The sequence below is a fragment of the Larkinella terrae genome (assembly GCF_009668025.1).
GTDB classification, from domain to species: domain Bacteria; phylum Bacteroidota; class Bacteroidia; order Cytophagales; family Spirosomataceae; genus Larkinella; species Larkinella terrae.
Genome location: NZ_WJXZ01000012.1, coordinates 461,372 through 506,954 on the forward strand (window position 1 = coordinate 461,372; position 45,583 = coordinate 506,954).

Here is a 45,583-nt window from a genome sequence, read left to right on the forward strand (position 1 = left end):
ACTGGCGAAACCGCAATGCCGGACGTTTCAACGACATTGTGTGGGGATACAAAACCGATGGTCAGTTTACGAGCCTCGAGGAAATCCGGAACTGGGCCATTATGGACGGTGCCGGAAACCGCACCATCCTGCCCGGCGACATTCGGTACGTGGACCTGAACGGCGACGGCATTATCAACAATCTCGACGAAACCGTGATCGGGCGCGGGCAGAGCAAACCGGCTATTTATTTCGGTACGAACATTACCGTTTCGTGGAAAGGCTTCGACATTTCGATGCTGTTGCAGGGCGCGACCATGTATCAGGTGGCGTATCAGGATCAACTGTCACGGCCCTTCTACTTCCAGACGGCCAACCCGATCAGCGCGTTCAACGATCGCTGGCACCGCTCGGACATCGTGGATGCCTCCAGCCAATGGATTCCGGGAAAATATCCGTCGACCGGCCAGCGGCAGAACTACAAGAGCAACGAGTTCTGGCGGTTCGATGCCACGTACATGCGCGTGAAAAGCCTGGAAGTGGGTTACAGTTTGCCGAAAACGCTGTTGAGCAAAGCCCACATCAAAGGATTACGCGTCTTCGGAAACGGTTACAACCTGTTTACGTTCTCGAAAGGACTCGATTTCGTGGACCCGGAATACACGGATGACCGGCTGTACAGTTACAACTACCCGCTTACGATGAACGTGAATTTGGGTCTCCAACTTTCTTTTTGAAATCCAAGATGAAGAATATCAAAATCTACCTTGCCTTGCTGTTGATGGTCGGCTTGTCGGCCTGTAACGATAGTTTTCTGGATAAAAAACCGGTTGACCTGCTGACCGCCGAACAGGTGTACAACAGTCCGGAGGCCGTGGAAGCCTATTTCGCTACTTTATACAAGGACCTGCCCATCGAGGATTTCAGCTTCTGTAACGGGCGGTTTGGCGAATTTCCGGCTAACGGCGACGGCTACACCGCCAACTGGACCTGGGAAACCACCAACTCGACCAATGCCGCCAACAACGACGAAAACTGGGGAAAACTGTACCGGGCGGTTCGGAATGTGAACACGTTTATCAAGGAAATTGCGACGGTTGCGCTGCCCGAAGCGACCAAAAACGCGTACGTCGCCGAAGCCCGGTTTGTGCGGGCGTATTATTATCAGGAACTGGTCAAATACTGGGGCGGAGTGCCGATTTTGCTGGAACCCCAACAAGTCGACGACAGCAATACGCAATCCCTGAACCTGCCGCGCAGCAAAGAAGCCGAAGTCTGGGAGCTGGTAAAATCGGATCTGGATTTTGCCGTGGCCAACTTACCGGCAACGAGCGTGTACGGACGCGCCAACAAGTACGTGGCCCTGGCGCTGCTTTCGCGTTCGATGCTCCACGCCGGGTCCATCGCCAAATTCGGAACGGTTCAGCTGGATGGTTTGGTGGGCGTCGATCCGTCGAAGGCAACGCCTTATCTGCAAGCGGCTTACGATGCGTCAAAAGCCATCATCGATGGCGGAAAATATAGTCTTTTCAATAAGTATCCGACCGATAAGGCCCTGAATTTCCAGATGTTATTTTTTGAATTGCAGGGCAATTCGGAGGCTATTTTCTGCAAAGGCTGGGATTATGAATCGACCCGCCGGACGCATTCGCAGGATTTGATGGCCTTGCCGGACGCCATTCGCTCGCCAATCGGTTATGCCAACCGCCTGACGCCAACGCTGGATATGGTTGAGCGGTTTGACTACGTGGACGGCTCGCCCGGAACGCTGAACATCGGTACGCCCGGCGCTTACGTCCATTACGCCAATCCGCAGGATGTTTTCAAAAATAAAGACCCCCGGTTTTTTGGTTCGGTCATCTCGACGGGTACTTCATTTAAGGGCGTCGAGATTACCGGTCAGCGGGGAGTTATTCACAACGGCGTGAAATACAACGGCACAGCGCTCAACCAGTATTTCGACATCGACAAGAAACAGATTGTAGCCAATCCGACCGCCAATTCGGTGCGAGCGACCGGCAATTCCAACAACGGCGCGAGTGTATTCTGGCTGAAAAAATGGCTCGATCCGGCCCGGCCCGCCAATTTATGCGTCGACTGGAGTTCGGAAACCGACTGGCTGGACATGCGCCTGGGCGAAGTGCTGCTCAATTTTGCGGAGGCTTCGTTTGAATTGGGAAAACCGGCCGCCGAAGCCCTCGATGCCGTCAACCAACTTCGCACCCGTGCGGGCGTGGCCAAACTGACGACCATCGACCGCACCAAAATCCGGAACGAACGGAACGTGGAGCTGGCCTTCGAAAACCGCACCTTCTGGGATTTACGGAGATGGCGAACTCTAACGACGGAATTTAGCGGCTGGATTCCGAGCGGGCTCTTCATTTATTACGATGTAAACGCCAAAGATTACGTCTTCGAAAAAACGCCAAACGGCGGTGGTAAAACCTACCAGCTCAAAGACTATTACTTTCAGATTCCATCGTCTGAACGCAGCAAAGCTGGCTCATTATTAGGAAACGGAAACCCGGGTTATTAAAAACCGCACACGTATGAAATCGATTAAATCAGTAGTTTTCCTGCCCATTCTGCTGCTTGGTGTTATGAGCGGCTGTAAGAACTGGGATAATTTTGTGGCCCCGGATTCGGGTATTTTCGGAAAAGTAACGGACGCCGAAAATGGCCAGCCGCTCGAGATCCGGCAACCCGGTGGCGGTTCGGTCCGGTTTATTCAGTGGGACAAGGCGAAATACCCGAACCCCGGCACGACCGATATCGAACTGAAAGCGAACGGCGAATTTTCGGCCACGCAGTTTTTTGCCGGTACGTACAAGGCCCTCCCGCGCGACGGCGCTTTCCTCTACCAGCCCGCCGATTCGGTGACGGTGGACCTCAGCAACGGCAAGCGGGCTGAGTTGAATTTTAAAGTGACGCCTTTCTACCGGATTACGGCAAATGTTACCGACAGTACATTTACGTATACGATTACAAAACCGGCGGCCAATACGACGACCAAAATCTCCCAGATCATTTTTATGATCAACGACTACGATAAGGTTGATGAAAGCATCAGCGCCAATACATCCGGCTATTTTATCAATCTCTGGCGGCAGGATATTGCAAGCAACGTAACCGATGCGAGCATTTTAGGAACGCCCCGGACGTTTACGTTCAAATGGTCCGAGACGCACTTGCCCAAAGGCCAATATTATTTCCGGGTGGGCGTGCGCACAACCGCTGTCGCCAAATACAATTACAGCCCGGTGGTGAAAGCTACGGTGCGCTAGTCCGTTTTGATTTTTCCTGAACCCGCTTTACCCCTGATCCTTACCGATTAGGGGTATTTTTTTATTGACAAGCGGTTTTAGTTGGTCGAAGGCGGAATCAAGAAGTTTTTTTAATATCGAATAATGAATAGCGAAAAACCGGTTTCATACCCGGATAAACAGCTTCTTTTTGTACATCCAGTACAGGATCAGCCAGAAAACCAGCAGGGCGGCCCCTCCGCTGACGAGGGGTGCATAGGGTCCAAACTGTTCGAACACGTTCTGGCCCAGATGCGTCTTAAAGGTGTCGATGATAAAATGATCGATGAGGTGAACCAGGCAGTAAATAGCAATGGAATTCATCCCGATCACGACGAGCGGAAACGCCCAGCCGCGCCATTGTCGCACATCGATGAGGTAATAGAAAACCGATAGCAGCAAAAAACACCAGCCACCGCTGAACAACACCCAACCGGGCGTCCAGATTCGCTTGATGGACGGGCTAATGCCGGTGATGGTCAACAGCCAGCCCGACGCCAGACCAATAACACCCGCGATCAAAAACCGCTTCAGCAGTTCGGTATACGGCAAACCCGCCCGCAGCCACCGCCCGGCCTGCAGCCCCAGCACCATCGTTCCCAGCGTGGGAATAAAACTCAGGGTAGCGTAGCCTCCGCCGTTGTACAGAAATGTTTTGGCGCGCGGAAACAAATTTAGAAACCAGGTGTCGAACGCCCAGGCCAGGTTGCTGTTTTTATTGAAATGCCCGGCAATACCGGTTTTATGATAGGGCCAGTCGGCCGGAACGCCCACGGCCTCGTAGGAAAAACCGGGTCCGGGGAGCGGATACAACACAAAAGCGAGCCAGTAGCCCACCAGAATGACGCCCAGCGCGATCCAAACCGTGCGGGTAGGCCGAAAGCCCAGTAAAAACAGAAACGGATAACCGAGCCCGATTTGCGTCAGCGTGTCTTCAAAGGTGAAATTGGTTTGCTCGCGCCCTACCGAACGCAGGAAAATACCGAGCAGAATCAGGATCAGGGAGCGCCGGAGCGTTTGGGCGAACATCACTCCGAACGGTTCTTCTTTGGCCTGACGGCTGGCAATGGAATACGGCAGCGCAACACCGACCAGAAACGAAAATGAAGGTTGAATCAAATCGTGGAGCGTGCAGCCAAACCATTCGACGTGGCTCTGGTGGTGGTCCATAAAACGCCAGAAGGAACTGTCGGGTAACGCTTCCGAGATTCGGCCGTAGTGGAGGATTTCGGCGGCCATTAAAAACATAACAAAGCCGCGGTACGCGTCCATCGACATGAGTCGACCGGCGCGAAATTCAGGTAGTACGGTAGCCAAGGTGGTTCAGGATTAGGAAAGCGCAAGAAAAGCAATTTTTCTCATGTACTGACGTACGCACAGACTAAAGTCCGTGTTTTTGCCTGTTTTCCTGAAAAATACGGACTTTAGTCTGTGCGGCCCGACCTGCGCGACCCGATCTGTGGGTACATTAAACACGTTGATCCTTCGGACAGAAATAGGTCGTTCGGCCGCCGACCTCGATTTTCTCGATCCGGGTTCCGCAGCGGGGGCAGAACTTGTGCGCTTCCACATCGTCGTACGGCGAATCGTCCCACTCCCGGACGTGAATCAGGAAACCGCTCGGAAAATCGCGGTAGGCGGCTTCGTGGCGAATGGCGGTGGTCAATACCAGCCGGATCGCTTCGTGAATGCGCCGGATTTCGTCATCGGTCAATTGTTCGGTGCGGTTTTCGGGGTGAATCTGCGCCTGAAAAAGCACTTCGTCGACAATCCAGTTGCCCAGACCAGCCACCGTGTTTTGGTCCATCAAAACCGGTTTAATGAGGGCTTTTTTGCGACGGATTTGTCCCGTTAGCTCAGAAAAAGTAATCTCCAGGCCATCTTTGCCAATCTTTTTTCGTTGCAAATAAGTATCTATGTTGTCGATTAGGCCAATCCGCTCAAACTTTCGCGGGCAGATGAAGCCTAAATTGAAGCCGTTTCGGAAGTGAAAAACGATCCGGGCATACTTGGGTCGATCGAGCGACGAATGGTAGTATTCCAGATCGCCCGTCATGCCGAAATGCATATGCAGAATAACCGGTTTGGCGGATTCCCCCGGGCCGTCGGTCAGAACAAAAAGGTTCTTGCCAACCCGGTAGGTACCGGTAAACCAGCGCCCGACGAGGGTTTCGTGGAGGGTAGCAAAATCGGTCGTCAGCAGTTTCGGATCTTCGACTTCAATAGCGTCGATGGGCTGCTCCAGGGAAGAGGCTTCGAGGTAACGACGATAAATTTCGACTTCGGGTAATTCGGGCATAATTGGAAAACTAAGATACTTTTCAGAGGTATTTTAGTATTTTATGTAACTTTTTTTCGCTAAATGTGGTTATAAATAACACGCTTGTCGATAAGACAGGTACTAGGATGCTCAAATCGTGTTTTTGCTAAAATTTATTTTCGTAATACACTAACTCGATAGAACGCCCGTTATGGTTACAATATATTCCGTTTAAATTGTCTTTTTTTAACCTTAGCATGATTGAATGACAATAATTTACTTAATTATTTCTAGTTAATTCTGTCTAATTCATTTCAAACCGCACAAAGTAGTTATGGAAAACAATAAGCCAAAAGCAAACGGAGCGCTCGTCGCAGCCTTAGTTATTATGACCATTCTGGCCGGTGTGTCCAGTTATCTGTTGTATGAACAGAAAGAAGTGGGTAAAAATCAGGAAGCAACGATCGCCACACGCGTCGAGGAATTAGCAACAACCCGAACCCGTCTGGATTCAATTTCAACGGCTTTGGATGCTAAAATTGCCGAAGTAAAAAAACTGGGTGGTGATATCAGTGATTTGGAGCGTGTGAAAGCAGATCTGGAGCGCGATAAAGCAAGTCTCCGGAAAGGTCAGCGTATTTCGATCGCCAAGTATGAAGCTAAAATCAAGCAATACGAAGCGTATCTGGTTGAAAAAGATACCCTGATTGCGCAATTGAAAAACGAAAATCAGGTGCTGGCAACCAACAACCAGACGTTGACGGATGCCAATACGACGCTGCAAACCGAAAAACAATCGTTGCAGGATTCCGTATCCAACATCTCGACGGTTAATAAGGACCTTTCCGATAAGGTTACCCGCGCTGCCGCGTTGAAAGCCCAGAACGTTCGCGTATTTGCGCTGAATGCAAAAGGCAAGCAACGTGACGCTACGGAAGATGAAGTAAAAGCAAAACGGGTTGACAAACTGAAAGTGGTTTATATGCTGCCCGAAAACCCGCTGACGAAGCAGGAAGAAAAAGAAGTCTACGTGCGGGTGCTTGATCCGTCGGGGGCCGTTGTTTCCGATATGGCGAATGGTTCAGGTACCTTCCAGGTTAACGGCCAGGAGCAAATTTATACCGTGAAACAAACCGTGCCGTTTACGAACAACAACCAAAATGTTGAGTTGACGTACAACCGCGGTTCGGTTCCCTACAAAGCAGGTAAATATACCATCGAGTTTTATTCGGAAGGCTTCCGGATTGGCGAAGGCTCGTTTGCCATCAAGTAAGTAAACTAGATACACACCATGAAAAAGGCGCGGTACCCAACGGTATCGCGCCTTTTTCTATGCAGTGATGATTGGTTTCAATCGGGGCGGCTCAGGAAATCAGGGATTTCTGCACGCGGTTCCATTTCTGGAGGATTGCTTTCGTTTTTTTCCGGCTGACGGCCAAAACGCGGCCGGAGATCAGTTCGACCAGCGGCAGCGGAAAATGGGGCATTTCGGCGGGGTAAAACCGGTAAATAATGGCCGGATTAATCAGGTAGCTTTCGTTGATTCGCCAGAATTCGGGCAGTTGCCTTTCCCAGTCATTCAGTGAATCCGGAATCGACACGCACTGCTGTGAATTATTTTCGTTGTCAAAAAAAACAATCCAGGTCTGATGGCTTTCTTTATGAAGATAAAATATGTTCATCAGATCAGCCTGATTTTTAAAGTTGGGGTCGTTAATTGACAGCATAATTTACGATTCGGACAGAGAAAACTATTCACTTTCACTCGTTGACATTTTCCGGGAAAAATGTCCGTTTATTAACTCATTATGCATTACTTAAAAATTCCGAGATTTCTTCCCACCGGCGCCGGGATACGGGCAAAACCATACCGTTTAAAAGATGAATAGCCCCTGAACCGGATTTCAATTTTTCCAGACTTGCAACATATTGACAATTTACAATGCTATTGCGGTGTACCCGAACAAAACCGGCAATCGGCAGTATACCAGTTAGTTGCTTCAATGTCTTGGGCATGATTATTGAAGGACGGTTTCTCCAATGCAACCAGGTATAGTTACCATCTCCCTGCAAACAAACCAGGTCCGAAGTTTGAAAGAGATGCTGTCTTGAACCTCGAAAATATAATTGTAAAACAGGGTCAGCAGATACTGACCCCGAAGAGGAAGAATCGGGAATTAACATACAAGGAAATTCTTGTTAAAGGGTGTAGTGACAGGCAGTTATTAAATAATTGTGCAAATATACTTTTATTAAAGTAAGATGTTAACAAAAAGCCATTAACGACTCGTATTGGTACCTGAACGGTTGATTTTGGTAATGGAAGAAAAAAGATGATTACCTTTTAATATCAGTAATATTCTGGTAATTTACCACATTTATAGCCGGCCTTATGGAGAAGGATCAAATCCACATTTTGGTTATTGAAGACGAAGCTGTGCTGGCCATGGATTTATCCGATACGCTTGAAGAAGAAGGATACTATGTTGTCGGTATTGCAAATAATGGTCGTAAAGCCCTCGAATTGTTTAAAACCCAACGGATTGATCTGATTCTCTGTGACATTCAGTTGAAAGGTGATTGGGATGGCATTGAAACCATCGGGCAGATCCAGGCGGTGCGGGCCGTACCGGTTATTTATACCACCGCTTTGTCTGATAAAAACACGCTGGAGCGGGCCAAACAAACGCTTCCATCGGCTTATTTAACCAAGCCCATTATCATCAGTAACCTCCGCATTGCCATTGAACTGGCGCTTCACAATTTCAGCCATAAACTGGAACTGACCGCCCAGGATGAATCGGTGGAGCTGAACAGTATTCTTGAAAAAGATTCCCCTTCCCGGGAAACTATTCTGCGCATCGACAACCTGATTTTTATTAAGCATAACTACCAGTTTGTTAAAATTCTGCTGGAAGACATTCTGCTGCTGGAAGCCGACGGTGCTTACACCACGATTGTTACCAACGACCGAAAATATGCTATTCGGTTAACATTGAGTACATTGCTCGAACGTTTAAGTGAAGTACAATTAGCCCGGGTTCACCGGTCTTTTGCTGTTCATATCAAAAAAGTAGAAGGATTTACAGATCGTGAAATAACGGTTGGAAAGCACATTATTCCGTTGGGTCGCCAATATAAGCATGCGTTTATTCAGCAATTTCAGATTTGGTAAGCAAAATCGGGCCTGAAACCGGGCGCTATCTTTTCTATCCATGAAATGGTTTTTATCGCTCGGAGCAATTATTCTTTTTCTCCAACAAGCTTACGCACAGTCCACTTCCGTAAATTTTGATAGCCTCAAGGCAACACTGGTTCTTAAACCGGATACCATTCAGATTTCTGAATACCAGAAATTTGCCGAAACCATGCTCCACAAAGGGCAGGCTGGTGATGCCCAAATGGCATTGAATACCGCTTTGTCAATTGCCAAAAACCTAAAAAACGGGCGCTACATCAGTAAGGTCTATCAGTCGCTCGGCCAGTTAGAAATCGATCAGGGAAATTTTGTTCAGGCACTTGGGCGTTTTCAGGAAGCACTTGACTACCTCAGAAGTTCACCGGTTTTATACCAGAAGATTGAGATTTTACTGCGGATTGGCCAGACTTATTTCTCGGTAAATGACCTGAAACAAGCGGAGTTGTATTACCGCGAGGCTTTGCAACTGGCCCGCCAGTATAACCGACCGGTTTCAATGGCCGATGCTTATTCTGAACTGGCTAATCTGGAAGACACCCGTAAAAACTCCCGGCAAGCGTTAATTTACAATGAAAAAGCCATTGCTATTTACAAGGCCAATGGTGAGGAATATATTGGAACGCTATTCAACCGGGCCATTGAATTCAAAAACGCCGGCAAGTACGCGCAATCGGAACGGATTTACCGGCAATGTCTCGAATATGCCGAAGAACACAAAGATGAATACCTGAAGGGATATGTCTACGTCAATCTGCCTAATACGCTCCTCCTTCTGAATCGCACGGATGAGGCCGAGAAATACGCTCAGTTAGCCTTGAAATGGAGTGAAACCGGTCCGGAACGGCTGAAAATAAGGGAGGAGGTTTTTGATATTTTAACCCGCATCTACGAAAAAAAGGGGCAGGATCACCAGGCACTGGCTTATTTTCGCCAGAAAACCATGTACCGCGACAGCGTGCTGAATGCCGAAAAAGCCCGCCAGTTGATCATGGCAGAAAACCGCTATCAGGCGCGGGAAAAAGAAAGCCAAATCCGGAAACTGGATGAAGAAAACAGTCGGAAAGCCCAGCAGTTGGGATGGCTCAGCGGAGGACTGGCAGTTTTGATCGGGCTCCTGGGGCTTTCATTCTGGCAATACCGCACTATTCGGCGCACCAACGCCCGGCTGATGGAAAACAACCGGGTTATTTCCGAAAGCCACCAGAAAATCAGTGATCAATCGCAGCAGTTAAAAACGCTTTTGCGGGAATTGAACCACCGCGTCAAAAATAATCTGGCGATTGTTTCGAGCCTGTTGCGGCTGCAATCGAAACGTCTGGAAGACGAGGGAGCCGTCCAGGCCGTTCGGGCCGGACAGCAACGCGTTGAAGCCATGGCGTTGATTCATCAGCGGCTTTACATGACCGACAATGTGTCGACCATTAACATAAAGGAATACATTACGGACCTTTTCGACGGTTTATTGATTGCGTACGGATACGACAAAACCGCTTTTGATCGGGAAATAGATATCGAACACGAAGAACTTGATGTCGATTTATCGGTTATTCTGGGCCTTATCCTGAACGAAATCCTGACGAATGCTTTTAAATATGCCTACGAGCATGTTCCGCGCCCCTTTCTCCGGATCAGCCTGTCTGCCGACGATTCCGATCATCCAAACCAGATTCGGCCGCAACTGACGCTTGAAGTGCAGGACAATGGTGCCGGCATGGACCCCGGGCGTTGGGAACGGCCTACCGGTTCCTTTGGCAAACGATTGATTACGTCGCTGAGCGAACAGGCCGGTGGTCAGTTGGAAGTCAGTAACCGAAACGGCACTTATTACCGGCTGATTATTCCGCCCTTAAACTCCTCCGGATCAGTGGCCGCTTAAGTTCAACTCGTTTCGCTAAAACGAATACAAAAAGCCAATCGCCAATCCCTGGCTATACTGAATGGCGTTGTCCTGATCCTTGTCGTACAGAACGATTCCCGTCAGGCTGACATTCACAAAGCGGTTTACTTTTGCTGTTAACGACACATCGAGCCGGTGATCGATGGCGTTGAGGGTTGAATAGTTGGCAAACATCTGATACCGGGCTTTTACATTTAGGTTTTCGGCCACGTTGCGGTCAAAGTTGGCAATCAGCTGAAAGGCAAATTCATTGCGGACGGTTTTTCCGGGAAGTACGCCGTAGCGCGTGGGTACGCCAATGCTGATAGCGTCATCGGTTACGAACGTTTGCCGAATCGTTCCCAGACCAAACTGCAGATTAAAATACGTCGTTGGTTTGTATTCCAGACCCATTGACTCCGTCAGGTAGGCGGGGGCAAAAAAATTCGAAATCAGGACGTTGCGCTCCCCACCGCCCGGCAATGCCTCGTAGCGATACCCCGTTGCAAACTGGGATAGAAAGTTAATATTTCCGAAAGCCAGCCAAACCTGATTCAGTCGATAGCCCACTTTGGTATCTAAAAAAATCCGGTCGACATTTTTCCGGGAATCCTGCCCCTGGTTTTTTACGATACCGTACTGCAACTGGGCTTCACTCGTCCAGTTGAACCGGCGCTGCATGTAATCGGATTTTGCGTTAAAAAAGGCCCCTAAAGCAATTGAATTTACACCCCCACCCTTCCAGTTGCTGCTGAATGAGCCCTGATTTAGATTGATACCGGCCTGTGCCGATCGTTTCCAATAAACCGTATCGAGCGGGATGACTTTTATTGAATCAAGCCGGGTCGGTTTTTGGGCCATTGCTGATAGGTTCCAGCCAATTAAAAAAAGTATAAAGGCAAATTTTTTCATAAAAATCGCGTGATTAATGACCAGAAAATAAGAGATAAAGTTAATCAAACACCTCTACGTTGTGGGATTGGAGGCTCTGGAGTGGAATAATGGTGACCGTGTCGCCAGTCTGAAGCGTTAATGACGTATTATCGATTCGAATGACGGTTCCTTTCGTGTCGCCAATACGGATAATTTGCCCTTCATAAAACCGGTTTTTGCTGTAGAAAGAGGATAAAATATTGGCCATTACGTCGCGGGAAGCAATGCCGTAGCCAATTGCAAAGGCAAAAATGACGCCCCCGATCAGCAAATTAAAACTCGATTCCAGCAACTCCGTATTGATCCCGGCCTGGCCGAGTGCACTGATCAGCGTAATAATCAGGAAGAAAAAGAAGACAATCATCCCCAGTAATTTCCCGGACGCAATGTTGAACGACTGACAAAGAGTGATAACCGCCCCTTTCAGCGCATCCGCGATCAGTACGCCCACCTGCAGCATGATGGCTGCGGCAATCAGGCGCGGAATAAAATCGACAAGCGATTTCACCATTTCCGTGATAGCCGAAACCCCCAGTGTTTCGGTAGCAGCCATCAAAAAAACCAGCAACACGAAATAATACAGAATTTTTGCAACGATGTCGCTCAGCTTTATCTCGGTTTTGAGCCGCTTGATAAAATCGATCTCCGTTAGCCGATCGCCGATCCGGTTCAAACCGACGCGCTCCAGAACTTTCGATACGAGCAACGACAGCCCTTTTGCCACGCCGAATCCTACCGCAATGATAAATGCTGCCCCAATGATCCGGGGTACAAAATCGATAAATTGGTTAATCAGGGACGTAAACGTATTGATCAAAATATCGATAAAAGCAGGAATTCGGTTCATATTGATGCTTAGTTAGGCAGATCTGCTGGGAAGTTTAATGGCTGAAACCAGAGTTGATGCTACACCAAACAAATCATCAACGTAGACCTCCACCACGGAGAGTGAATTACGAATCAAATCAATTTCCGAAACCAGTTCTTCTTTCACATTGGGTGGACACGTGTCCGGCAGTTCAATTTCTTTAAATACGTTGTAAATCGATTCCATTGGGTTGTTGTATCAAATTTTAACTCGGCTTATTTATTGAGTTTCATCCACGCAATGAATTTGGCCAGCAACAGGGTCACGAAGATCAGCGTTTCCATATACCGTTTTTTCAACTTTTCCTTCGCCCGTTTCAGCCGCATTTTAACGGCGCTCTCGCTCAGATTGTGGATGTCAGCAATCTCTTTAATGCTGACTTCGTCCTGGTACTTCATCAGCAGCAAACTTTGCTCTTCCATCGTCAGGTAGCCTAAAGCCGATTTCAACCGGTGGGCTTCCATTTCCATCAGTTCGTCATCACCACCTTCGTCGGGCAAATCCATCTCGTCATCGACCGGGACTTCAGCTTTTTTCCGGTTTGTACGCATTTGATCCGTACAATAATTATAGGTGATTGAAAACAGCCAGGTCGAAAACCGGGATTGCTCTTTAAAACTGCTCAATCGCATGATCAACCGCAGAAAGATGTCGTGGGTAAAATCTTCGGCCTTCACCGGATCTTTAGTGAACATCAAACATTTTCGGTACACTTTATCGCTGTAACGGCTATACAGAAGTTCAAAGTACCGGTTACTTTGATTCTCAACATACAGACGTACGAGTTCTTCGTCTGTCATCCGCTTAACTTCCAACGATGCAATCATCCTATAAGACGCTTAAAAATTTTAAAGTAACGCTCGGTAGCTGTTTTAGTGAGATAAAGCACCCAAATTGTTACTAAATAACCGTATCCGTGACTTGAATGTACAAATAAAATTAAAAAAGAGTATATATCATAGAAAAGGCCCAGTCTAAATAGACCGGGCCTTTTCCAAATTGTATGAAGTCAAAAACCGTGTCCGGTTTTTATCCAATTGCCACGCGCTTGAACGCCGAAATAGTCAGCCCTTTGCTGGTTTTTTCTAATAATTGAGCAATGGTAACGGATGAATCTTTCACAAATTCCTGGTTCAGCAGCGTATTATCTTTATAGAATTTTTGCAGCTTACCCAAGGCAATTTTTTCCAGCATGGCTTCCGGTTTGCCTTCAGCCCGCGCCTGATCTTTACCAATTTCGATTTCGCGCTCAACGATGGAAGAATCAACACCATCTTTGTCGATAGCAACCGGTTTCATGGCGGCAATCTGCATGGCGATGTCTTTTCCAACTTCGGTCACATCCGTCGTGCCAGCGTTGTTCAGACCAACCAATACGCCCAATTTTCCATTGGAGTGATTGTAGGCCACTACTTTCTCGGCCGTAACGACCTCGTAAGCCGTCACATCCAGTTTTTCGCCGAGTTTACCGATCAGATCGGTAATGTGTTCCTGCAACGAACGACCGTCGCCCTGGGTCAACGCCAGCAATTCTTCTTTGGTAGCCGGTTTCGCAGCTACGGCATTATCCATCAGCGCCATTGCCAGGTTCTGGAAATCAGCCACTTTCGATACGGGCTCCGTTTCGCACGCAAATCCAACCACGCGACCGGTTTTACCATCCGGGCTCACATGCGTCAGAACGATACCTTCGGAAGTCGTATTATCAGCACGTTTGTTGGCGATTTTCTGGCCCTGCTTCCGCAGGATATCTTTTGCTTTTTCAAAATCGCCATCGGCTTCGGTCAGGGCTTTTTTACAGTCCATCATACCGGCGCCAGTTTCCTGCCGGAGTCTGTTAACGTCTTGTGCGGTAATAGCCATTGTTTGTTTTAATTGTCTGTTATCGAGTTCGTTATTGTGAATGAGTGGATTATCGGTAGTCCGGATAACCTGAAACGGAATAGCCCATAGCGAGGCTACGGGCTATCCGAAAATATTAAGCTGGCAACCTGCGTTGCTCCTAGATAGTCTTAATCCTCCTGTTCTTCTGCGTCATCAGCAACCGCAACCGGGCTGCTTTCATCATCGGCAACCGTTTCACCTTCGGCTTGCGCTGCTTTCACGTCTTCAGCCCGTTTTGCTTCTTCTTCATCCTGCAAACGCTGATCGTCTTTATCCTGTTTCCGCTCGAGGAGTCCTTCTTCGATGGCCTTTCCGATCGCCAGGGTAATCAGACGGATCGACTTGTACGCGTCGTCGTTTGCCGGGATTGGATAATCAACATCGCTCGGGTTTGAATTGGTATCGCACATGGCGAAAACCGGGATACCCAGGCGTTTTGCTTCAGCAACGGCAATGTGCTCGCGCTTTACATCCACAATAAACAAAGCGGCTGGCAAACGGGTCAGGTCGGCAATACCGCCCAGTACACGCTCCAGTTTCTCTTTCTCACGGAATACTGTCAACCGCTCGCGTTTGGCGAGGCTTTTATACGTTGTTTCGTCCTTCATCATTTTCTCGATGCCCTGCATCTTCTTCAATGATTTCCGGATCGTCGCAAAGTTGGTCAGCATACCACCCAGCCAGCGGTCGGTTACGAACGGCATTTTCAACCGGCGTGCTTCTTCCGTGACAATTTCCTGTGCTTGTTTCTTGGTTGCAACAAACATCACCTTACGGCCTGAACGAACGATACCTTTCATCGCAGCCGCTGCTTCGTCGATCGAAGCCAGCGTCTTGTTCAGGTCAATGATATGGATACCGTTTTTCTCCATGAAGATATACGGTGCCATACGGGGATCCCATTTCCGGGTAAGGTGGCCAAAATGCACACCTGCATCCAGAAGATCTTTGTACTCTACTTGTGCCATTTGAAAATTTGAAATAAAAAGAATAAATGTGATTAATACGCAGCACCGCACGTCGGCATCAGGCAAGTGCGGTCTGGACAACTAACTGGTTTAACGTTTATGGCTTTTCGTTTATGGTTAGAAGAAGTCTTCTTTACCCGTAAACCAAAGACTATAAACGCTAAACTGAAAAAATTAACGTTTCGAGAACTGGAACCGGCGACGAGCCTTGGCGCGACCGTATTTTTTCCGTTCAACCATGCGGGAATCACGAGTCAGGAAGCCTTCTTTTTTCAAAGCCGGACGAAACTCGGGGTTCAGTTCACACAGCGCACGGGCAATTCCCATCCGGGTTGCTTCGGCCTGGCCGGAAATACCACCACCGCGAACGTTTACTTTTACATCGTAACCTTCCGGCGCGTTGATCGTTGCCAGCGGCTGCTTCAGAACGATTTGCAGAACTTCCGTAGGGAAATAATTTTTGTAATCTCTGCCGTTAATAACGATGTTGCCCGTACCGATGGAGAGGTACACGCGCGACACGGCTGTTTTCCGGCGACCTAATGCGTTGATTCGTTCCATTGTTTAAGATATGAGACGGAAGACAAAAGAGAAGAGACGAACGATATTCTTTTATCTCTTGTCTACTGTCTATTCTCTAGGTTATTAATATTCCAGTTTTACTTCTTTCGGTTGCTGCGACGTGTGCGGGTGTTTGTCACCGGCGTAAACGTACAGGTTGGTAAATAACCGGCTACCCAGGCGATTTTTCGGCAACATGCCTTTGATGGCGTGTTCCAGAATGAAGGCCGGGTTTTTCGACAGCATTTCCCGGGGTGTCCGGAAACGCTGACCACCGGGATAACCGGTGTGACGGGTATACACCTTATCGGTCAGTTTTTTGCCGGTCAGTTTAATTTTTTCGGCATTGATGATGATGACATTGTCACCGCAATCAACGTTGGGCGTAAAATTGGCCTTGTTCTTGCCACGGATGATTTTTGCCGCCTGGCTAGCCAACCGACCCAACACCTGATTTTCCGCGTCAATGACCACCCAGTCCTTCTGCGCCGTCGCTTTGTTGGCCGAAATGGTCTTGTAGCTTAACGTATCCACTTGTTTATGGGAGATTATATATTGATAGACAATTACTTGCGCTATACACAAAAAGTCCCGTCCAAAAACGGGAGTGCAAATATAGAGTCTATATTTCTGAATTACAACAGAATATTAAGAAAAAGGAGGAAAGAGCGGGAGTAGAAAGGGAAGACATGATCTATTGTCTTATCCTTCTCTATTCCCGCTCTTTCCTCCCTTACCTCTTTCCGCTTATTTCAGGCGCTCTTTCAGCAGCATTAAAATAAGCTCCTGCGTATGATCCATCTTTTCCAGCCGGTTTTCAAAACGATCAAAGCGTTGCTCCAGATTACTCTGGCGCTGCTCAAGCCGGATTTGTCCTTCTTCCAGCTTACCTTGACGTTCTTCTAATTTGCCTTGACGTCGTTCTAACTTCTCTTGCCCTTCTTCTAGCTTGCTTTGATGTTGTTCTAACTTCTCTTGCCCTTCTTCTAGCTTGCTTTGGTGTTGTTCTAACTGGTTGAAACGTTGGCGCATTTCCTGCCGCGTCTCGTTCAATCCAACCGTTAACTGACCAAGCCCATTGGCCAGCGAGTCGATTTTCTTTTCGGTACTGGTTACCCGGCGGGTTAAGTCGTCCAGTCGGACGGTATGCAATGATACCTGGTCAACGATCATTCCGATCTGACCCAGCATGCGGTCTTGCTTGAGGGCAATGTCGGCCACCAAAGGCTCCAGTTGGTCAAGGCGTTCTTTCTCGGTCATGGTTCAATTTCGTCAGCGTTTTGAAAATATCCAACTACTCTGACGTTACCGGAGCTTCAAAGTCACCAAACTGATAACCGCTAAAATGATGGCGACAATCCAGAACCGGGTGACAATTTTGGCTTCGTGATAGCCTTTCTTTTGAAAATGGTGGTGCAACGGCGACATCAGAAAGATCCGCCGTCCTTCGCCATACCTTCGTTTGGTATACCGGAAATAACTGACCTGCATGATTACCGAGACGAGCTCGACCAGGAAAATACCGCAGACAATCGGAATCAGCAGCTCCTTCCGGGTGGCCAGCGCCAGAACGGCAATGATACTTCCCAGCATCAGACTCCCGGTATCGCCCATGAACACCTGCGCCGGATAGGAATTATACCACAAAAAACCGATACAGGCTCCTACAAAAGCCGCACAGAAAATCACCATCTCGCCCGAATTGGGGATGTACATGATGTTCAGGTATTGCGAGAAGGGTTTGTTGTTTGACAGATAGGCAAATACGCCCAGCGTCAGGCCGATAATGACGGAGGTTCCGGCCGCCAGCCCGTCGATGCCGTCGGTGATGTTGGCGCCGTTGGAAACCGCCGTCACAATAAAAATCACGATGGCGACGTACAGAATCCAGGTGTATTCGTCAGGTATGAAATCAGGCAGTAATGAGGTGTAATTAAAGTCGTTGTTCTTCAAAAAAGGAACCGTCGTCGACATGGATTTGATGTCCTGAAACGCACCGTATTCCACCTGCCCGATCGAGGTATTGATCAAACCCGGTTTATAGACCCGGATTTTGACGTACTCGTTAAAATACAGCGTCAGGCCGACAATCAGGCCCAGCCCGACCTGCCCGACTACCTTGAATTTTCCCTGTAAGCCTTCTTTATTTTTCTTGAATACCTTGATGTAATCGTCGATAAAACCGATCATCCCGGTCCAGACCGTCGAAACCAGCAACAGGACGATATATACATTGGTCAGTTTGGCGAACAGCAAGGTCGGGAAAACCAGTGATGCCAGAATGATAAAACCGCCCATTGTTGGCGTGCCGCGTTTCTGCATCTGCCCTTCCAGCCCTAAATCCCGGATTTCCTCCCCAATCTGCAACTTCCGGAGCCGATCAATGATCTCTCGTCCGTAAACAGCCGCAATCAGCAACGACAACGTAATGGCCGCACCCGCCCGAAACGATAAATACTGAAAAACCCCGGCCCCGGGAAAATCAAATTGCTGGTCGAGATACGTAAAAAGGTAATAGAGCATAAAGTCAGTATGTTGAATTTCTTTAGGACGGTTTTGATGGTTAAATGGCTGGATGGTTTTGATGGTTACATGGTTCTGAAAGTAATAACCATGTAACCATTTAGCCATCTAACCATCAAAACCATTCAACCATTCAACTATTTTTAACCATCCAATTACAATTGTTGAAAAGCTTCGCGAAGCACCTTACGGTCGTCGAAATCGTGTTTGACGCCTTTGATTTCCTGGTACGTTTCGTGTCCTTTTCCGGCTACTAAGATCACATCTTTGGGCTGCGCTATCTCAACGGCCCGGTAAATAGCCTCGCGCCGATCAACGATGGTTTGGGTTTTCTTGAAATGAATTGGTGGTACACCGGCCTGCATCTGCTCCAGAATCGCCATCGGATCTTCGTTCCTCGGATTATCGGACGTCAGAATGACCCGATCGCTAAATTTGCAGGCAATTTCGGCCATGATCGGACGCTTGGCCGCATCGCGATTGCCTCCGCACCCAACGACGGTGATCACCCGCTCGTCGCCCTGCCGCAAACCGGCAATGGTTTCCAGCACATTTTGCAAAGCATCGGGCGTATGCGCATAATCGACGATCCCGACAATCTTCCGGTCGGAAATCACCATCTCAAACCGGCCCGGCGGGCTCGGCAAATCGGAAAGCTGCGTCAGGCATTCTTCGGGATCTTCGCCCAGTAAAACCGCTGCGCCGTAAACCGCCAGCAGATTATAGGCATTAAAACGGCCCGTCAGTTTGAACCAGACTTCCCGCCCATCGACGTCCATTTGCATGCCAAACAGACCCTCCGACAAAATCCGGCCCTTGAACGACCCCAGCGTTTGCAGCGAGTAGCTTTCCTTGCGGGCTGCGGTATTTTGCAACATCACCAGCCCCCGTTTGTCGTCCAGATTGGTCAGCGCAAAGGCCGACGCGGGCAACTGATCGAAAAAGCTTTTTTTAGCCTTGATGTAATTATCAAACGTATGGTGAAAATCGAGGTGGTCGTGGGTGATGTTTGTAAAAATCCCCCCGGCAAACTGCAAACCGGCCACCCGCTGCTGCACCATTGCGTGCGAACTGACCTCCATAAAACAATGCGTACAGCCGCGCTGGACCATCTGCGCCAGCAATTCGTTCAGCGCAATGGTGTCGGGCGTGGTGTGCGTCGCCGGAATAACCGTATCGTCGATCTGGTTCTGCACCGTCGACAGCAAACCCGACCGGTAGCCCATCCGCTGGAAAAGCCGGAAGAGTAAGGTAGCCGTCGAGGTTTTTCCGTTGGTGCCCGTCACGCCCACCAGTTTTAAGCTTTTAGAGGGATGGTTGTAGAAATTGGCCGCGATCAGCCCCAGAGTATAACTACTGTCCTCAACCTGAACATAGGTGACTTCTTCCGAGCGGTTTTCGGGCAATTCTTCGCAGAGAATAACGGCAATGCCCTGATTAACAGCCTTATCAATAAATTGATGTCCATCGGTTTGCGTGCCGCGGATGGCGGCAAATAAACCGCCCGGGCCAGCCTGCCGCGAATCCATCGTCAATTTCCCGACCTCGACGTTCATGTTACCGGACGTCGATTGCAGCGGTACTTTATATAAAAGAGTGGTTAACTGCATAATAAAATAGGAAGATCGCCGGGATCGACTCTTATCTTCCGGATTGATTTTTTTTGTTTAGGGCCACCACCAGCGTATCCGGTCGGGCGCTTTGTCGTAACGTAAGCGTAATTTTGCGCGGACTGGGCAGCGGATCGCCCGGCGGAACCGACTGGTCGATTACTTTGCCGTACCCTTCGAAGCGAACCCGGAAACCCCGGTTTTCGAGCAAGTGCAAGGCATCGCGGAGGGTCATGCCGCGCAAATCGGGCACCTTTTCCCGGGCGGTTTGGCTCACCCACTGTGTTTTGGCACCCTGCGTTTCGGGCGTCACCCAGCCCTCGGCATTCGGTTGAGTATCCATGTTCAGTTCCTTGCTGATGGTCCGGATGTCGTCGGCAAAACCGGCTTTAACGCCTTTGCCGGATTGTTGAACCGGTTTCGACACAATCGCAACGGGCCGGTGCATCCGAACATCATACGCGTAAATCCGGTCGGCAATTTCGCGGAAAACCGGGGCCGATACGCTCCCGCCGTACAACAGATCGATGTTGGCGCCCCGGGGCGAATCAACCACGACGCAAATGCTGTATTTGGGTTTTTCGGCCGGGAAATAGCCAATGAATGAGGTATAATATTTGCCGACCTGATACCGCCCGTTGATCAGCTTCTGGGCCGTACCGGTTTTGCCGGCAAACCGGTAATACGGACTTTGACTTTTTTTAGCGGTTCCGCGCTCAACGACGCCTTCCAGCATATTTTTTACAATCCGAATGGTTTTCTGGCTGCAAAGCGGTTCCTGCGAAACAAACGGTTCGTAGTCTTTCACCACTTCGTTGGCCCGCCGAACCTGCTTGACCAGCATGGGCTGTACCCACTTGCCGTCGTTGGCAATAGCATTGTAAAACGTCAGCATTTGCAGGGGCGTCAGTTTCAGTTCGTACCCAATCGCCATCGAATTCAGCGACAGCTTACTCCAGCCCGGCGACTGCGGATTGGGAACCACCGGTTTTGTTTCGCCATTGAGCCGCAGCCCGATCGGTTTATCCAGTTTGAAACGGCGCATGTACCGGCAATAGGTATCCGGGCGGTTGTAAAAACTGCTCATCAGCATGTGTACGCCCACGTTCGACGATTTTTCGAAAACCTGCTGGGCCGTGATGCTGCCGTGGCCACCCCGCTTGGCGTCGGAAATCCGGCGGCCGTGGTAGGTCACCACTCCGCCACCGGTATGAACCATCTGCTCGGGCCGGATCATTTTTTCTTCCAGCAAGGCCACCATCGTCGGCAGTTTGAAGGTCGAACCGGGATCGGTGCCGCCCGCCAGCGCATGATTGAAGTTTTCGACGTATTTGCCGTTGCGCAGGGTCAGGTTCGCCATCGCCCGGATTTCGCCGGTTTCCACTTCCATCACGACCAGACAGCCCTGTTCGGCCTGGTATTTTTCAAGTCCGTGGAGCAACGCCGTTTCGGCCATGTCCTGAAAATTCACGTCGATGGTCGTGTAAATATCCAGGCCCGGTTCCGGTTTGATGTCTGAACCGTCTTCAATTGGCATGCGCACCCCGCCCGACAGCGATTCCACCAGACCGACGCCGTCTTTCCCCGCTAATTCGTTCTGAAAACTGGACTCCAGCCCCACAAACCCTTTGGCGGTTTCGGGATTCAGGTAGCCGACCGTCCGCAACGCCATTCGGCCGTAGGGATGGTAGCGCTGGTAAACCGCATCGAATTTTCCACCACCCAAACCGCTCTTCGAACGATCGCGACGGAAAAAAGGCCATTTCTGCATCTCCATCCGCTCCTGATACGTAATCCGCTTCCGGCTGAGCAACAGGTATTGTCGTTCATTTTCCCGCGCTTTCCGGATCATATACGTGTATTCGTCGCGCGAGCGATCCCCGAATTTCTGCGCCAGCAAAAGCCCCAGCGAATCTATTTTCTTGTTAAACGAGTCGGTTTTGGCTACGCGCGGGTCAATTCCGACGTAATAATAAGGCAGCGAGGTGGCCAGAAAGCTCCCATTGCTCGAACAGATATTGCCGCGGGTGGCCCGCAGCGTATCCCGCCGGATGTGCGACTGCGTAATGCGGTCTTTCCACATGGTTCCGTCGTGGCTCCGAAAAAACTGCACCTTCACCAGTTGCCCGATAATCGCGATCGCAAACACACAAATGGCCACGGATGCAATCGTAGCCCGGCGCAGAATGGCTTTTTTAACGTTCATGGTCGCGTTTCTTCCGGTTTAACAACGATTTTCAGGGGGGGAGTCACGGGCTCCGTTAAACCCGTCGCCAAGACTTGTTTGCTGATTTCCGATTGTTTGCCGCTCTTCATGAAATCGGCCTGCAAAGTGGTGTATTTCGCCCGTTTTTCATCGACGGCGGCTTTCACCCGCTGGATATTCCGGACCAGCCGCTCGGCGTTGTGGTTGAAACCGATGTAAAAAATCAGCAGAAACGAGATCCACATAATGCGGTCGAAGTGCTTGATGGGCCAGGCATTGTCTTCCCCAAATAGACGCTCAAAACCAATGGTATGGTTTAGGTAGTTGAGCAACCAGTTTTCCTTCTTTTTCTTCACGACCGGGGCTTTGGGTTGTGATTTGTATGTGTTTTGTGCCATATATATTTGAAAAGCTTTAATGGCCGTCAGTATCTTTCTCACTCTGCCCCTAAATCCCCTAAAGGGGACTTTTAGAACATGACAATTTTGCGTCCGAGTCCCCTTTAGGGGATTCAGGGGTATTCTACAACTTCTCGGCAATCCGGAGTTTGGCGCTTCTCGCCCGCGGGTTCCGACCGACTTCTTCGGCCGAAGCCTCGATCGGTTTGCGCGTGACGGACTGGAGCGGTTTGATCTCGTTGCCGTACAAATCCTTTTCAATGTCACCCCGAAAATTGCCCGACTTAATGAAGTTTTTCACCAGCCGGTCTTCCAGCGAATGATATGCCATCACGACCAGCCGACCGCCGATAGCCAGCACCTCCGGTACCTGCGCCAGAAACTCTTCCAAGGTAACCAACTCCTGATTAACCTCGATGCGCAGCGCCTGAAAAACCTGGGCAAAATATTTGTGTTCCCGCCCGCGGGGCGCATACCGCTGCAGAACGGCTTTCAGATCGTTGATTGTTTCGATCGGGCGGTTCACGCGGCTGGCAGCAATGGCCCCGGCCAGGGTCCGGGCGTTGGTCACTTCGCCGTACATCCCGAAGATTTTATGCAACTGATCTTCCGGATACTCATTGATCACCTTCCGGGCCGTCAGTTCGCCCGCCTGGCTCATGCGCATGTCCAGATCGGCATCGAAACGGGTAGAAAAACCGCGCTCGGGCGTGTCGATCTGATGCGACGAAATGCCCAGATCGGCCAGAATACCGTCGACCTGATCGATTTTGTATAACCGCAAATACCGCTTCAAATGCCGGAAATTGGCCGCAACGAACGTCAGCCGTGGGTCATCAATGGCGTCGGCATTGGCGCGGGCGTCGGGGTCCTGATCAAACACAATGAGCCGCCCCGCCGAATCCGGTCCCGGCGCCAGTTGCCGTAAAATCTCGCGGGAATGACCACCACCCCCAAACGTCACATCAACGTAGGTGCCGCCGGGTTTGAGATTCAACCCTTCAACGCAAGCCTGAAGCAATACTGGTTCGTGGTAATTGGTCGCTGTCATTGTCCGTAGTAAATACCTTGTAAACCAGCCTCCCGGCGCAGGGCGCAGAAGATTTCCGGTCTCTTTCGCTGGATTTCCGATTTTAAGTGCTGTCGCAAAAATCCTTTTCGGAACTAAAACAAAATCTTCATCCGTTACAAACTTAACAAAACCGCCCCTATTTCTACCCCGAAGAGAACTGGATCTGCTATTTTTTATTGTATGAAAAAAAACGTTGCGTTATGGCTGGTGATTCTGTTTTGGATTCCCTTCTCCGGCGTATCACAATCGGGTTCAACGCTGAAAACCGGGGTTTGGCGGGCAGTTTTGAAAAACAAAGGGGGCGGATTGCCGTTCGGACTGGAAGTTACCCAAACCGGTTCAACCTACACCGCGTTCGTGCTCAACGGCGCAGAACGACTGCGGTTCGATTCGGTCACGCTCAAAGGCGATTCCGTGCGGTTTGCCATCGATATTTTTGAGGCTGAAATCCGGGCCAAAATAGAGGGAAACACGCTGCGGGGCTTCTGGCGCCGACGCCGGACGGGGACCAATTACACTTCCTTGCCGTTTGAAGCACAACATGGCGTCACGTACCGGTTTACCGGAAGTACCGAACCGCCAAAAATCAACGTAAGCGGCACCTGGGCGACGATGTTCCGTTCCGAAACGGATTCGACGGTTTCGGTGGGCATTTTCGATCAGAAAGGCAGCAAGCTGACGGGTACATTTCTGACCACCACCGGCGATTACCGCTATCTGGAAGGCAATGTGGTGGGCGACAGCCTGCTGCTTTCGACTTTCGATGGTACGCACTTGTATCTGTTCAAAGCCCGGCGGAAAGCGAATAACACGCTGGAAGGCGGTTTTTGGTCGGGCGAAAGTGGGTATGAAAGCTGGACGGCGCGTTTCGATCCGAAGGCCAAACTGCCGGATGCAACGAGCCTGACCTATTTAAAACCGGGTTACAAAACCATTGCGTTCACGTTTCCGGACGTAAAAGGCAAACCGGTTTCGCTGACGGACGAGCGGTTTAGGAATAAAGTCGTGGTGGTTCAGATTCTGGGTTCGTGGTGTCCGAACTGCATGGACGAAACCAATTTTCTGAGTCCGTGGTACAAAAAGAATAAAAACCGGGGGGTTGAGATTGTGGGCCTGGCCTACGAAAAGTCGGCGGAACTGACCGAATCGGCCCCTAAAATCCAGCGGATGATCGACCGGTTCAAGATCGACTACCCCGTGGTGCTGGCCGGAACGAACGTCAAATCCGAAGCGTCGAAAACCCTGCCGATGCTCAATCAGGTGGTCGGTTTTCCGACGATGATCGTGATCGATAAAAAAGGAACCGTACGCCAGATTCACACCGGTTTTACCGGGCCGGGAACCGGAAAATACTACGACGCGTTCGTAGAAGAGTACAATCGGTTGATTGATAAGTTGGTAAACGAGTAAAGCTAATAAATAGTAAACAACAGATAATTTCAGACAAGAGAGGCTAGACAAGAGACATGAGACAAAAAGTCTTTTCTCTCTGATCTAACTTCTCATCTCTCATTGAACATGTCCCGCCAGGAAAAATTACTGCTCTTCATTCTCGCGTGCATCAATTTCACGCACATTGTCGATTTCATCATCATGATGCCGATGGGCCCGCAATTGATGCGGTATTTCCATCTTAATCCGCAGGAATTCAGCTTCATTGTTTCGGCTTACAGCCTGAGCGCCGGGATTTCCGGTTTTCTGGCGGCATTCTACGTCGACCGTTTTGATCGGAAAAAAGTGGTGTTGACGGCTTACATCGGTTTTGTCATCGGCACCATTGCCTGTGGTTTGGCTCCGACATTCGGCTGGCTGATCGTGGCCCGCACTACAGCCGGGTTGTTCGGCGGGGTGCTGGGCGCGCAGGTATTTTCCATCGTGGCCGATGTCGTTCCGTACGAACGACGCGCCACGGCGATGTCGATCATCACGACGGCGTTTTCGGTGGCTTCGGTCGCGGGCGTACCGATGGGTTTGTATCTGGCGACCGAAATTAGCTGGCACGCGCCGTTTCTCGCTATCGGCGGTTTGGGCGTTGCGGTGACGGTTCTGATTATTCGGTTTGTGCCGCGTCTGGACGGCCATTTGCAGCAAACCGGCACGAAATACAATCCGCTGGAAGTCATTACGTCGATAGTAAAAAGTCCCGGCCAGCTCCGCGCGCTCTGGCTGACGACCACCATCATGCTGGGGCACTTCAGCATCATTCCGCTGCTGTCACCCTTTCTGGTAGCCAACGTCGGTCTGGCCGAAAGCCAGTTGTACCTGATTTATTTCGTGGGCGGTCTGGTCACCATTTTTACGGCACCGATCGTCGGTCGGCTGGCCGATAAACGCGGTAAATACCCGGTTTTTGTGGTTTTTGCGCTGCTGTCGATGCTCCCGATGTTTCTGCTGACGACCATGAATCCGTCCAGCCTGACGTATATTTTATCAGTCAATGCGCTGTTTTTTATCTTCGCCAACGCCCGCTTCATTCCCACTCAGGCGATGGTTTCGTCGGTGGTGTTGCCGCAGCACCGGGGCGGTTTTATGAGCATGAACTCGTCCGTTCAGCTGCTGGCGCAGGCTTTGGCGACCTACGGCGCAGGTTTGCTCGTAACCAAAACGCAGGGCGGTCAGTTGATTCACTACTCGTGGGTGGGCTATCTGGCGATGGCGGCTATTTTCGCGAGCGTTTTCATTGCCCGCAACCTGCGGCCGGTCGATGAAAAACCGGTTTTGCCGGAGCTGGATCAGCCTGATTCTGAACAGGCTGATGAAATACGGCCCAAATCCGTCCGGCCAATCGAAGCACTCTAACCGTTCACTAAAAATTCGTCCCTAAAATTTGGAGGGAATCGATTCTGTTTTTTATATTTGCACATATTCTATTGACAAAGTATAGTAATGATTATTTCTGCACAACACATCGTTACCCGCCGGACTAAACCGGCCGTCACGTCACCAGCCTTCCATGCGACGGGTTGCTGTTGTCTGCAGTCCAGGATGTGCTGTTAGTATATCTCCCATCGCCCTGATTACCAATATCCCATTCGACTAATTATACCAGTGGTTCCGGTTTCAGTATCGGCCAGACTAAATGACATTCGAAGTCGAAATTCTTAGCTTGATTCAAAAAACTACATAGTCTATAAACTTACTACCATCATGATTGCCTTTTTTGACACCGTACACGAAGACACCGACTTGTATTCTGCTCCGCAGATATTCCGGAAAATGACTCCTATCGCTCCGCTGCAGGCCGGTGAAAAAGCGCCCCTGTTTGCCGTTCACCGCCAGCGGACCATCGGACAATACAGCATCTGGCAATCGGACTATTCAAAAACCGTTCACTTACACGACTGGCTCCAGACCGGTCCGCTGGTGATTGCTTTTTTCAGCGCGGGCTGGAATGGCTACGGGAAAACCTATTTGCAAAAACTCGCCCGTCTCTACGCCCGGATTCGGGAAACCGGTGGGAATTTACTGGTTGTATCGCCGGATTCGCTCGATTCGCTGCAAACACTGGCGGAGCAGCATGATCTGCCATTCACGATTGCGCAGGACGTTGATAACCAGATTGCTACCAAATTCGGAGTCTATTCAACCGAAGATCCGGTCTGGAACCTGATTGCCGGCATTACCGAAGACGTTCCGTATCCGGCGCTGTTTGCCGTATCGGCCGATCGACACATTCTGTTCAGCTACGTTGATAAGAACTTTACGGGAGAATTTCCCACGCATGAGCTCCTCAGCCTTATTGACGAGCAACAGGCGGTCGAACTCGCGTTTTACGGCCGGAAAGCCGCCTAACGTACCTACGGACGAAAGTCAGTGGGCACGATCTCCGGTCATCCGCAACTTTTTTAGTAGTTTTGAATGTTATTTCAGGACGATTAAACACTGAAGCGGAGAGCTGTGACGGATTATATTTCAACTTTAAATGACCCTCAGCGGCAGGCTGTGCTCTATGGCGACGGCCCGCTGATTATTATAGCCGGCGCGGGATCGGGCAAAACCCGCGTTTTGACCTACCGGATTGCGCATTTGATTGAACGGGGCATTGATCCATTCCGGATTTTATCCCTGACGTTTACCAACAAAGCCGCCGGTGAAATGCGTCACCGGATCGAAAGTGTGGTTGGCACCGAAGCCCGCAACATCTGGATGGGCACCTTCCACTCCGTTTTCGCCAAGATTCTGCGGATCGAAGCCAAAGCCCTCGGCTACACCAGCAATTTTTCCATTTACGATACCGACGACTCCAAGTCGCTGCTGCGGAGCATCATCAAGGAATTCGGGCTGGATGATAAGATTTACCGCCCCAACGTGGTTTTCTCGCGGATTTCGGGGGCCAAAAACCGGCTCGTTGGTCCGGCCGATTACCTCGCGAATCCGCTGATCCAGACCGACGACGCGGCCGCCCGCATGCCCGAAGTTGGCCGGATTTACAAGGCTTACGCGCTGCGCTGCTTTCAGGCCAATGCGATGGATTTCGACGATCTGCTCTACAATACCAACGTTCTTTTCCGCGATCACCTCGATATTTTGAACAAGTATCAGCACAAATTCAAGCACGTGCTGGTCGATGAGTTTCAGGATACGAACGTTTCGCAGTACCTTATTACCCGAAAATTATCGGCGGTTCATCAGAATATCTGCGTCGTGGGCGACGATGCGCAGAGTATTTACGCCTTCCGGGGCGCCAACATCGAGAACATTCTGAATTTTGAGAAAGACTTTCCGGACGTTCACACGATCAAGCTGGAGCAGAATTACCGCTCGACCAAAACCATCGTCAACGCGGCCAATTCCATCATCGCCCGAAACCGCGCGCAGTTGCGGAAAAGCGTTTTTACCGACAACGAAGACGGTACGCTGATCGACGTGATCAAAGCCTCTTCCGACAACGAGGAAGGTCGTCTGATTGCCACTTCGCTCTTCGAAGCCAAGATGCAGGAAGGGCTGCGCAACACCGATTTCGCGATTCTGTACCGCACCAACGCCCAGTCGCGGGCGTTTGAAGAAGCGCTCCGGCGGCTGAGCATCAAATACCGCATCATCGGCGGTTTGTCGTTTTACCAGCGGAAAGAGATCAAGGATTTGCTGGCGTACCTGCGGTTTACGGTCAACCAGAGCGATGAAGAAGCGTTCAAACGGATTATTAACCTGCCCAAACGTGGAATTGGCGATACCACAGTCGCTAAAATTTCGGTGGTGGCATCCGAAAATCAGGTGTCGATCTGGGAAGTCGTCAGCAACGTGACCAAATACGTAGCTGGGCGGGCCGGAATTGCCATCGAAGCGTTTTCCGATCTGATCAAAAGCTACCAGTTGTTGCTCGATAAGAAAGATGCCTACGATGTGGCCGCGCACGTTGCGAAAACATCCGGTATCCTGAAAGAACTGTACGACGATAAAACCGTCGAAGGCTTGTCGCGGTACGAAAACGTGCAGGCCTTGCTCAACTCGATCAAGGAATTTGTCGACAATCCCGACAACGACGACAAGAGCCTGAGTGCCTTTCTGCAGGTGGTTTCGCTGCTGACCAGCGCCGACGAAAAAGACGACGACGGCGATAACGACAAGGTGACGCTCATGACCATCCACGGCGCGAAAGGGCTGGAGTTTAGGAATGTCTACATTGTCGGTTTGGAAGAAGACCTGTTCCCGTCGCAAATGATGCTCGAAAGCCGGGCCGATCTGGAAGAAGAACGCCGGTTATTTTACGTGGCTATCACGCGCGCCGAGAAAAAACTAACGGTTTCGTACGCCGAATCACGGTATCACTACGGTCGGTTGAAAGTTTGCGAACCCAGCCGGTTTTTGCTGGAAATCAACCCGGACTTTCTGAAAATGGCCAAAATGCGGAAAACGGAACGGGAAGATACGCCGGAGCCGAAGCGGGAAACGCCGTCTGGCGGCTCGATGAGTTTTGTGCGGAGTCTGGCGCAGAAAACCGCCCGGCAACAGACGCCCCAACCCACCGCAGCCCACGTTCCTTCCACGGATTTTGCGCCCAGCGACACCTCCAAACTGGCCGAAGGCATGCGCGTCGAGCATATGAAATTCGGGTTTGGGCTGGTACAGAAAATCGACCAGAACGGCAACGACCGCAAAGCCGTTATCCTGTTTGAAACCGCCGGTGAAAAGACATTATTGCTGAGTTTTGCTAAATTGAAGATCGTTTGACTTTTGATAGCTGTCAGGTCTTCAAGACCTGACAGCTATCAAATAAGTATACCGGCCCGATTCCTGCCTTTTGCTTCAAACGATCTCCTGCCCGTATGGTCTCCGATGTCAATGCCGGTTCTGCACCGGTTCTTACGCAATCTGTGGACGCCGTCAAGTCCCGCCGACTTTCCTCCATCGACGCCCTGCGCGGTTTTGATATGTTACTGATTGCGGGCGGAGGTGCCTTTATCGAACGACTCAACGGGAAAACCGGCTTAGCCTGGGTCGACTGGATTGCCAGTCAGCTGACACACCCGCAGTGGCACGGTTTTACGTTTTACGACTTTATTTTCCCGCTTTTTCTGTTTATCGCCGGGGTTTCGCTGTCGTTTTCCCTACAGGCTGGCCTGGAAAAAGGAATGGAAAAACCGGTTTTATACCGGAAAGTGTTTCGCCGGATGGTCATTCTGATTCTGCTCGGTATTGTTGATAAAAATGTTCCGCTGGATATCTTCAATCCCGGCCACATCCGCTACGGGTCGGTGCTGGGCCGCATCGGTCTGGCGTCGTTTGTAGCCACGCTTTTGTACCTCAATTTCTCCTGGAAACAGCGGCTGTATTGGGTGGGCGGTATTTTGCTGGGTTATTATGCGGCCCTGTTTCTGATTCCGGTGCCGGGTTACGGTGCCGGTGATCTTTCCTTCGAGGGCAATCTGGTGGGCTGGGTTGACCGGACGATGATGCCCGGCCGATTGCTTCAGAAAACCTACGACGAACTCGCCATTCTGACGCAGTTTCCGGCGGTTTGTCTGACCATCATCGGAACCATCGCCGGGGAATTGCTGCAATCGGATCGCTCCGAGCGAACCAAATTGACGTACCTGATAGCGCCCGGGCTCTACAGCATCGGAGCCGCCCTGCTCTGGAGTCTTCACTTCCCGATCAACAAACACCTCTGGAGCAGTTCGTTCATTCTGCTGACGGCCGGAATGGCCTTCTTGTTTCTGGCATTTTTCTACGGAATTATCGACGTGCTGGGTTATCGGAAATGGACTTTTTTCTTTAAAGTGATCGGGTTGAACTCGTTGGTCGTTTACCTGGCTTATCGGTTTATCGATTTTAATCATACATCGAAACTACTTTTTGAAGGTTTTTACCGGCATACCGGCGACCAATGGCACGAATCACTTAATGCGCTGGGGGCGCTGGCACTCGTCTGGACGTTCCTGTATGTGCTCTACCGACACAAGATTTTTGTAAAAATATAATCCCCGGGCATGATCCGTTTTTTTACCGAAGACATCAAATTTACGCTTTCCCAAAAAATACCGACCCGCCAGTGGCTTACCAGACTGGCCACCCGCGAAGGCTTTTCGGTGGGTGAACTGAACTACATTTTCTGCTCCGACGAGTATCTGCTTCAGGTCAATCGCGAATACCTGGAGCACGATTATTACACCGACATCATCACGTTCGACAATTCGGAAGAGGAAAACCGCCTGGAAGGCGACATTTTTGTCAGCATCGACCGCGTCCGCGATAACGCCCAACAACTACAGATTGCCGAAGAACAGGAACTCCGCCGGGTGCTGGCCCACGGTTTACTGCACCTCTGCGGTTTTGGCGACAAAACGGACGACGAAGTGGCCCTGATGCGCCGAAAAGAGGAAGAAAGCCTGGCGAGCTGGGAAGGGTGAATCAAACCGTCGAAACGGTTCTCTCATTCGGGTTTTCTCCTTTCGATCCCACGATTGAAATCATGGGCTGATTTTCAATCGAATCCCTGATCTTATGCTAACCTATTAAGTGGTATGACTTTTTACTTTCCTACACCTTGATTCAATAACGCAAATTTTCGTATTTGCCAACTGTACAACAACCGCATCTCTTACCGAATTTTCTATGCAATTCACCGAAATAGATCAGCATCAGATTCTGGCGCAAGGCGCTACCCTCGAGCAGGTTGATGAACAGATCCAGCATTTCGTCGATAACTTTCCGTATCTGCCCGTGATCAAAGCGGCCACGGTGGGCGACGGACTGATCCGCGTTAATGAACAGGAATTAACCACAATCACGGCGAGTTTCGACCGGAAGGCCCCTGCGCTGTCGTTGCTGAAATTTGTTCCGGCATCGGGTGCGGCTACCCGGATGTTTAAGTCGCTGTTTGCTGCGCTGGAAGGCAAAACCGATAAATCGGTGGAGGAATTTTTCAACCGGTTGTCCGACTTTGCCTTTTACGATGCCCTGAAAGGCGTTTCCGGCGAAACCAACCAGCACGTGCTGAGCGCTTTATTAACGGACGAAGGGCTGGATTATGGGAACCTGCCCAAAGGACTTCTGCTGTTTCACCGGTATCCCGACGGCCCGCGCACACCTGTGGAAGAACACCTGATCGAAGGGGCAGTTTACGCGAATTCCAACGGCCGCGTCCGGATTCACTTCACGGTTTCGCCCGAGCACCGCAGCCGGTTTGAAGCCCTCATTGAGCGCGTTCAGCCGGAGTACGAAGCCAAACTGGGCGTGACGTTTGAAATTACGTTCTCCGAACAGAAAAAATCGACGGACACCATTTCGGTGAATCCCGACAATACGCCGTTCCGCAACGCCGACGGTTCGCTGCTGTTCCGCCCGGCAGGTCACGGCGCGCTGATCGAAAACCTCAACGACATCGACGCCGACGTGGTGTTTATCAAAAACATCGACAACGTGGTGCCGGACGCCCTGAAAGAGCAGACGTTCATCTATAAAAAAGTATTGGGCGCGATTCTGCTCGATATTCAGCAGCAGATTTTCCGGTTTCAGGAAATGCTGGACGACGATCTGATCAGCGAAGGGTATCTGGCCGAACTCGACGAATTTCTGCGGGCAACGCTTTGCGTCCTGCCCCCCGACGGTTTTGATAGCTGGTCACAAGACGAAAAAATCGACTATTTCCGCCGGAAACTCGACCGGCCGCTGCGGGCCTGTGGCATGGTGAAAAACGTGGGCGAACCCGGCGGAGGACCTTTCTGGGCCAAAAATGCCGACGGTTCGGTGTCGCTCCAGATTGTCGAATCGGCACAGATCGACCTCGGAAATGCCGAACAGAAACAGATTTTCGATACGGCTACGCACTTCAATCCGGTCGATCTGGTGTGTGCACTGAAAAACCGGGAAGGTGAAAAATACAATCTGCCTGCTTACCGCGATCCGCAGACCGGTTTTATTACCTCGAAATCGAAAGACGGAAAGGAACTCAAGGCGCAGGAGTTGCCGGGGTTGTGGAACGGCGCAATGGCCGACTGGAATACGGTTTTTGTCGAAGTCCCGCTGATCACGTTCAATCCGGTCAAAACCGTCAACGACCTGTTGCGGAAGGAACACCAGCCGGCGTAGGTTTTGGGTTTACGGTTTTCAGTGGCTGACGCATTAAGAATGAACAATGAATAATGAACAATTAATGCGTCAGCCACTGAAAACCGTAAACTATTTATTCTCCGTATCAATCAGATTCACCTCAACCAACTGGTGTTCGGCTTCCCGGCGGGTGAAAGCGGATAAGGTAGTTTTTTCGTAAACCGCCAGATTGGCGTCGCGAACGCGCTCCATGATGGGGCGAATGGCGCAGGTGACTTCGTCGTTGCAATCGTCGCAGCGAACGTAAAAATTATGCGAGACACAGGGCGTCGGCGCAATCGGCCCGTCAATGACGCGCAACACCTGGGCCAGGTTAACCCGCTCGGGATCAACGCGCAGCAAATAACCGCCCCCTTTCCCTTTCTGGCTTTGCAAAATCCCGTGGTTGCGCAGTTCGAGCAGGATTGCTTCCAGGAATTTTTTAGGGATGTTTTCCTTCGCCGAAATATAAGAAATCAATATCGGTCCTTTTCCAAACTCTTCGGTAAGAACCTTTAAAGCTTTGATGGCATACTTGGCTTTCTTCGAAATCATTGTGCTACAGGTGGTAAACAGGTTCAGGTGTCGGTTCTAGGTACTTTGACAAGGTATTAACTTATTAGTCTATAGACAAGTTCCTCAATAGATTTTGTAGTGATAGATTTGCCCGCAACCGGTGGTAAAAATAAGAAAAAAGCCGGAGCAAAGCCCCGGCCTTTTCGTGCGACACCAAATATAAAGAATTGACTTATTTCAGCGTATAATCCGTGTTTTGGGGATCGAAATTGGTCCAGGTCTCCGTCCAGTCGGTCGTACCAAAAGCACCAACGTAGGTCGTTGCTTCCAGGCCGGCTGGCAGCGTAGCACCACCCGTCAGCAGCGGAGAGCCGGTTTGGGCCAGAATGCCCGGTTTGCCGGTCAATACGTTGAAGTTGGCAGCTAGTTTCAAATCAGCTTCTTTGGCGCTGAAGTTGTTTTTGCGGGTAGCGGCTTTGATCATCGTTGTATCGGCACCCACCAGCGGAGCAACCGCATTAGCGATGGAAATGCCCATATAGTCGCTCTTACCGGTTTTGAAGTTGTTCTGCGCATCAGCCGCTTCCAGTTCCAGTCCTTTCGGATAAGCCGCCGACACCACCGTGTTGTAAATGCTGATGGCCGAGTTCCGGCGAATCCGGAACGCCGAGCGGTATTTGCTGTTTACGGCGCCAGGTCCCAGGAAGAGGCTGACGTTGGCAAATTTGGCCGACGTTTGCGGCACATCCTGCGAACCGGTTCCGTCGTTGTCCGACTCAAATCCGTTCGAGTCCGAACACGTACACTGATCGGCAACCGCCGGATCGCGCAGAATCAAACCGTACTGAACCGTTCCGGCATACCCGTAGTCCGTGTCGAAATCGTCGTCCAGCGTCCGGTAAGCCACTAAATGCTTCGCATTAACCGTACCGCCAAACCATTCGATGGCGTCGTCACCGCTGTACGAAACCTGTACGTAGTCGATCACCGTTCCGTTGCCGACACCGGCCAGCGTCAAACCGTTGATTTCTTTGTCCGTCTGGAAGGCAATTCCGGCAAACTCGATGCGAACGTAGCGCAGGATACCCGAGTTGTCAGCCGCATCGCCCGTAGCACCGCCCGGTACGATGGAAACTTCTTCGCCTTCAATTTTGAAATCCTTTTTGTTGGCCGGAGCTTTACCCAGGATCACCACGCCACCCCAGTCGCCCGCCCGGCGTGAACCGATGGCCTGATTCGAGGTGAAGACGATGGGTTTCGCTTTCGTGCCATCAGCAATGATTTTAGCACCCGGCAAAATGAACAGCGACGCTTTCGAAGCCTGATCGCCTTTGATCACCGTACCCGGTTCGATCGTCAGCGTGACGCCCGGCTGTACGTAAACAAATCCTTTTAATAAATACTGGTTTTTTGCCGCCCAGGTTGTATTCGTCGTAATGTTACCACTTACCTCCGTCACTGAACCCGGCGTTGGTGCCGGACCCAGATCATCATCGTCGCTGCTATTGTTACAAGAAACCATTATGCCCAGTGTCACTACGCTTAACAGCAGTGCCAGCATCCAGGTTGTTACCTTTTTCATACTTGTTTAAATTGGTTGTTAGTTAAGTTGTGTATTATGGTATTCTCTTTTTTTCTTTTTGCCCCTAAATCCCCTGAAGGGGACTTTCGAATCCGATAATTCTGCGTCCAAGTCCCCTTTAGGGGATTTAGGGGCAAAAATTTAGAACTTATAGGTTATCCCCACGGTTGAGTACGACCCGCGCCGGAACCGCTGGTACACGTCGTCGCTGTCCGTAATTTTCTTGTCCAGGTTCGAATCCTGAATCAGGCGGAACGGCTGGTTGAGCAGATCCTGCACACCGGCGCGAACTTCGATGTGTTCGCCCAGGCGCTTGGTCACGGTCAAATCAATGACGTTGCGCGGCATTTCGTAGATCGTCGGCTGCACCGACCGGTCACCCACCGCGAAAATCCGGCGTCCAATCACGTTGTAGAGGACGTTCACCTGCCAGCCCTGTTTCGGATCGGTGTAATAAACCCCCGCGTTAACCAGATACGGCGATTGGCCCTGCAGCGAGCGGTTGTTTTCCTGCCCGACAAACGAGTTGATCACCGAGCTTTTGATCAAAGCCGCATTCAATAAAACCGTCATGTTGTCCAGAAAACCGGAGGCACTCACTCCCCGCAGCGACTTGCGCGCTTCGAGTTCGACACCCATGCTGTAGGCGTTGTTGGCGTTATCGACGGTGTAGGAAACCCCGCTACCCGAGTAGTTGATTTTGGCTTCGATCGGGTTGATGAAGTATTTGTAAAAACCGGCTACCGAAATCAGCTCGCCTTCGCCCGGATAAAACTCGTAGCGTACGTCGGCGTTGTGAATCTTGGCGATCTTCAGGTTCGGGTTACCAACCCGCGACACGTCGTAGTTGAAGTCATAGTAGGCAAACTGCGCCAGCTCGCGAAATTCCGGCCGATTGACGGACATGCTGTAGGCAACGCGGAACAGCGACTTATCCGACAGATTATACGAGGCATTGACCGACGGCAGCGGGCTGAAAATCGGGTTGTCGACCCGGATCGGCTGAACGCCATTCACGACGCTCTGCAATTGCTGGCGGTTGTATTCCCCCCGGAAACCGACGGTCGCATTCAGGCGGGTCGACAGCGGAATGTACGCACCCACGTAGCCCGACACCAGCATGTTCTGGGCGTCGTAATGATCCTGCGTGTTCGTGCCTTCATTGTAAAACAGACCGTTCGGCGACAGGTTGCTGGACCGGAAGAACTGCGACGGGCTCTGCGACAGAATTTCGGCGCTCACATTGTTCGGGTTCACGATCCCGAAATACCGTGCCTTGAACGCCCGGTCTTTATATTCGGCGTAGGCCCCGGCGCGCAGTTTCAGAATCTGTTTGTCGTCGGTATCGGCCGCAGCGGCTTTTTTGTATTCGTAATCGACGCGGCCGGTGGTCACGTATTCGTTCAGGTTCGAGTAAAACCGGGCAGCATTCTGGAAGGTCGGGCTGGGTTGCTGCGGAACGTCGATGCGGAACGGTTCGCTGCTGCCCTGCGGACGGCTCGACGTAAACCGGCGGTAATCCGGTTCCTGGCGGTTCGTGAAACCAAAACCGCCCGTCCAGCGCAACCGGCTCTGGCCGTTCAGTTCGTGCGTACCGTTCAACTGGCCGGTGTAAATGCTTTTCTGTTCGTAGCGGAACGCGTAGTTATTCAGTTCCAGGTTGTTATCGTTGTACCCGTTCCGGATCGTCGTTTCTTTCGTTCCCAACTGATTGAACAGGTTGCGGAACTCGATTTTCGTCCGTGGATTCAGGATCAGCGCCCAGTTGCTCAATACGCCCAGACGCGTGTTTTCCGTCAGCAACTGATCGTTGTAGGCGTATTGAATGTCGCTCTTGCCGGTGGTGGGGTCAGCGGCAAAATACCGGTATTGCTCTACGTTCGAGAACGTGTGGGCGTTGGTGTAGTTGATGTTCGTGAAGGTGGTCAACTCCTTGCTGCCAATGTAAAACCGCTTGCTGAAACCCAACTGCGCCCGTAAATCCGGCGAAACAGCTTTTTTGGTCAGGTCGAAATACGGCGACAGCGCTTTAAACTTGTTGATCACCGGTTCTGACGATGCGCCGAAGACGTTGATCCGGCGTTGCGACGGGAAATTGGTCGGTAACCGGCGGGTTCCGTCGTCGAAACCGAGCCAGTCGGTTTTGCCGCCCTGGTACGTATTCAGGTTTTGGAAGGTCGTGTTGGCGCGGTAGGAAGTCGAAATACCGGCGTAGAAGCTGTTGGCGTCCGGGATGGTTTTGGTGTAGATTTTGATGATCCCGCCCCCGAAGTCGCCCGGCAGCTCGGCGGCTCCCGATTTGAAGATCAGCATCCGGTCGATGGCCGAACTCGGAATCAGGTCGAACGAGAACGATTTGATATCCACCTCGGTAGAGGGCGTAATGACGTCGTTCAGCATCACGGTATTGTAGCGTTCGTTCAGCCCGCGGACGATGATAAACCGGTCGTCCTGGATGGAAACGCCCGGCACCCGGCGGATGACCTGCGACGCGTCGCGGTCCTGGCTGCGGGAAATCTGCTGCGCCGAAATCCCGACGGCTACCTGCTCGATCTGCTTGATTTCGGTGATGACGGCCACTTCGGTGTTGGTGCCGCGCTGGCCCTTCACGACCACTTCCGCGAGGGTTTTGTTGTCTTCGGTAAGTGCCGAGTTGATCAGCGTGGTTTTTCCGGCTTCCACCCGCACGTTGTCGATGGTTTTGGTGGCGTAGGAAATGTAGCTGATTTGCAGTTGGTGAACCCCGGCGGGAACTTTGGCAATTTCGAAGTTTCCTTCGATGTCCGTCACCGATCCGATGACCGGATTAGCCCCGACGACCTGGATGGTGGCGCCGATGATGGCTTCGTTGTTTTTGGCGTCTTTAATCGTCCCTTTCAGGGAGCCGCTCTGAGCGAAGACGGAAATTTGGAGTACTAAAAGGGCAATCGCAGTTAGAAGAAATTTCATGTGTTGGTGTCGTTTTTGAACGACCCAAAGGTAGAGCGGCTATATTACCTCAGTGTTACGGGAAGGTTATGGGAGGGTTGTGATTTTGGGGAGTTGGGAGGATGTAGTGGCTTTATTCAAACATTCAAATCCTATTCTATCAACTAAAACTGGATGATTAGATTCATGCATTTGATCTCTCAAATTATAAAAATCATATATTTCGATCACAATACAAATAAATACAATAAACTACGACAAGAATTTCGCATATTTAAGAGTTGTATGCAATCATTCGAAATCCAATGAAATACAAACAAACTAACGTAACATCCAAAAATGGAATAAATTATTTAAGAAGCGTTGTCGAAGCAAGCTCCTGCCTATTTCATAAAATTGAACAAGAAAACGACTTAGGAATTGATTGTATAATTGAATTTACGAAAGACGAAAAACCAATGCATAAAAGTATTGCTGGACAAATAAAATCCGGTGAGTATTATTATGACCCTCAAAATAACCAATGCAAGATTCCAGTTGACTCTCATCATGAATATTGGACAAAATACCCTTTACCTGTTTATGGATTTGTATTTGTTCCACATTTAGAAAAAGCATATTTCGTAAATATTAAAAGCTATTTAGAAAATAACAAAAACAATACAACTATAAAGTTCGATTGTTTAAGAAGCAATACAATTGATTTAAATAGCTTTAAAAAAATATTCATTCCTAGTATTTTAGGCGATATACCTACACTTAGTTTTGAGGAGGCTACCTCTTTTTTTGAATCCTCCAAGCCGCAAGAATCGTACTTAGGTGCAAAAATTTTATTCAGAAGGTATAAAAATAATTATTTAACTTGGGATAAACTTATAGCCTATTTAGAGAATACTGAGATTGAGATCTTCAACCTAAATGTTATTTATTTTATTTCACATATTCCTTGGCATCCAGACATTTTTCATTATGGTGAATATCAAAATGAAGAAGTGAGAAATTACGCCAAAGAAAAAATCAAAAACTTGAATATAGAAGTCGTTTTAAAACTCTTAAGGCTTATTAATTTGGATGAAGGAATTGTGAGAGGCAGTATAGGTCAATCAATAGAAGCAATTTTATCAAATATTAATAAGATTGAAATATACTTGACAGAAATAATCAATAATAGAAATATTGAATTAGCGACAAAGGAAGTAGCTAGCACTGTTTTAGCATATTACCAAGGCATGGCAAGTATTGAAACTATTAAAAAACTAGTCTCTGAGTCAGAAATCGCGGCTGAAATAATTGCCTTTTTAAAAGAATATAAATCCTATGACTTGTACCAATAGTTATGACTATACAAAATCGCGGGTTAAGGCTATCAGCCAGAAACCCCCACACGGAAAACGAAGAAAACCACCCCAGAAGAAAAATAACAACTTCTAAAACACAACAGTCAACACCCTTGCTAACCTTCCGCCCTCCCTACTTCATCCTCACCATCCTCTTCTTCATCACCGAAGTCCTAATCGCCCTGTTTCTCCACGATAAAATCATTCGGCCATACGTGGGTGATTTTCTGGTGGTTATTTTGATCTATTGTTTTCTGCGCTCCTTCCTGAACACAGCGGTTTTGCCCACGGCTCTATTTGTTTTGGCGTTTTCCTATACGCTGGAAGTGCTGCAATACTTTAACGTGGTTGAACGGCTGGGTCTGGGAAAGTATAAACTGGCGAGAATCGTGATTGGCACTTCCTTTGAATGGATTGATTTACTGGCGTATACGCTTGGCGTTCTTTTCATTTTGTATCTTGAAAAGACAAAAACCGCCCGGCGGTGAGATCAGAGCGGAGTAAGCAAAGCCCATTCCATTGAAGTGTAGCCCAATATTCATTACACACCATCTGACCGACACTATTTAACAAATGGTAAATCCTAGCCAAAAGCGTTTGCTTAGATTGCGCCAATGAAGGGATTGATAGACTATATTTTGAAATTCGGCGACCTGAATAAGCAACAGATTGACCTGATTACAAGCAAAGTAATCGAAATAAGACTTCGCAAAGATGCGTACTTTTCAGAAGCAGGAAAAATACCCCGGCAGGTCGGTTTCGTTGTGGAAGGTGTCGTTCGTGGCTGTTATTACAACAACAAAGGCGAAGAAATTACACGCTGTTTCATTGCCGAAAATAATTTAGTAGTTGATTACGTCAATTTTGAAGCAAATACAGCTTCTGCCGAATATTTACAAGCCTGCACCGATTGCCAACTCATTGTGTTTTCAAAACAAGATTGGGAAGAGCTTTCTCATACCATTGTTGGTTGGGACAACATCAAAAACAAAATGGTGCAACTGTGTATGTACCAGAAATCCAGGAAAAACCCGGTCATTTCGCAAGATGCGACGACACGTTATTTGGAATTTTTAGAAAATTATCCAGCACTGACTAACCGTGTTGCCCTTTCCTATATAGCGTCTTATTTAGGGGTTACGCAACAATCATTGAGCCGAATAAGAAAAAATCTTCACTGAAATCGCTTTTTATCATTTGGTAAAACAGTTCACTTTTAATCACGCAACCTTTGCTTCATTAATTTTAATACAGAAGCAAAATGAAAAAGGCATTAATTACAGGAGCCAACAAAGGCATTGGCCTGGAAACAGCAAAGCAATTGTTAAAAAAAGGATTTTACGTTTACATTGGAAGCCGTGATAAACAACGAGGATTAGAAGCCGTTGAAAAACTGAAAGCCGAAAATTTAACGAATGTTGAAGCCTTTCAGATTGATGTAACTGATGATAATTCGGTAAGAAATGCCCGAATTGAAATTGGTAAAAAATCATCCGTTCTAGACGTTTTGATTAACAATGCGGGTATAAATGGTGGAGCGCCCTATACCGCGCTTGAATCAAGTACCGAGCAATTTCTATCTACCTTTAATACTAATGTGTTTGGCGTAGCAAGAGTTACACAGGCATTTATTGATTTATTACGTAAATCACCTGAACCAAGAATTGTGAATGTAAGCACAAGTGTTGGCTCACTTACATTACAAAGCGATCCGAATTGGTTGGGTTACGACTTTGCAAAATATGCGGTTTATGGTTCTTCAAAATCGGCATTGAATATGTTTACGGTTCATTTGGCTTACGAACTTCGGGACACAGCTTTTAAAGTAAATGCCGTTTGTCCTGGTTACACAAAAACTGATTTTACGAACTACAACGGTGGCGAAGTTGAAGCAGCCGGAAAACGTATTGTGAAATACGCCTTGTTAGACAAAGACGGTGTAACCGGCAAATTTATTAGCGAAGAAATTAATCCAACAACAGGCGAAATTCCCTGGTGACAAATTAATCATGAATGACAAGAAAAAACGGCCTGTTGTATCGTTTTTGTGAATATAGGCTAAGGTATTAAATTTCCATTTCAGCAATTCTATTTCGCCAATGCTTTTTGCATTGGCTTTTTTGCAATTTAGCCACTGACAAAAATAAATAATTAAAAACACTGCTTCCGTTGTCGCTCGCGGCACGCGAGCGACGCCTATCCATAAGACCTCCGGCCCAGCCTTGCAATGATCTAAAAAACCGGCTTCGGGCTGGAAGCCCTCACGAAAACTCCTCGCTTGCAACACGCGAGCGAGAACGAAGATCATCGGCCGTGCCTATCCAGGCTGTCGTTTCGGCAGACAGAATTCTATCCGGCATTCGTTCTAAACTTCAACTTTTGTTTGTTAATTTAGCCGCATCGGCGGTCCGATTCGGTTCCGGGCGGCCGGTTGGTCAATTCCCCAACGGCACAAAGCCCCGGACGGTGGTGGCACATATAACAGACGACAGTAACAACAACAAAACAATGCAGGACATCTTATTTGACTTCATAGCAAAATACATTTCGCTGACGGAAGAGGAGAAGAACGTACTCCTTTCGTTAGACCTGTTCCGCTCGGTTAAGAAGGGGACTATTTTACTCAAAGAAGGACAGAAATCGCGCGATGAGTATTTTGTCCTGAAAGGATGTCTGCGAAAATATTACATCATCGATGGGGAAGAAAAAACAACCGCCTTTTTTACAGAAATGGACGCATTGACACCCCATTGTGTAAAAGAGAATACTCCGTCTGAGTATTTCATCAGTTGTGTAGAGAATACCATATTGATAGTTACAAACCCGGATATGGGCGTTGAAGTAAACGCTAAATTTCCAAAATTTGACCTAATGTGTAGAATGCTGGCCGAAGATCTGTTAGCCCGGCAACAAATCAATTTTGACGAGTTCAAGACGTCTTCCCCTGAACAGCGCTACCTGAATTTACTGCAAAATAGACCGGACCTTATTCAGCGAGTGCCACAACACCAGTTATCTAGTTACCTGGGTATCAAACCCCAATCCCTGAGTCGGTTAAGAGCGCGGATTTTGGAAAAAAGCAAAGGGTAACGTCATTTCTTAACTTAAGTGAACGATTTCAAGCCGATTGCCAATCCATCTTTGCAGCATCGTCTACTATCAAGTATAAAGATATGCAAAAGAAGATTTTCTGGATTGGACTTGCCTTTGTGTTGGCAAGCGGTTTACAGGTGAATGCCCAGCAAAACAGTACGTATAAACGGTGGTTCGTTGGAAGTTCACTGTATATGTTGGGAAATTTTGCCAAAGTAAATAACCCGGAGTATGTGCAATTAAATTTGGGTTATCGAATCACACCGAAAGATGTTCTTTCCCTTGATTTTAAAAGATCCATTTATTCCTGGCCCATCGGTATTCCTTTTGGACCCTCTTTTGATAAACCGGGGCTAAACTATCCCGGACATGCCCGCATACTTGCCCCGACAATAGGATACCAGCGTTTCTGGTGGAAAGGAGTCTTTACATCCGTTCATGCCTTAAATGCTTTTGAAAAATACCTGGACGAGAATAAAAGAAAGATTGGCAATGGCTACACGTTATATCTGAACTTCCATTTGGGTTACCAGCTTAAATTTTTCAAAAACCGGTTCTTTTTTGAACCAGCGATTGGGTGTAGTTATTGGCCTGTAAGAACCCATGTTCCGGAATCTTTTAAATTAGTAGAGAAAAAATGGAACAACTACTTTATTCAGCCTGGTTTTAATTTCGGGTTTAACATTTAGCATCCTTCGCCGGAAATTAACCGGCTGCTTTTCAACATACTATAGGAGCAGTTAGACAAAAGAGAAAAGATGATAGATTATCTCATTAATTTTTAACCGGTTAATCGCTTATCTATTTTCTCTCTTCTTTTATCTGAGTATAAATCCCCCAACAACGTTCTGCCCTGTTCAGGAATCGGTTTTTTTTAGAACCTTTCATGGCGGCCACTTTTGGCTCCGTGTGCATCAACAGGCCGGAAAATTTTAACCCTTGTATAAAGATTATTTTACCCCTAAATCCCGAAGCGTCGGCCCGGCCTAAAGGGGACTTTTTGCACCTTGATTAAGCTGTGTCCAAGTCCCCTTCAGGCCGGGCCGACGCTTCGGGATTTAGGGGCAAGTACAACAGAGTTATCAGACGTAATTCTTAACAATCAATAACTACTTACTACAATGAAAAAGATCGGCATTTATTCCGTGTGGGTATTGCTCGCACCATTCCTTAGTTCATGTGGCATCGGCACTGACCTATCTACTTTTTCAGCATCGTTTAACGTGAAATAGAAAGACATGCAAAAGAAAATTATATTCATTGGTCTTGTCTTACTCATGACGAGTCCGCTCCACCTCAAAGCCCAATATGCCAAAACAGACAGCACGTACAAACGGTGGTTCGTTGGTAGCACGGTATTTTTATTGGGTAATTTGGCTAAGACAAACCCACCCGACTTTTTTCAACTCAATGTAGGCTATCGCATTACCGGGAAAGATGTCATCACACTAGAACCAAAAACCTGGAAGTATGCCTGGCCGAATGGCATTCACCCCTTTTTAAATAACGTATATGGGAAACCGGAAGAAAAATTTCCGGGGTACATTCGGGAGTATGGCTTCTCCGTGGCTTACCAACGATTTTTGTGGAATGGTTTATATGCCGAACTGAATGTCATGCCTGCCTGGCAAACTTTTGTGAATGCGGATGGTAAAAAAATTGAAAATGGATTTCAGTTTTTCAATACGTACCGCGTTGGGTATCACATTAAATTTTTTAAGGACCGGTTTTTTATTCAACCCTCCATTGCAATTACCCACCGTCCTTATCACACCAAAATGCCGGATGGATTTAAACAGTTAGATGATAAATGGTCGAAATTTGTCTTCGGAGAACCGGGATTTCATTTTGGGTTTAATTTCTAGTTGATCATTTATGCATACCCAAAAAATACCCCAAAATGCACTGGAAAATCTGTTAGCAGGCAAGGCATTTGTGTTTGAAATTACGCAGATCTTTCTTTTGATCATACTCGCTGCTGTGACGATTTCATTAATTGGTATATCGTAAAACCCATACATTGCGGAATCCATTGTCGCGGGTGGCTCCTGTTCACAGGGTTTTCGGCTCATTCCCCCACTCGATAAACTCCGCCAAACTTTCCCGACTTGTCGCATTCAGCCAGTAGAATTGTCGCATTCACACTGCCCCGAAATCCGGTTTGTTAACGAGCTTTGTATCGTAACCAAACAGCCCGATGTCATGAGAAAAATAATTGTGATTTCGATGATTACCCTGGATGGAGTATTGCAGGGACCCGGCGGACGGGAAGAAGATACCTCCGGCGGTTTCGAATACGGCGGCTGGAGCGCCCCCTACGGGGATGAAGTAATGGGTTCGATCATGGAAAAACTGATGCAGCCGTCCGATCTTCTGCTGGGCCGAAAAACTTTTGACATCTGGGCGGGCTACTGGCCGCAACATACCGACTTTTGGCCCAGCATCAATGATGTCACCAAATACGTCGTGTCGACAACCCTGACAACCTCCGATTGGCAGAACTCCGTTTTCCTCGACAGTCTGGCCGAGATCGAAAAGCTCAAAAACTCGGAAGGTTCTGACCTGAAAGTCTGGGGCAGCGGAGACCTGATTCAATCGTTACTGAAGCATGATTTAGTGGACGAGCTCTGGCTCCAGATTCACCCGCTGACGCTTGGTCAAGGGAAAAAATTGTTCGAAAATGGCCCGATTCCGGCCGCCTTTACCGTAGCCGAGAGTGTGGTCACCCCAAACGGAGTGTTTATTGCCAATTACAAACGGGCGGGCGACGTAAAAACCGGTGATGTTGGCGCTTAGAAGAAATAAACTATATTCAGACAAGAGAAAAAAGAGAATGGAGCAAGGACTAAGTGACTGGCTAAACTTTATAATTTTCCTTTGTTTCATTTTGCCCCCAACCCCCTGAAGGCCGGGCGGCCGGTGCCGGGCTTCTGATCCGGAATTTTAAGCCCGGCACC

At 49.1% G+C, this 45,583-nt stretch carries 42 protein-coding genes (1 of these 42 only partly in view); 21 read left to right on the forward strand and 21 right to left on the reverse strand.

Annotated features, from left to right (window positions below; translation table 11 throughout):
* The 3 genes in view from GJJ30_RS20320 to GJJ30_RS20330 are tightly spaced (at most 13 nt apart) and all read left to right on the forward strand, a layout consistent with a single transcriptional unit that may run on beyond the window.
* Positions 1-716, forward strand: the end of a protein-coding gene (locus GJJ30_RS20320) for a SusC/RagA family TonB-linked outer membrane protein (RefSeq protein ID WP_170299238.1). The gene continues 2,560 nt to the left of window position 1, outside the view; the window shows 716 of its 3,276 coding nt (coding positions 2,561-3,276); its start codon lies off the left edge, out of view; it ends in the stop codon at positions 714-716.
* A gap of 8 nt (positions 717-724) precedes the next feature.
* Complete coding sequence (locus tag GJJ30_RS20325) at positions 725-2,515, forward strand: RagB/SusD family nutrient uptake outer membrane protein (protein WP_154176999.1); 1,791 nt, start codon at positions 725-727, stop codon at positions 2,513-2,515.
* A gap of 13 nt (positions 2,516-2,528) precedes the next feature.
* A complete protein-coding gene (locus GJJ30_RS20330; protein WP_154177000.1) occupies positions 2,529-3,263 on the forward strand; it encodes a DUF3823 domain-containing protein in 735 nt (244 codons plus the stop codon).
* A 144-nt stretch (positions 3,264-3,407) separates the two neighbouring features.
* Here GJJ30_RS20330 and GJJ30_RS20335 read toward each other — a convergent pair whose 3' ends face one another.
* Positions 3,408-4,598 (reverse strand): acyltransferase family protein, encoded by a 1,191-nt coding sequence (locus GJJ30_RS20335; protein WP_369008984.1) that lies wholly within the window; start codon positions 4,596-4,598, stop codon positions 3,408-3,410.
* 151 nt (positions 4,599-4,749) lie between these two features.
* Positions 4,750-5,580: an Fpg/Nei family DNA glycosylase gene (locus tag GJJ30_RS20340; protein ID WP_154177001.1), complete on the reverse strand. Its 831-nt coding sequence runs from the start codon at positions 5,578-5,580 to the stop codon at positions 4,750-4,752.
* Positions 5,581-5,875: 295 nt separating this feature from the next.
* Here GJJ30_RS20340 and GJJ30_RS20345 point away from each other — a divergent pair, with 295 nt between their 5' ends.
* On the forward strand, positions 5,876-6,814 hold the full coding sequence (locus GJJ30_RS20345) for a DUF8428 domain-containing protein (RefSeq protein ID WP_154177002.1): 939 nt from the start codon (positions 5,876-5,878) through the stop codon (positions 6,812-6,814).
* 91 nt (positions 6,815-6,905) lie between these two features.
* Here GJJ30_RS20345 and GJJ30_RS20350 read toward each other — a convergent pair whose 3' ends face one another.
* Together GJJ30_RS20350 and GJJ30_RS20355 are read right to left on the reverse strand one after the other, a co-directional pair.
* Positions 6,906-7,268 carry a LytTR family DNA-binding domain-containing protein gene (locus GJJ30_RS20350; protein ID WP_154177003.1) on the reverse strand — a complete coding sequence of 121 codons (363 nt, stop codon included), beginning with the start codon at positions 7,266-7,268 and terminating at the stop codon, positions 6,906-6,908.
* A 79-nt stretch (positions 7,269-7,347) separates the two neighbouring features.
* Positions 7,348-7,725, reverse strand: a complete 378-nt coding sequence (locus GJJ30_RS20355) for a LytR/AlgR family response regulator transcription factor (protein ID WP_154177004.1) — start codon at positions 7,723-7,725, stop codon at positions 7,348-7,350.
* A gap of 208 nt (positions 7,726-7,933) precedes the next feature.
* Between GJJ30_RS20355 and GJJ30_RS20360 the strand changes: the two genes are divergently transcribed.
* Positions 7,934-8,716 (forward strand): response regulator, encoded by a 783-nt coding sequence (locus tag GJJ30_RS20360; protein ID WP_154177005.1) that lies wholly within the window; start codon positions 7,934-7,936, stop codon positions 8,714-8,716.
* A 40-nt stretch (positions 8,717-8,756) separates the two neighbouring features.
* Positions 8,757-10,616: a histidine kinase dimerization/phosphoacceptor domain -containing protein gene (locus GJJ30_RS20365; RefSeq protein WP_154177006.1), complete on the forward strand. Its 1,860-nt coding sequence runs from the start codon at positions 8,757-8,759 to the stop codon at positions 10,614-10,616.
* A gap of 15 nt (positions 10,617-10,631) precedes the next feature.
* Here the strand turns inward: GJJ30_RS20365 and GJJ30_RS20370 are convergent, their stop codons facing one another.
* The 14 genes from GJJ30_RS20370 to rsmH form a co-directional block, all read right to left on the reverse strand.
* Entirely contained in the window at positions 10,632-11,528 is an 897-nt protein-coding gene (locus tag GJJ30_RS20370; RefSeq protein ID WP_154177007.1) for a DUF3078 domain-containing protein, read from the reverse strand.
* 40 nt (positions 11,529-11,568) lie between these two features.
* Entirely contained in the window at positions 11,569-12,396 is an 828-nt protein-coding gene (locus GJJ30_RS20375) for a mechanosensitive ion channel family protein (protein WP_154177008.1), read from the reverse strand.
* Between the two features lie 12 nt (positions 12,397-12,408).
* A complete protein-coding gene (locus tag GJJ30_RS20380) occupies positions 12,409-12,603 on the reverse strand; it encodes a hypothetical protein (protein WP_154177009.1) in 195 nt (64 codons plus the stop codon).
* 29 nt (positions 12,604-12,632) lie between these two features.
* Complete coding sequence (locus tag GJJ30_RS20385; RefSeq protein WP_154177010.1) at positions 12,633-13,244, reverse strand: RNA polymerase sigma factor; 612 nt, start codon at positions 13,242-13,244, stop codon at positions 12,633-12,635.
* Between the two features lie 202 nt (positions 13,245-13,446).
* Positions 13,447-14,280: a translation elongation factor Ts gene (tsf, locus tag GJJ30_RS20390; protein ID WP_154177011.1), complete on the reverse strand. Its 834-nt coding sequence runs from the start codon at positions 14,278-14,280 to the stop codon at positions 13,447-13,449.
* A 149-nt stretch (positions 14,281-14,429) separates the two neighbouring features.
* Positions 14,430-15,269, reverse strand: coding sequence for a 30S ribosomal protein S2 (gene rpsB, locus GJJ30_RS20395; protein ID WP_154177012.1), 840 nt, complete (start codon positions 15,267-15,269; stop codon positions 14,430-14,432).
* 174 nt (positions 15,270-15,443) lie between these two features.
* Positions 15,444-15,830, reverse strand: coding sequence for a 30S ribosomal protein S9 (gene rpsI / locus GJJ30_RS20400; RefSeq protein ID WP_154177013.1), 387 nt, complete (start codon positions 15,828-15,830; stop codon positions 15,444-15,446).
* A gap of 84 nt (positions 15,831-15,914) precedes the next feature.
* The gene (gene rplM, locus GJJ30_RS20405) at positions 15,915-16,364 is read right to left on the reverse strand and encodes a 50S ribosomal protein L13 (protein WP_310588342.1); all 450 of its coding nucleotides are present in this window, start codon (positions 16,362-16,364) and stop codon (positions 15,915-15,917) included.
* Positions 16,365-16,577: 213 nt separating this feature from the next.
* A complete protein-coding gene (locus GJJ30_RS20410) occupies positions 16,578-17,090 on the reverse strand; it encodes a hypothetical protein (RefSeq protein ID WP_154177015.1) in 513 nt (170 codons plus the stop codon).
* A gap of 45 nt (positions 17,091-17,135) precedes the next feature.
* Positions 17,136-18,353: a phospho-N-acetylmuramoyl-pentapeptide-transferase gene (gene mraY / locus GJJ30_RS20415; RefSeq protein WP_154177016.1), complete on the reverse strand. Its 1,218-nt coding sequence runs from the start codon at positions 18,351-18,353 to the stop codon at positions 17,136-17,138.
* A 155-nt stretch (positions 18,354-18,508) separates the two neighbouring features.
* On the reverse strand, positions 18,509-19,963 hold the full coding sequence (locus GJJ30_RS20420; RefSeq protein WP_154177017.1) for a UDP-N-acetylmuramoyl-L-alanyl-D-glutamate--2,6-diaminopimelate ligase: 1,455 nt from the start codon (positions 19,961-19,963) through the stop codon (positions 18,509-18,511).
* 31 nt (positions 19,964-19,994) lie between these two features.
* Positions 19,995-22,169, reverse strand: coding sequence for a PASTA domain-containing penicillin-binding protein (locus tag GJJ30_RS20425; protein WP_154177018.1), 2,175 nt, complete (start codon positions 22,167-22,169; stop codon positions 19,995-19,997).
* A complete protein-coding gene (locus GJJ30_RS20430) occupies positions 22,166-22,567 on the reverse strand; it encodes an FtsL-like putative cell division protein (RefSeq protein ID WP_154177019.1) in 402 nt (133 codons plus the stop codon). The genes GJJ30_RS20425 and GJJ30_RS20430 overlap by 4 nt, the downstream gene beginning before the upstream one ends.
* A 124-nt stretch (positions 22,568-22,691) precedes the next feature.
* Positions 22,692-23,618, reverse strand: a complete 927-nt coding sequence (gene rsmH, locus GJJ30_RS20435) for a 16S rRNA (cytosine(1402)-N(4))-methyltransferase RsmH (RefSeq protein ID WP_154177020.1) — start codon at positions 23,616-23,618, stop codon at positions 22,692-22,694.
* Positions 23,619-23,819: 201 nt separating this feature from the next.
* On the opposite strand from rsmH, the gene GJJ30_RS20440 reads away from it, so the two are divergent.
* The 7 genes from GJJ30_RS20440 (at position 23,820) to GJJ30_RS20470 (ending at position 33,170) form a co-directional block, all read left to right on the forward strand.
* Complete coding sequence (locus GJJ30_RS20440) at positions 23,820-25,049, forward strand: peroxiredoxin family protein (RefSeq protein WP_154177021.1); 1,230 nt, start codon at positions 23,820-23,822, stop codon at positions 25,047-25,049.
* A gap of 108 nt (positions 25,050-25,157) precedes the next feature.
* The gene (locus tag GJJ30_RS20445) at positions 25,158-26,438 is read left to right on the forward strand and encodes an MFS transporter (protein ID WP_154177022.1); all 1,281 of its coding nucleotides are present in this window, start codon (positions 25,158-25,160) and stop codon (positions 26,436-26,438) included.
* Positions 26,439-26,786: 348 nt separating this feature from the next.
* Positions 26,787-27,431: a redoxin domain-containing protein gene (locus GJJ30_RS20450; protein ID WP_154177023.1), complete on the forward strand. Its 645-nt coding sequence runs from the start codon at positions 26,787-26,789 to the stop codon at positions 27,429-27,431.
* A 105-nt stretch (positions 27,432-27,536) separates the two neighbouring features.
* Positions 27,537-29,810: an ATP-dependent helicase gene (locus tag GJJ30_RS20455; RefSeq protein ID WP_310588343.1), complete on the forward strand. Its 2,274-nt coding sequence runs from the start codon at positions 27,537-27,539 to the stop codon at positions 29,808-29,810.
* Between the two features lie 95 nt (positions 29,811-29,905).
* A complete protein-coding gene (locus GJJ30_RS20460) occupies positions 29,906-31,060 on the forward strand; it encodes an acyltransferase family protein (RefSeq protein ID WP_154177025.1) in 1,155 nt (384 codons plus the stop codon).
* A 9-nt stretch (positions 31,061-31,069) separates the two neighbouring features.
* Complete coding sequence (ybeY, locus tag GJJ30_RS20465) at positions 31,070-31,489, forward strand: rRNA maturation RNase YbeY (RefSeq protein ID WP_154177026.1); 420 nt, start codon at positions 31,070-31,072, stop codon at positions 31,487-31,489.
* Between the two features lie 205 nt (positions 31,490-31,694).
* The gene (locus GJJ30_RS20470; protein ID WP_154177027.1) at positions 31,695-33,170 is read left to right on the forward strand and encodes a DUF4301 family protein; all 1,476 of its coding nucleotides are present in this window, start codon (positions 31,695-31,697) and stop codon (positions 33,168-33,170) included.
* A 90-nt stretch (positions 33,171-33,260) separates the two neighbouring features.
* Here GJJ30_RS20470 and GJJ30_RS20475 read toward each other — a convergent pair whose 3' ends face one another.
* The 3 genes from GJJ30_RS20475 to GJJ30_RS20485 all read right to left on the reverse strand — a co-directional run bounded on the left by GJJ30_RS20475 (position 33,261) and on the right by GJJ30_RS20485 (position 38,217).
* Positions 33,261-33,725, reverse strand: a complete 465-nt coding sequence (locus GJJ30_RS20475; protein ID WP_154177028.1) for an RrF2 family transcriptional regulator — start codon at positions 33,723-33,725, stop codon at positions 33,261-33,263.
* A 193-nt stretch (positions 33,726-33,918) separates the two neighbouring features.
* Entirely contained in the window at positions 33,919-35,268 is a 1,350-nt protein-coding gene (locus GJJ30_RS20480) for a beta-helix domain-containing protein (protein ID WP_229313274.1), read from the reverse strand.
* A gap of 141 nt (positions 35,269-35,409) precedes the next feature.
* A complete protein-coding gene (locus tag GJJ30_RS20485) occupies positions 35,410-38,217 on the reverse strand; it encodes a TonB-dependent receptor (protein ID WP_154177029.1) in 2,808 nt (935 codons plus the stop codon).
* 284 nt (positions 38,218-38,501) lie between these two features.
* Between GJJ30_RS20485 and GJJ30_RS20490 the strand changes: the two genes are divergently transcribed.
* The 8 genes from GJJ30_RS20490 (at position 38,502) to GJJ30_RS20525 (ending at position 45,422) form a co-directional block, all read left to right on the forward strand.
* Entirely contained in the window at positions 38,502-39,530 is a 1,029-nt protein-coding gene (locus GJJ30_RS20490; RefSeq protein WP_154177030.1) for a DUF4365 domain-containing protein, read from the forward strand.
* A 116-nt stretch (positions 39,531-39,646) separates the two neighbouring features.
* Positions 39,647-40,021, forward strand: coding sequence for a ribosomal maturation YjgA family protein (locus GJJ30_RS20495; RefSeq protein ID WP_229313275.1), 375 nt, complete (start codon positions 39,647-39,649; stop codon positions 40,019-40,021).
* 126 nt (positions 40,022-40,147) lie between these two features.
* Entirely contained in the window at positions 40,148-40,714 is a 567-nt protein-coding gene (locus GJJ30_RS20500) for a Crp/Fnr family transcriptional regulator (protein WP_154177032.1), read from the forward strand.
* Positions 40,715-40,794: 80 nt separating this feature from the next.
* Positions 40,795-41,532 (forward strand): SDR family oxidoreductase, encoded by a 738-nt coding sequence (locus GJJ30_RS20505; RefSeq protein ID WP_154177033.1) that lies wholly within the window; start codon positions 40,795-40,797, stop codon positions 41,530-41,532.
* Between the two features lie 509 nt (positions 41,533-42,041).
* Entirely contained in the window at positions 42,042-42,623 is a 582-nt protein-coding gene (locus GJJ30_RS20510; RefSeq protein WP_154177069.1) for a Crp/Fnr family transcriptional regulator, read from the forward strand.
* An 83-nt stretch (positions 42,624-42,706) separates the two neighbouring features.
* A complete protein-coding gene (locus GJJ30_RS20515) occupies positions 42,707-43,315 on the forward strand; it encodes a hypothetical protein (RefSeq protein ID WP_154177034.1) in 609 nt (202 codons plus the stop codon).
* A 549-nt stretch (positions 43,316-43,864) separates the two neighbouring features.
* A complete protein-coding gene (locus GJJ30_RS20520; protein ID WP_154177035.1) occupies positions 43,865-44,491 on the forward strand; it encodes a hypothetical protein in 627 nt (208 codons plus the stop codon).
* A 337-nt stretch (positions 44,492-44,828) separates the two neighbouring features.
* Positions 44,829-45,422, forward strand: coding sequence for a dihydrofolate reductase family protein (locus GJJ30_RS20525; protein WP_154177036.1), 594 nt, complete (start codon positions 44,829-44,831; stop codon positions 45,420-45,422).
* Positions 45,423-45,583 lie beyond the last annotated feature (161 nt).

Coding starts and splice junctions, on each gene's coding strand:
- GJJ30_RS20500 (WP_154177032.1), top strand. CDS start 40,148: ATGAAGGGATTGATAGACTATATTTTGAAATTCGGCGACCTGAATAAG.
- GJJ30_RS20505 (WP_154177033.1), top strand. CDS start 40,795: ATGAAAAAGGCATTAATTACAGGAGCCAACAAAGGCATTGGCCTGGAA.
- GJJ30_RS20450 (WP_154177023.1), top strand. CDS start 26,787: ATGATTGCCTTTTTTGACACCGTACACGAAGACACCGACTTGTATTCT.
- GJJ30_RS20345 (WP_154177002.1), top strand. CDS start 5,876: ATGGAAAACAATAAGCCAAAAGCAAACGGAGCGCTCGTCGCAGCCTTA.
- GJJ30_RS20365 (WP_154177006.1), top strand. CDS start 8,757: ATGAAATGGTTTTTATCGCTCGGAGCAATTATTCTTTTTCTCCAACAA.
- GJJ30_RS20510 (WP_154177069.1), top strand. CDS start 42,042: ATGCAGGACATCTTATTTGACTTCATAGCAAAATACATTTCGCTGACG.
- GJJ30_RS20355 (WP_154177004.1), bottom strand. CDS start 7,725: ATGTTAATTCCCGATTCTTCCTCTTCGGGGTCAGTATCTGCTGACCCT.
- GJJ30_RS20440 (WP_154177021.1), top strand. CDS start 23,820: ATGAAAAAAAACGTTGCGTTATGGCTGGTGATTCTGTTTTGGATTCCC.
- GJJ30_RS20490 (WP_154177030.1), top strand. CDS start 38,502: ATGAAATACAAACAAACTAACGTAACATCCAAAAATGGAATAAATTAT.
- GJJ30_RS20330 (WP_154177000.1), top strand. CDS start 2,529: ATGAAATCGATTAAATCAGTAGTTTTCCTGCCCATTCTGCTGCTTGGT.
- GJJ30_RS20375 (WP_154177008.1), bottom strand. CDS start 12,396: ATGAACCGAATTCCTGCTTTTATCGATATTTTGATCAATACGTTTACG.
- GJJ30_RS20430 (WP_154177019.1), bottom strand. CDS start 22,567: ATGGCACAAAACACATACAAATCACAACCCAAAGCCCCGGTCGTGAAG.
- GJJ30_RS20445 (WP_154177022.1), top strand. CDS start 25,158: ATGTCCCGCCAGGAAAAATTACTGCTCTTCATTCTCGCGTGCATCAAT.
- GJJ30_RS20475 (WP_154177028.1), bottom strand. CDS start 33,725: ATGATTTCGAAGAAAGCCAAGTATGCCATCAAAGCTTTAAAGGTTCTT.
- GJJ30_RS20385 (WP_154177010.1), bottom strand. CDS start 13,244: ATGATTGCATCGTTGGAAGTTAAGCGGATGACAGACGAAGAACTCGTA.
- GJJ30_RS20420 (WP_154177017.1), bottom strand. CDS start 19,963: ATGCAGTTAACCACTCTTTTATATAAAGTACCGCTGCAATCGACGTCC.
- GJJ30_RS20410 (WP_154177015.1), bottom strand. CDS start 17,090: ATGACCGAGAAAGAACGCCTTGACCAACTGGAGCCTTTGGTGGCCGAC.
- GJJ30_RS20325 (WP_154176999.1), top strand. CDS start 725: ATGAAGAATATCAAAATCTACCTTGCCTTGCTGTTGATGGTCGGCTTG.
- GJJ30_RS20380 (WP_154177009.1), bottom strand. CDS start 12,603: ATGGAATCGATTTACAACGTATTTAAAGAAATTGAACTGCCGGACACG.
- GJJ30_RS20485 (WP_154177029.1), bottom strand. CDS start 38,217: ATGAAATTTCTTCTAACTGCGATTGCCCTTTTAGTACTCCAAATTTCC.
- GJJ30_RS20425 (WP_154177018.1), bottom strand. CDS start 22,169: ATGAACGTTAAAAAAGCCATTCTGCGCCGGGCTACGATTGCATCCGTG.
- GJJ30_RS20480 (WP_229313274.1), bottom strand. CDS start 35,268: ATGAAAAAGGTAACAACCTGGATGCTGGCACTGCTGTTAAGCGTAGTG.
- GJJ30_RS20525 (WP_154177036.1), top strand. CDS start 44,829: ATGAGAAAAATAATTGTGATTTCGATGATTACCCTGGATGGAGTATTG.
- GJJ30_RS20470 (WP_154177027.1), top strand. CDS start 31,695: ATGCAATTCACCGAAATAGATCAGCATCAGATTCTGGCGCAAGGCGCT.
- rsmH (WP_154177020.1), bottom strand. CDS start 23,618: ATGACAGCGACCAATTACCACGAACCAGTATTGCTTCAGGCTTGCGTT.
- rpsB (WP_154177012.1), bottom strand. CDS start 15,269: ATGGCACAAGTAGAGTACAAAGATCTTCTGGATGCAGGTGTGCATTTT.
- GJJ30_RS20360 (WP_154177005.1), top strand. CDS start 7,934: ATGGAGAAGGATCAAATCCACATTTTGGTTATTGAAGACGAAGCTGTG.
- GJJ30_RS20460 (WP_154177025.1), top strand. CDS start 29,906: ATGGTCTCCGATGTCAATGCCGGTTCTGCACCGGTTCTTACGCAATCT.
- GJJ30_RS20340 (WP_154177001.1), bottom strand. CDS start 5,580: ATGCCCGAATTACCCGAAGTCGAAATTTATCGTCGTTACCTCGAAGCC.
- GJJ30_RS20520 (WP_154177035.1), top strand. CDS start 43,865: ATGCAAAAGAAAATTATATTCATTGGTCTTGTCTTACTCATGACGAGT.
- GJJ30_RS20350 (WP_154177003.1), bottom strand. CDS start 7,268: ATGCTGTCAATTAACGACCCCAACTTTAAAAATCAGGCTGATCTGATG.
- tsf (WP_154177011.1), bottom strand. CDS start 14,280: ATGGCTATTACCGCACAAGACGTTAACAGACTCCGGCAGGAAACTGGC.
- GJJ30_RS20370 (WP_154177007.1), bottom strand. CDS start 11,528: ATGAAAAAATTTGCCTTTATACTTTTTTTAATTGGCTGGAACCTATCA.
- ybeY (WP_154177026.1), top strand. CDS start 31,070: ATGATCCGTTTTTTTACCGAAGACATCAAATTTACGCTTTCCCAAAAA.
- mraY (WP_154177016.1), bottom strand. CDS start 18,353: ATGCTCTATTACCTTTTTACGTATCTCGACCAGCAATTTGATTTTCCC.
- GJJ30_RS20515 (WP_154177034.1), top strand. CDS start 42,707: ATGCAAAAGAAGATTTTCTGGATTGGACTTGCCTTTGTGTTGGCAAGC.
- rpsI (WP_154177013.1), bottom strand. CDS start 15,830: ATGGAACGAATCAACGCATTAGGTCGCCGGAAAACAGCCGTGTCGCGC.